At 70.6% G+C, this 47,460-nt stretch carries 39 protein-coding genes, 4 tRNA genes, 1 other RNA gene and 1 pseudogene (1 of these 45 cut by a window edge); 18 read left to right on the forward strand and 27 right to left on the reverse strand.

The window, feature by feature from the left end; translation table 11 throughout:
- Together IEZ15_RS30070 and IEZ15_RS30075 are read left to right on the forward strand one after the other, a co-directional pair.
- Positions 1 to 620: the 3' portion of a Leu/Phe/Val dehydrogenase gene (locus IEZ15_RS30070; RefSeq protein WP_114249173.1), read on the forward strand. 463 nt of this gene lie to the left of the window's left edge; the window shows 620 of its 1,083 coding nt (coding positions 464-1,083); its start codon lies beyond the left edge, outside the window; the stop codon is at positions 618 to 620.
- A 312-nt stretch (positions 621 to 932) separates the two neighbouring features.
- Positions 933 to 1,190 (forward strand): DUF3073 domain-containing protein, encoded by a 258-nt coding sequence (locus tag IEZ15_RS30075; RefSeq protein WP_030929682.1) that lies wholly within the window; start codon positions 933 to 935, stop codon positions 1,188 to 1,190.
- 174 nt (positions 1,191 to 1,364) lie between these two features.
- On the opposite strand, the gene purM is transcribed toward IEZ15_RS30075, so the two are convergent.
- The 8 genes from purM to purS all read right to left on the reverse strand — a co-directional run bounded on the left by purM (position 1,365) and on the right by purS (position 10,639).
- Positions 1,365 to 2,438, reverse strand: a complete 1,074-nt coding sequence (purM, locus tag IEZ15_RS30080; protein ID WP_189280193.1) for a phosphoribosylformylglycinamidine cyclo-ligase — start codon at positions 2,436 to 2,438, stop codon at positions 1,365 to 1,367.
- A gap of 60 nt (positions 2,439 to 2,498) precedes the next feature.
- A complete protein-coding gene (gene purF / locus IEZ15_RS30085) occupies positions 2,499 to 4,025 on the reverse strand; it encodes an amidophosphoribosyltransferase (protein WP_114245671.1) in 1,527 nt (508 codons plus the stop codon).
- Positions 4,026 to 4,388: 363 nt separating this feature from the next.
- A complete protein-coding gene (locus IEZ15_RS30090; protein WP_189280194.1) occupies positions 4,389 to 5,210 on the reverse strand; it encodes an META domain-containing protein in 822 nt (273 codons plus the stop codon).
- A gap of 37 nt (positions 5,211 to 5,247) precedes the next feature.
- On the reverse strand, positions 5,248 to 6,048 hold the full coding sequence (locus IEZ15_RS30095) for a maleylpyruvate isomerase family mycothiol-dependent enzyme (protein WP_189280195.1): 801 nt from the start codon (positions 6,046 to 6,048) through the stop codon (positions 5,248 to 5,250).
- A gap of 71 nt (positions 6,049 to 6,119) precedes the next feature.
- On the reverse strand, positions 6,120 to 6,758 hold the full coding sequence (locus tag IEZ15_RS30100; protein WP_189280196.1) for a TetR/AcrR family transcriptional regulator: 639 nt from the start codon (positions 6,756 to 6,758) through the stop codon (positions 6,120 to 6,122).
- A gap of 697 nt (positions 6,759 to 7,455) precedes the next feature.
- Positions 7,456 to 9,705, reverse strand: a complete 2,250-nt coding sequence (gene purL, locus IEZ15_RS30105; RefSeq protein ID WP_189280197.1) for a phosphoribosylformylglycinamidine synthase subunit PurL — start codon at positions 9,703 to 9,705, stop codon at positions 7,456 to 7,458.
- Complete coding sequence (gene purQ / locus IEZ15_RS30110) at positions 9,702 to 10,382, reverse strand: phosphoribosylformylglycinamidine synthase subunit PurQ (protein WP_189280198.1); 681 nt, start codon at positions 10,380 to 10,382, stop codon at positions 9,702 to 9,704. Before purQ ends, purL begins: the two co-directional genes overlap by 4 nt.
- The gene (gene purS, locus IEZ15_RS30115) at positions 10,379 to 10,639 is read right to left on the reverse strand and encodes a phosphoribosylformylglycinamidine synthase subunit PurS (RefSeq protein ID WP_176729353.1); all 261 of its coding nucleotides are present in this window, start codon (positions 10,637 to 10,639) and stop codon (positions 10,379 to 10,381) included. Before purS ends, purQ begins: the two co-directional genes overlap by 4 nt.
- 383 nt (positions 10,640 to 11,022) lie before the next feature.
- On the opposite strand from purS, the gene IEZ15_RS30120 reads away from it, so the two are divergent.
- The 8 genes from IEZ15_RS30120 to IEZ15_RS30155 all read left to right on the forward strand — a co-directional run bounded on the left by IEZ15_RS30120 (position 11,023) and on the right by IEZ15_RS30155 (position 15,823).
- Positions 11,023 to 11,358 (forward strand): histone-like nucleoid-structuring protein Lsr2, encoded by a 336-nt coding sequence (locus IEZ15_RS30120; protein WP_176740026.1) that lies wholly within the window; start codon positions 11,023 to 11,025, stop codon positions 11,356 to 11,358.
- 185 nt (positions 11,359 to 11,543) lie between these two features.
- A tRNA-Gly gene (locus tag IEZ15_RS30125) sits at positions 11,544 to 11,615 on the forward strand.
- 98 nt (positions 11,616 to 11,713) lie between these two features.
- Positions 11,714 to 11,786: transfer RNA gene (locus tag IEZ15_RS30130), tRNA-Gly, on the forward strand.
- A 154-nt stretch (positions 11,787 to 11,940) separates the two neighbouring features.
- Positions 11,941 to 12,981 carry an ABC transporter ATP-binding protein gene (locus IEZ15_RS30135; RefSeq protein ID WP_189280199.1) on the forward strand — a complete coding sequence of 347 codons (1,041 nt, stop codon included), beginning with the start codon at positions 11,941 to 11,943 and terminating at the stop codon, positions 12,979 to 12,981.
- Entirely contained in the window at positions 12,978 to 13,796 is an 819-nt protein-coding gene (locus IEZ15_RS30140) for an ABC transporter permease (protein WP_189280200.1), read from the forward strand. Before IEZ15_RS30135 ends, IEZ15_RS30140 begins: the two co-directional genes overlap by 4 nt.
- A gap of 19 nt (positions 13,797 to 13,815) precedes the next feature.
- On the forward strand, positions 13,816 to 15,120 hold the full coding sequence (locus IEZ15_RS30145) for a sensor histidine kinase (protein ID WP_229846188.1): 1,305 nt from the start codon (positions 13,816 to 13,818) through the stop codon (positions 15,118 to 15,120).
- The gene (locus IEZ15_RS30150) at positions 15,117 to 15,728 is read left to right on the forward strand and encodes a response regulator transcription factor (RefSeq protein ID WP_114245663.1); all 612 of its coding nucleotides are present in this window, start codon (positions 15,117 to 15,119) and stop codon (positions 15,726 to 15,728) included. The genes IEZ15_RS30145 and IEZ15_RS30150 overlap by 4 nt, the downstream gene beginning before the upstream one ends.
- 22 nt (positions 15,729 to 15,750) lie before the next feature.
- Positions 15,751 to 15,823: transfer RNA gene (locus IEZ15_RS30155), tRNA-Gly, on the forward strand.
- A 60-nt stretch (positions 15,824 to 15,883) separates the two neighbouring features.
- Here IEZ15_RS30155 and IEZ15_RS30160 read toward each other — a convergent pair.
- The 6 genes from IEZ15_RS30160 to ffs form a co-directional block, all read right to left on the reverse strand.
- The gene (locus IEZ15_RS30160) at positions 15,884 to 16,798 is read right to left on the reverse strand and encodes a phosphoribosylaminoimidazolesuccinocarboxamide synthase (protein ID WP_189280201.1); all 915 of its coding nucleotides are present in this window, start codon (positions 16,796 to 16,798) and stop codon (positions 15,884 to 15,886) included.
- A 111-nt stretch (positions 16,799 to 16,909) separates the two neighbouring features.
- Positions 16,910 to 18,373, reverse strand: a complete 1,464-nt coding sequence (locus tag IEZ15_RS30165; RefSeq protein ID WP_189280202.1) for a N,N-dimethylformamidase beta subunit family domain-containing protein — start codon at positions 18,371 to 18,373, stop codon at positions 16,910 to 16,912.
- 312 nt (positions 18,374 to 18,685) lie between these two features.
- Positions 18,686 to 20,452 (reverse strand): M48 family metalloprotease, encoded by a 1,767-nt coding sequence (locus IEZ15_RS30170; RefSeq protein ID WP_189280203.1) that lies wholly within the window; start codon positions 20,450 to 20,452, stop codon positions 18,686 to 18,688.
- Positions 20,453 to 20,849: 397 nt separating this feature from the next.
- A complete protein-coding gene (gene purD, locus IEZ15_RS30175) occupies positions 20,850 to 22,100 on the reverse strand; it encodes a phosphoribosylamine--glycine ligase (protein ID WP_189280204.1) in 1,251 nt (416 codons plus the stop codon).
- A 93-nt stretch (positions 22,101 to 22,193) separates the two neighbouring features.
- The gene (locus tag IEZ15_RS30180) at positions 22,194 to 24,362 is read right to left on the reverse strand and encodes a DNA polymerase III subunit gamma and tau (protein ID WP_189280205.1); all 2,169 of its coding nucleotides are present in this window, start codon (positions 24,360 to 24,362) and stop codon (positions 22,194 to 22,196) included.
- Between the two features lie 70 nt (positions 24,363 to 24,432).
- Positions 24,433 to 24,529: signal recognition particle sRNA small type (gene ffs / locus IEZ15_RS30185), an RNA gene on the reverse strand.
- 131 nt (positions 24,530 to 24,660) lie between these two features.
- On the opposite strand from ffs, the gene IEZ15_RS30190 reads away from it, so the two are divergent.
- The 7 genes from IEZ15_RS30190 to IEZ15_RS30225 all read left to right on the forward strand — a co-directional run bounded on the left by IEZ15_RS30190 (position 24,661) and on the right by IEZ15_RS30225 (position 34,367).
- A tRNA-Ser gene (locus IEZ15_RS30190) sits at positions 24,661 to 24,748 on the forward strand.
- Positions 24,749 to 25,972: 1,224 nt separating this feature from the next.
- Positions 25,973 to 27,469 (forward strand): alpha/beta hydrolase, encoded by a 1,497-nt coding sequence (locus IEZ15_RS30200; RefSeq protein ID WP_189280222.1) that lies wholly within the window; start codon positions 25,973 to 25,975, stop codon positions 27,467 to 27,469.
- 711 nt (positions 27,470 to 28,180) lie between these two features.
- Positions 28,181 to 28,432 (forward strand): ferredoxin, encoded by a 252-nt coding sequence (locus IEZ15_RS30205; protein WP_189280206.1) that lies wholly within the window; start codon positions 28,181 to 28,183, stop codon positions 28,430 to 28,432.
- Positions 28,422 to 29,816, forward strand: coding sequence for an NAD(P)/FAD-dependent oxidoreductase (locus tag IEZ15_RS30210; RefSeq protein WP_229846186.1), 1,395 nt, complete (start codon positions 28,422 to 28,424; stop codon positions 29,814 to 29,816). The genes IEZ15_RS30205 and IEZ15_RS30210 overlap by 11 nt, the downstream gene beginning before the upstream one ends.
- 57 nt (positions 29,817 to 29,873) lie before the next feature.
- Positions 29,874 to 31,112 (forward strand): cytochrome P450, encoded by a 1,239-nt coding sequence (locus tag IEZ15_RS30215; RefSeq protein WP_189280208.1) that lies wholly within the window; start codon positions 29,874 to 29,876, stop codon positions 31,110 to 31,112.
- Positions 31,113 to 31,163: 51 nt separating this feature from the next.
- The gene (locus IEZ15_RS30220; RefSeq protein ID WP_189280209.1) at positions 31,164 to 32,876 is read left to right on the forward strand and encodes a helix-turn-helix domain-containing protein; all 1,713 of its coding nucleotides are present in this window, start codon (positions 31,164 to 31,166) and stop codon (positions 32,874 to 32,876) included.
- A 132-nt stretch (positions 32,877 to 33,008) separates the two neighbouring features.
- Entirely contained in the window at positions 33,009 to 34,367 is a 1,359-nt protein-coding gene (locus tag IEZ15_RS30225) for a type III PLP-dependent enzyme domain-containing protein (RefSeq protein WP_189280210.1), read from the forward strand.
- A 141-nt stretch (positions 34,368 to 34,508) separates the two neighbouring features.
- Here IEZ15_RS30225 and IEZ15_RS30230 read toward each other — a convergent pair whose 3' ends face one another.
- The 13 genes from IEZ15_RS30230 to IEZ15_RS30290 all read right to left on the reverse strand — a co-directional run bounded on the left by IEZ15_RS30230 (position 34,509) and on the right by IEZ15_RS30290 (position 46,723).
- A complete protein-coding gene (locus IEZ15_RS30230) occupies positions 34,509 to 35,039 on the reverse strand; it encodes a discoidin domain-containing protein (RefSeq protein ID WP_229846187.1) in 531 nt (176 codons plus the stop codon).
- A gap of 608 nt (positions 35,040 to 35,647) precedes the next feature.
- Entirely contained in the window at positions 35,648 to 36,181 is a 534-nt protein-coding gene (locus IEZ15_RS30235) for a phage tail protein (RefSeq protein WP_114245648.1), read from the reverse strand.
- Between the two features lie 5 nt (positions 36,182 to 36,186).
- Complete coding sequence (locus IEZ15_RS30240; protein ID WP_189280211.1) at positions 36,187 to 38,145, reverse strand: putative baseplate assembly protein; 1,959 nt, start codon at positions 38,143 to 38,145, stop codon at positions 36,187 to 36,189.
- On the reverse strand, positions 38,142 to 38,555 hold the full coding sequence (locus tag IEZ15_RS30245) for a GPW/gp25 family protein (RefSeq protein ID WP_189280212.1): 414 nt from the start codon (positions 38,553 to 38,555) through the stop codon (positions 38,142 to 38,144). The genes IEZ15_RS30240 and IEZ15_RS30245 overlap by 4 nt, the downstream gene beginning before the upstream one ends.
- Positions 38,556 to 38,561: 6 nt before the next feature.
- A complete protein-coding gene (locus IEZ15_RS30250) occupies positions 38,562 to 38,855 on the reverse strand; it encodes a PAAR domain-containing protein (RefSeq protein WP_093896035.1) in 294 nt (97 codons plus the stop codon).
- A gap of 36 nt (positions 38,856 to 38,891) precedes the next feature.
- Positions 38,892 to 40,931, reverse strand: a complete 2,040-nt coding sequence (locus IEZ15_RS30255) for a VgrG-related protein (protein WP_189280213.1) — start codon at positions 40,929 to 40,931, stop codon at positions 38,892 to 38,894.
- The gene (locus tag IEZ15_RS30260; protein WP_114245643.1) at positions 40,931 to 41,734 is read right to left on the reverse strand and encodes a CIS tube protein; all 804 of its coding nucleotides are present in this window, start codon (positions 41,732 to 41,734) and stop codon (positions 40,931 to 40,933) included. The genes IEZ15_RS30255 and IEZ15_RS30260 overlap by 1 nt, the downstream gene beginning before the upstream one ends.
- Positions 41,735 to 41,739: 5 nt before the next feature.
- The gene (locus IEZ15_RS30265) at positions 41,740 to 42,177 is read right to left on the reverse strand and encodes a phage tail protein (RefSeq protein WP_093549687.1); all 438 of its coding nucleotides are present in this window, start codon (positions 42,175 to 42,177) and stop codon (positions 41,740 to 41,742) included.
- A gap of 41 nt (positions 42,178 to 42,218) precedes the next feature.
- On the reverse strand, positions 42,219 to 44,024 hold the full coding sequence (locus tag IEZ15_RS30270) for a hypothetical protein (RefSeq protein ID WP_189280214.1): 1,806 nt from the start codon (positions 44,022 to 44,024) through the stop codon (positions 42,219 to 42,221).
- A gap of 29 nt (positions 44,025 to 44,053) precedes the next feature.
- The gene (locus IEZ15_RS30275) at positions 44,054 to 44,197 is read right to left on the reverse strand and encodes a DUF6760 family protein (protein ID WP_093896703.1); all 144 of its coding nucleotides are present in this window, start codon (positions 44,195 to 44,197) and stop codon (positions 44,054 to 44,056) included.
- Positions 44,194 to 44,652, reverse strand: coding sequence for a hypothetical protein (locus tag IEZ15_RS30280; protein WP_189280215.1), 459 nt, complete (start codon positions 44,650 to 44,652; stop codon positions 44,194 to 44,196). Before IEZ15_RS30280 ends, IEZ15_RS30275 begins: the two co-directional genes overlap by 4 nt.
- Complete coding sequence (locus IEZ15_RS30285) at positions 44,652 to 45,095, reverse strand: phage tail protein (protein WP_072488539.1); 444 nt, start codon at positions 45,093 to 45,095, stop codon at positions 44,652 to 44,654. Before IEZ15_RS30285 ends, IEZ15_RS30280 begins: the two co-directional genes overlap by 1 nt.
- 77 nt (positions 45,096 to 45,172) lie before the next feature.
- Entirely contained in the window at positions 45,173 to 46,723 is a 1,551-nt protein-coding gene (locus IEZ15_RS30290) for a phage tail sheath family protein (protein ID WP_114245639.1), read from the reverse strand.
- 231 nt (positions 46,724 to 46,954) lie between these two features.
- Between IEZ15_RS30290 and IEZ15_RS30295 the strand changes: the two are divergent.
- Positions 46,955 to 47,460 (forward strand): annotated as a pseudogene (locus IEZ15_RS30295) (hypothetical protein); the annotation flags it as partial.

The following is a 47,460-nucleotide window of genomic DNA, read 5'->3' on the forward strand; positions in this document are numbered from 1 at the left end:
CGGTCCTCACCGCTTTCGGCGTCTTCCAGGGCATGCGGGCCTCCGCCCAGCACCTCTGGGGCGACCCGACGCTGCGTGGCCGAAAAGTGGGGGTCGCCGGAGTCGGCAAGGTCGGTCACCACCTGGTCGAGCATCTGCTTCTCGACGGTGCGGAGGTCGTGATCACGGATGTGCGGGAGGAATCCGTCCGCCGCATCACCGATGGGCACCCCGAGGTCGCCGTCGCAGCGGACACCGCGGCGCTGATCCGTACCGAGGGCCTCGACATCTACGCCCCGTGCGCGCTCGGCGGCGCGCTGAACGACGACACCGTTCCGGTGCTCACGGCGAAGGTGGTGTGCGGCGCGGCCAACAACCAGCTCGCGCACCCCGGCGTCGAGAAGGACCTCGCGAACCGGTCGATCCTGTACGCACCCGACTATGTGGTGAATGCGGGCGGCGTCATCCAGGTCGCCGACGAGCTGCACGGGTTCGACTTCGACCGGTGCAAGGCCAAGGCGTCGAAGATCTTCGACACCACGCTCGCCATATTCGCACGCGCGAAGGATGACGGCATTCCGCCGGCTGCCGCGGCCGACCGGATCGCCGAACAGCGGATGGCCGAAGCGCGCCGTAGCTGACGGTCGCGGGGGCATCACCCGGCGTTTCGACCTCTTCCTGCCTGCGGACCCGCCGACCGGCGAGACAAGACTCACGTCGGTCGGCGGGTCGCATGCCAAGAAGAGGTTAAAATCGCAGTTGACCAGCGAGGACGGGGCTTCTCGCCGGTCCTCTTCCGGGGCACGTGATGCGGGCGGCGTACCGTATGGCCGCGGAAGCAGGTACCGTTAAAGCCCTACGGGCACGGTCTCTCTGCCGAGAGTCCGTCCTGAAACATGAACGCGTGTCAAGACTCTGGGGCCGTCGAGCCCCGTCACCGAGGGGGTCGAGCCATGGGGCGCGGCCGGGCAAAGGCCAAGCAGACAAAGGTCGCCCGCCAGCTGAAGTACAGCAGCGGCGGGACTGACCTGTCGCGTCTGGCCAATGAGCTGGGCGCATCGCCTTCGAGTCAACCACCGAACGCAGAGCCGTTCGAGGACGACGACGAGGAAGATGACCCGTACGCACAGTACGCGGATCTGTACAACGACGACGAGGACGAGGACGAGGACGATCAGTCCGGTCCGTCGTCACAGCGCCGCGGCGCTTGACCTCGCGCTGACACATCAACCCGGTCCGGGCCTGTCCCGGACCGGGTTCTGTGCTACCCCGATCCGGTCCGGCTGCTCGGGCGGGCTTCGGTTTCCCCGATCGCCGGACGGGTGAGAAGCCCGGCGACCGAGGACGAAGCGGTCACCGGGTGATCCCGGTGTGCCCGCCCGTGCCTATCGCGCGTAGTCGCCCACCAGCTCGGCACCCGAGGTGTGCGCGCCGCGCTCCGTGATCTCGCCCACGACCCAGGAGTCGACCCCACGGTCGGCCAGCGTCGTCAGGGCGACATCCACGGACTGCTCCGGGACGATCGCGATCATGCCGACGCCCATGTTCAGCGTCTTCTCCAACTCCAGCCGCTCGACCTGACCCGCCTTGCCGACCAGGTCGAAGACCGCGCCGGGCGTCCAGGTGGAGCGGTCGACCGTGGCGTGCAGTCCGTCCGGGATGACCCGGGCCAGGTTGTTGGCGAGGCCGCCGCCGGTGATGTGACTGAAGCCGTGCACCTCGGTCGTACGGGTGAGGGCCAGGCAGTCCAGCGAGTAGATCTTGGTGGGCTCCAGAAGCTCCTCGCCGAGCGTCCGCCCGAACTCCTCGACCTCGCGGTCCAGTGCCCAGCCGGCCCGGTCGAAGACCACGTGACGGACGAGCGAGTACCCGTTGGAGTGAAGACCGGACGACGCCATGGCGATCACGACGTCACCCTTACGGATACGTTCCGGGCCGAGCAGAAGGTCGGCCTCGACCACGCCCGTACCGGCGCCCGCGACATCGAAGTCGTCCGGACCGAGGAGACCCGGGTGCTCGGCGGTCTCGCCGCCGACCAGGGCGCAGCCGGCGAGGACACAGCCTTCGGCGATGCCCTTCACGATGGACGCGACACGCTCGGGGTGCACCTTGCCGACGCAGATGTAGTCGGTCATGAAGAGCGGCTCGGCACCGCAGACGACCAGGTCGTCGACGACCATGCCGACGAGGTCGTGGCCGATGGTGTCGTACACGCCCATCTTGCGGGCGAGGTCGACCTTCGTGCCGACGCCGTCGGTGGCGGAGGCGAGCAGCGGACGCTCGTAACGCTTGAGGGCCGAGGCGTCGAAGAGCCCGGCGAAACCGCCGAGGCCGCCGAGGCCCGCGACCTCGGGGCGCTGCGTCTTCTTCACCCACTCCTTCATCAGCTCGACGGCGCGGTCGCCGGCCTCGATGTCGACGCCCGCTGCCGCGTAGGAAGCACCTGTTGTCTCAGACATTGCCTGGGATCTTTCGTGTGGAAATACGGGGCTGGTGGCCAGGGGTGTACGGCTGGGCCGTCACGGACGACGCAGTGCGTCGGACGCGGCGGTTGCCGCAGGGCCTGCCGCCAGCTCGGTCTCCAGCAACTGCTTGCCGAGCAGCTCCGGGTCCGGCAGCTCCATCGGGTACTCACCGTCGAAGCAGGCGCGGCACAGGTTCGGCTTGGCGATCGTCGTCGCCTCGACCATCGCGTCGAGCGAGATGTACGCGAGCGAGTCGGCACCCATCGACGTGCAGATCTCGTCGACCGTCATGCCGTTGGCGATCAGCTCGGCGCGGGTCGCGAAGTCGATGCCGAAGAAGCAGGGCCACTTCACCGGCGGGGACGAGATCCGGATGTGGATCTCGGCGGCGCCGGCCTCGCGGAGCATCCGGACCAGTGCGCGCTGGGTGTTGCCGCGGACGATCGAGTCGTCGACGACCACGAGGCGCTTGCCCTTGATGACTTCCTTGAGCGGGTTCAGCTTGAGGCGGATACCCAGCTGGCGAATGGTCTGGGACGGCTGGATGAAGGTCCGGCCGACATAGGCGTTCTTCACCAGTCCGGCGCCGAACGGGATGCCGCTGGCCTCCGCGTAGCCGATGGCGGCGGGGGTGCCGGACTCCGGAGTCGCTATGACCAGATCGGCCTCGACGGGGGCCTCGGCGGCCAGCTTGCGCCCCATCTCCACGCGGGAGAGGTAGACGTTGCGCCCGGCGATGTCGGTGTCGGGGCGGGCCAGATAGACGTACTCGAAGACACAGCCCTTCGGCTTCGCTTCCGCGAACCGCGAGGTGCGCAGGCCGTTCTCGTCGATGGCGACGAGCTCGCCCGGCTCGATCTCGCGAACGAAGCTGGCACCGCAGATGTCGAGAGCGGCGGACTCGGAGGCCACCACCCAGCCGCGCTCGAGGCGGCCGAGAACCAGCGGGCGGATGCCCTGCGGGTCGCGGGCGGCGTAGAGGGTGTGCTCGTCCATGAAGACGAGGGAGAAGGCGCCCTTCACATCGGGAAGCACCTTTGCGGCGGCCTCCTCGATGGTGAGCGGCTTGCCGTCCTCATCGGTCTGGCCGGCGAGCAGCGCGGTCACCAGATCGGTGTCGTTCGTCGCGGCGACCTGGGTGGCGCGACCGTCCTTGCGGGGAAGGTCGGCGACCATCTCGGCGAGCTGGGCCGTATTGACCAGGTTGCCGTTGTGACCCAGGGCGATCGAGCCGTGCGCGGTCGCACGGAACGTCGGCTGCGCGTTCTCCCACACCGAGGCACCGGTGGTGGAGTAGCGGGCATGACCGACCGCGATATGGCCCTGGAGAGATCCCAGAGACGTTTCGTCGAAGACCTGCGAGACCAGTCCCATGTCCTTGAAGACCAGGATCTGGGACCCGTTGCTCACTGCGATGCCCGCGGACTCCTGTCCACGGTGCTGCAGGGCATACAGTCCGAAATAGGTGAGCTTGGCGACCTCTTCGCCCGGAGCCCAGACACCGAAGACGCCACAAGCGTCCTGGGGGCCTTTCTCTCCGGGGAGCAGGTCGTGGTTGAGTCGTCCATCACCACGAGGCACACCACCGAGTGTAGGCGAGATCGACCACTGGTCCGAATTCGGGATACCGGGCCCGAGCACCGGGGAAGCGCTCCCAGGGGAGGTTCGCGGGCCGGTTCGGACAGTCAATCGGAGTGACCATTTCCCGGTCGCGGAGAGGTGCGGACCGGCCACAGGGCAGCGGTCACCCGGACCAGCGGCCGGTTACCGGCTAGTTCCGGCCACTCGGGGCACGGGGGGCAGCCGGCCGGATGGTGGCGCTCGGTGAGCCGATCGATGCTCTGTAACGGAGTCCGGCCGAACGTCCGTTTCGTGGTGAGCCTCACACCCGGGAGCCCGGTATGCGGCTTCTCGGGGGCCTCGGCAAAGGTGGCGCAGGGAAAGTCAGCCCCTTGTCCCGGTGGCCGATGCGCCGAGCCCCTTGCCGTTCTCCGCGGTGAGGGACAGGGTGCGGTGATCGATCCGGTACGTCGTCCGGCCGTCCAGGATCGCGAGCAGTTCGCGCTCCAGCTTCATCCGGGAGGCCGGGCACATCATCTTGGTGCCGTCGATCCGGCCGAACGTGATGGTGGAACTGGAGACCGCCGCGGTGCCGCGGAACCGATTGCAGCCGAGGGTGCCCTGTACGGAGCCGTCCTTGCCGAAGCTCAGTCGCGCCCTCTCCTGCGCACCCGCGGGCAGCGACGAGGCGACCGTGCCGGAAACCAGGGTGGTGACCGTCCAGGTGGTGCCGGTGAGCCGGGCCGGCCGTTGCGCCGTGAGGGCGATGGAGTCGCCGTTCTCCGCGCTCAGGACGAGGGTCTTTTTCGCCAAGGCCGCGGTGAGTTCGCCGCTGAACGCGCCGGACATGGCCGCCTCGAACCGCTGGACGTCCTTCTCGCAGGCCATTGAGGTGCTCGTGCCCGGCCCGACCGTGATCGTCTCGCCGTCGATGCGGACATCGGCGGTGAAGCGGTTGCATCCGTAGTTCCCGGTGGCCCGGCCCTTGGAGTCGATCTCGACATGGGCGCTGGAGGGGGCGGCGGTCCGCTTCCCGTCGACCGTCACCGATTCGACGCCCCAGCGGACACCGGTGACGGGCAGATCGGTCCGCACGGCGCCACCGTCGGAACCGGACCCCGAACCGGCCCCGGCGCCCGTCTCCGTACCGCAGGCGGCCAGGACCAGGAGGGCCAGGACTCCGACGGCCGTACCTTGTTTCCGCATGGCCCTGGGACGGTCCGGGCGGTCGTCCGGTTCCCCCTCACCCCATCAGGGGCAGCAGCCCGGCGAGATCGGCCCTCTCACCGCTGGCGCTGACCTTCGCCGCGTCGAGCTCATGGGCCCACTCCGTACGCCCGGTGGCGAGCCGGATCCAGGTGAGCGGATCGGTCTCGACGACATTGGGCGGCGTACCGCGCGTGTGCTTGGGGCCCTGGACGCACTGGACGACGGCGAACGGCGGGACGCGCACCTCGACCGAGCCGCCCGGCGCCTTCTCCGCGACGGCGTCGGCGAACAGCCGGGTGCAGGCGGCGAGCGCCTGCCGGTCGTACGGGATACCGAGGCCGGCCGCCTCGTTCAGATCGTCGGTGTGCACGACGAGTTCGACGGTACGGGTGACCAGGAAGTCGGCCAGCCGCATCGCGCCGGCCCGGGTCGGCAGCAACCGGTCCTCCGGGGCGTCGGACACCAGCTCCTCGAACCGCCCGGCGACCTCCCCGTACAGCGCGTCCAGGTCCGGACGGTCCGCGGCGAGAGCCTTGGTGTCGTCGGCGATGCGCCCGGCCCGGTCCGCGGTCGAGAACGGCCATTCGAGGAGCGTCAGATCGGGCTTGGGCGAGGCGGGTTCGGGCAACTCCAGATTCCGCGTGACGTGCGAGAGCGCCATGGCCAGATGGACGGCCAGTTCGCGCACGGTCCAGTCCCCGAGCCGGGTCGGCAGCGCGAGCTGTTCGGGCGTCAGGACGCGGACGGCTTCACGGACATGCGCGAACTGCGCCAGGACCGCGGTGCGGGTCCTGGCCGGGTCGTAGCGACGGGCTCGTTTCTGGGACGGCGGCATGGTCCAGGAGCCTAAGGGGTGTCCGGCGGCTCACGGTCGGACAGGCACTGAGCCCTGTCGGGCCTGCTGCCTCAGGACCTGGTCGCGAAGTCTCCCAGTCCCTTGTCGAGCAGATCGAAACCGCGCTCGGCGAGCGCGACGGCATCCGGCGCCACCGCGTCCGCCGGCTCCCCCGCCAGCAGCCGCATTTGATTCGCGGAGATGAGGGCGTTGCGGGTGGCGATCAGCTGGGCGGCCGCGATCCGGGCGATGGACGGCTCCTCGCCCTCCTCGACCAGGACTTCGGCGAGCAGGTCGAAGGAGCGCATGGAGAATGCGTGGGCCCGGATGAGTAGCGCCGGGGTCTCCTGGATCAGCCGGCGCAGCCCGAGCACCACCGGCGCGTCGCTCAGCCCGACGGAGGGGTCACGGGCCTCGATGGCGGCCAGGAACTGACGCCGCACGGCGGCCGCCGCGGACTCGCCGGGGGCCCGGTCCCGCACCACTCGCGCGACATCACCGATGTGCTCCTCCATCGGAGCGAGGACCAAGTCCTCCTTGCCGGCGAAGTAGTTGAAGACGGTCATCTTCGACACCTCGGCCGCCTCGGCGATCTCAGCGACCGAGACCTTGTCGAAGCCGCGCTCGGCAAAGAGCTCGGTGGCCGCGGTCAGCAGACGGTGACGCGTCTGGAGCTTCTTGCGCTCGCGCAGGCTCATCCCCTCAGTCATGGCATCACTGTACCAGGATGAAGATTATTCTCGGATTAAATATTGACTTAGTACATTTCTATGACACGGTGGTGCGGCCGCAGCAGCACTGCGCTGCTCCGGAGGGGAGTCCTGCCATGTCCACAAACATGACCGGCCGGCAACGCATCATCGGCTTCGTGCTCTGCATCGCCACGACCCTGCCGGCCGTGCTCGGCAGGGACATCGTCTCGTCGGCGTCCGTGCCGATCGTCCGCGATCTCGATCCGGCGCACGACGCCGACGAGATCCCCCGGCCGATCGCCGCCTGTCAGCTCGCCGCGACAGCGGCACTGCCGCTGCACGGGAACCTCTGCGACGCACTCGGCACCAAGAAGGTCTTCATCGGGGCCGTAGCCACCTTCCTGAGCGATTCGGCGCTGTGCGGACTTGCCGGGTCCATGGGCGAGTTGATCGCCGCCCGCACCGGTGGCGGCCCCGGTCCGAGTCCTGCCCGTACCACCGAAGGTGAATGCCCGGCGATTCACCGGAACACCGCTGCACCACCGGCTGAACAGAATTCCGCAGGCTGTCCACATCCGCACCCCGATAGTCCATCAGCAGGAAATGCACATGCGGCTCGGCGGAATTCCCGGAGTTCCGGGTCCGCCGAACTTGACGGAACGAGAACGGCCCCGCCCATGAACCGGGCGGGGCCGTCCTCGAACAGGATCAGGCGTCAGGCGAGCAGACCCGGAATGGTCTCCTCGTGCGCCGTGCGCAGCTCGCTCAGCGGAATGCTGAACTCGCCCTGGATCTCGATCTCCTCACCGTCCACGACACCGATACGGGTGACGGGCAGACCCCGCGCCCCGCACATGTCGTTGAACCGGAGCTCCTCGCTGCGCGGAACCGAGACGACCGCGCGCCCCGCCGACTCGGAGAAGAGGAAGGTGAATGCGTCCAGACCGTCCGGCACGACCAGCCGGGCACCCTTCCCGCCACGAAGGCAGGACTCGGTGACGGCCTGGATCAGACCGCCGTCGGAGAGGTCGTGCGCCGCGTCGATCATGCCGTCGCGGGAGGCCGAGATCAGGATCTCGCCGAGCAGCTTCTCGCGGCCCAGGTCGACCTCGGGCGGCATGCCACCCAGGTGGCCGTGGACGACCTCGGACCAGGCCGAGCCACCGAACTCCTCACGCGTGTCGCCCAGCAGGTAGAGGAGCTGGCCCTCTTCCGCGAAGGCGACCGGCGTACGCCGGGTGACATCGTCGATCACACCGAGCACGGCCACGACCGGCGTCGGGTGGATCGCCGTCTCACCGGTCTGGTTGTACAGCGACACATTGCCGCCGGTGACCGGAGTGCCCAGCTCCAGGCAGCCGTCCGCGAGACCACGGGTGGCCTCGGCGAACTGCCACATGACGTCCGGGTCCTCGGGCGAACCGAAGTTCAGGCAGTCCGAGATCGCGAGCGGCTTGGCGCCGGAGGCGGCGACATTGCGGTACGACTCCGCCAGCGCCAGCTGCGCACCGGTGTACGGGTCGAGCTTGGCGTACCGGCCGTTGCCGTCGGTCGCCATGGCCACGCCCAGGTTCGACTTCTCGTCGATCCGGACCATGCCGGCGTCCTCGGGCATCGCGAGCACGGTGTTGCCCTGCACGAACCGGTCGTACTGGTCCGTGATCCAGGACTTCGACGCCTGGTTCGGCGAAGCGACCAGCTTGAGGACCTGCTCGCGCAACTCGGCGCCGTTCGCCGGACGGGCCAGCTTGCCCGCGTCGTCGGCCTGCAGCGCGTCCTGCCAGGACGGACGGGCGAACGGGCGGTGGTACGTCGGGCCCTCGTGGGCGACGGACCGCGGCGGCACGTCCACGATCTGCTCGCCGTGCCAGAAGATCTCCAGCTGCGAGCCCTCGGTCACCTCACCGATGACGGTGGCGATGACGTCCCACTTCTCGCAGATCTCCATGAAACGCTCGACGTGCTGCGGCTCGACGATCGCGCACATGCGCTCCTGCGACTCGCTCATGAGGATTTCCTCGGGCGAGAGGGAGGAGTCGCGCAGCGGCACGGTGTCCAGCTCGACGCGCATACCGCCGGAGCCTGCGGAGGCCAGCTCCGAGGTGGCGCAGGAAAGGCCCGCACCGCCGAGGTCCTGGATACCGGCGACGAGCTTCTCGCCGAAGATCTCCAGGGTGCACTCGATGAGGAGCTTCTCCTGGAACGGGTCGCCGACCTGGACGGCCGGACGCTTCGCCGGGCCGGTCGACTCGAAGGTCTCCGAAGCCAGCACCGAGACGCCGCCGATGCCGTCTCCGCCGGTGCGGGCGCCGTACAGGATCACCTTGTTGCCGGGGCCGGAGGCCTTGGCCAGGTGGATGTCCTCGTGCTTCATCACGCCGATGCAGCCGGCGTTGACGAGCGGGTTGCCCTGGTAGCAGGCGTCGAAGACGACCTCGCCGCCGATGTTCGGCAGACCCAGGCAGTTGCCGTAGCCGCCGATGCCCGCGACGACGCCGGGCAGGACCCGCTTGGTGTCGGGGTGGTCGGCCGCGCCGAACCGCAGGGGGTCGACGACCGCGACGGGGCGGGCACCCATGGCGAGGATGTCGCGGACGATGCCGCCGACGCCGGTGGCCGCGCCCTGGTAGGGCTCGATGTACGAGGGGTGGTTGTGCGACTCGACCTTGAAGGTGACCGCGTAACCCTGACCGACGTCGACCACACCGGCGTTCTCGCCGATGCCGACGAGCATCGCGTCGTTGACGGGGACCTTCTCGCCGAACTGCTTGAGGTGAACCTTGCTGCTCTTGTACGAGCAGTGCTCGGACCACATCACGGAGTACATGGCGAGCTCGGCGCCGGTGGGACGGCGGCCCAGGATCTCGCGGATCCGGGCGTACTCGTCCTCCTTGAGGCCGAGCTCCTTCCAGGGCTGCGCGACGTCCGGGGTCTCGGCCGCGTGCTTGACCGTATCCAGGCTCATGCGTTGACCAGCTTCTTGATGATCGAGGTGAAGAAACCGAGGCCGTCGGTACGACCGGTTCCGATCAGCGGCTCGACGGCGTGCTCCGGGTGCGGCATCAGACCGACGACATTGCCTGCGGCGTTGGTGATGCCGGCGATGTCGCGCAGCGAACCGTTGGGGTTCACGTCCAGGTAGCGGAAGGTGACGCGACCCTCCGCCTCCAGCTCGTCGAGGACGCGCTCGTCGGCGACGTAACGCCCGTCCATGTTCTTGAGCGGTACCGAGATCTCCTGGCCCGTGGAGTAGTCCGAGGTCCAGGCGGTCTCCGCGTTCTCGACGCGCAGCTTCTGGTCGCGGCAGATGAAGTGCAGGTGGTTGTTCTGCAGCATCGCGCCGGGCAGCAGATGCGCCTCGGTCAGGATCTGGAAGCCGTTGCAGATACCGAGGACCGGCATCCCGGCCCGCGCGTTCTCGATGATCGTCTCCATGACCGGCGAGAAGCGGGAGATGGCTCCGGCCCGCAGGTAGTCGCCGTAGGAGAAGCCGCCCGCCAGGATGACCGCGTCGACCTGGTGCAGGTCCTTGTCGCGGTGCCACAGCGACACGGGTTCGGCGCCCGCGACCCGTACGGCCCTCAGGCTGTCCTTGTCGTCGAGCGTGCCGGGAAAGGTGACGACTCCGATACGAGCAGTCACTTCGACTCCTCGGCCTTCTCCACCTTCACGGTGAAGTCCTCGATGACGGTGTTGGCGAGGAACGTCTCGGCCATCTCGTGAATACGGCTGAGGGCGGCGTCGTCGACCGGCCCCTCGACCTCGAGCTCGAAACGCTTTCCCTGACGTACGTCCGCGATTCCCTCGAAGCCGAGACGGGGCAGTGCGCGCTGCACCGCCTGTCCCTGCGGGTCGAGGATCTCGGGCTTGAGCATGACGTCGACTACGACGCGTGCCACTGGCACTCCCGGTGGTGGTGTGGTGCGGCTGTTTCTCCGGGGGGTTCCCCAGACCCCCGCAGGTCCCCTCAGCCTACCTGGCCAGAAATTCTACGCGGGTAGATATCGAGCGCCCCTGATCACGCCCATATATCGGCCGTGACAACACATGGGGAAAGTCCTGCAAAAAAAATCCTCACCGGCAGCACACATAGAAGGCTGACACGCGGAGGTAATTGGTTGGGCTTCACAATGCGGCACCTACCGCTGTACAAATGATTACCGGGGAATGCAGCATTGCCCCTAAACAGTCGACACCGGTCGACTCGCATCCGCCTAACAGCCGGAAGGCCGGCATCAGCGCATGTCAGACGCGCCGACGCCGTAGGAAAGGACCGACATCCGTGGCTCAGCGCGTAGTGGTCACGCTCTTCGACGACATCGACGGGGGAGCAGCGGCGGAAACGGTTACCTTCGCCCTGGACGGGAAGTCGTACGAGATCGACCTCAATCCGTCCAATGCAAAGAAACTGCGCAAGGTTCTGGCGCCGTACATGGCGGCCGGTCGAAAGCAGACAAATGCCGGTAAGCGCGGCAAGACCCCTGCGTCGTACCGGCACACCTCACTCGCACCCGACCCGGCGGCCGTGCGCGCCTGGGCCCGCTCCCACCGGATGGAGGTGCCGGCCCGCGGCCGGATCCCCAAGAAGGTCTACGAGGCGTTCCGCGAAGCCAGTTGAGAACCCGGCCCGCGGCCGGATCGCCCGGACCGGCCGCCGGGGCCGGCCGGTGAACGCCCGTCGGCGCTCCGGCGCACCTCTCGGCGACACCCCGTGGCCACCGACTTGCGCTACACCCCTGCAGGTCGGCTAAAGTCTGGAGCACGCCGAAGGGCAAGGCCGCAAAGCCGAACCTCACGCAGCGTGCGGGTGTAGTTCAGTAGCAGAACATCCCCCTTCCAGGGGGAAGGCGCAGTGTGCAATTCCTGTCACCCGCTCTGCATCACTCTTACCGACCACTCCGGTGAATCGGGTAGAGTAGTGCTCGCACCGCCCGATGGATCTCCTCAAGGGGAGTACAATGAGCGGCAGCAATGCGGACGTGGCTCAGTTGGTAGAGCATCACCTTGCCAAGGTGAGGGTCGCGAGTTCGAATCTCGTCGTCCGCTCTTGATCGGTTTGTTCGAAGGCCCTGGTCGATATCGACCAGGGCCTTCGCCGTATTCCCGTCCGCGCTCCTGGCCTCGTGCCCATGACGTTTGTCATGAGCAGTGGTGACAGCCCGCACTGCCCGCGGCGCCGATCCGGCGGAAATCTGTAGGCATGACCAGCGACGACATTCCCCGCGACCGCGCGGGCGGCACCGTGGCGTACATCACAGACGAACCCGCGACCGGTTTCACGACGGACGCCGTGACCGTTTCGGCGACAGACTCCGTGATCGATCCCGTGATCGAGGCGAGCGGTGTGCGGCGGCGCTACGCCGGCGGCTTCGAAGCCGTGGCCGGTGTCTCCTTCTCGGTGGCGCGCGGCGAGCTCTTCGCCCTGCTCGGTACGAACGGCGCCGGGAAGACCTCCACCGTCGAGCTGCTGGAGGGCCTGGCCGGGCCCGACGCCGGCACGGTGCGGGTGCTCGGCCACGACCCGTTCCGCGAGCGCGCCGCCGTCCGGCCGCGGATCGGGGTGATGCTCCAGGAGGGCGGCTTCCCGTCCGAGCTGACGGTCACCGAGACGGTACGGATGTGGGCGGGCTGCACCAGCGGCGCGCGCCCGACCGGTGAGGCACTGGAGCTGGTCGGACTCGGCCATCGGGCGCGGGTGCGGGTCAAACAGCTCTCCGGCGGCGAGCGGCGCCGTCTCGACCTGGCGCTGGCCCTGCTCGGCCGGCCCGAGGTGCTTTTCCTGGACGAGCCGACCACCGGGCTCGACGCCGAAGGGCGGCGGGACACCTGGGAGTTGGTGCGCGAGCTGCGGGACGGCGGCACCACCGTGCTGCTCACCACGCACTATCTGGAGGAGGCCGAGACGCTCGCCGACCGGCTGGCGATCATGCACCGGGGGCGGATAGTGACGGCGGGCACCACCACCGAAGTGACGGCCGCCCGCCCCGCCCGCATCCGGTTCGAGCTGCCGCAGACGGTGCCGCCGGCCCGGCTTCCGCTGGGGCTGCGGGCCGCCGCCGAGGGCCACCGGATCGAGATCCGTACCCACCGCTTGCAGGAGTCCCTGGACGAACTGCTGACCTGGGCGCGGGAGTCGGACGTCCGGCTGCTCGGCCTCGATGCCCGCTCGGCCTCGCTCGAAGAGGCGTTTCTCGATATCGCGCAGAGCGCGTCGGAGTCCGAAAGGGTGGCTGCGCGATGACGATCACGACGACCGGTACGACCAGCACGACCGGCGCGAGCACGGCGACCGGCACAACGCTCCGGGGCCGGCTGACCGCCCTCGGGCGCGCCGAAGTCACCCTGCTCGCGCGCAACCGTACGGCGGTGTTCGTCGCGCTGCTGATGCCCGCCGCCATGGTCCTGGCGATGAAGTCGACGCTGAAGCAGTCCGTTCTCGACGGGACCGGCCTGTCCGTCGCCGCGGCGGCGCTCACCGGCGGCATCGGCATCGTGCTGATCCAGGCCGTCTACATGAACCTGGTCTCGTCCTACGTGGCGCGGCGCGAGGACCTCGTCCTGAAGCGGCTGCGTACCGGCGAGGTCACCGACCGGGAGATTCTCATCGGGACCGCCCTGCCGTCGGTCGCGCTGGCTCTGGCCCAGACCGTGGTGATCGTGGTGGCGGGGACGGCCTTCTTCGGCCTCGCCACGCCGCAGCGGCCCGAACTGCTCCTTGCGGGCCTGCTGCTGGGCGTGGTGCTGCTGGCGGCACTGGCCGCGGCCACCTCCGCGGTGACCCGCACCGTACAGACGTCGCAGCTCACCACCCTCCCGCTGTTCTTCATCTCGATGATGGGCTCGGGGCTCTTCGTACCGCTGGAGATCATGCCCGGCCCGATGGCGTCCGTGTGCGAGCTGCTGCCGGTGACCGGGGTGATGACGCTCGTGCGGACGGGCTGGCTGGGCGGGGCCGAGGGCTCCGACCTGCTCGTGGCCGCTCTGACGGGGCTGGCCTGGACCGCGTTCGCCGTGTTTGCTGTGCAACGGCGGTTCCGCTGGGATCCGCGACGCTGAGGAGGGACGTGCCGTGTCGGTGCTCGTGCGGGGCTGGCGCCGCAGCTGGCAGCAGCGCAGCAAGCTGGAGCGGATCGATCTGTACTCGCGGCTGACCCTCTCGGCGATGCCCTGGCTCTTCACCCTGTCGTGGCAGCTGGCCCCCTTCAAGTCGGACATCCGCCATGCGCCGCTGCCGATCGCCCTGGGCGTGGCACTGCTGCTCGTGAGCCTTGTGCAGTGCCTGCTGAGCAACCGCAACGTCCAGTTGTCGTACGCGCACTACCTCGGCACTGCCGTCTTTCCCCGTCGGCGGCAGCTGCCGCCACTGGTGCTGCTGCTGGTGAGCCTGGGGCTGCTGGCGACGATGGCCGGGGTGAACGGGGTCGACGACGACGGGCTGCTCATCATGACCATGAACGCTCCGGTGGCGTTCGCGATCACGCAGACCCTGCTGACCCCGGTCCGCACCTTCCTGATCCAGGCGCTCGCCGTCACCGCGCTGAACGTCGGCGTCCTCGCCGCGGTCGGGGTGCGGGGCGGGACACTGGCCGGGGTGGTGCCGAGCACGCTCTTCGGCTGCCTGCTCACACTGATCGCCGTACGGCCCAGCGCCTGGAGCCTGGGCGTGATGTGGCAGGCCGAGGAGGCCCGGGATCTTCAGGCCCGGCTCGCGGTCGCCGAGGAACGGCTCCGGTTCGGGCGGGACTTGCACGACGTACTTGGCCGCAATCTCGCCGTGATCGCGCTGAAGAGCGAACTGGCCGTGGAGCTGGCACAGCGCGGCAGGCCGGAGGCGGTGGACCAGATGGTCGAGGTGCAGCGGATAGCCCGCACCTCGCAGCAGGAGGTGCGCGATGTCGTACGGGGATACCGGGAGGCCGATCTGAGTACGGAACTGGCCGGCGCCCAAGGGGTGTTGAGTGCGGCCGGGATCGAGTGCGAGGTGACGGGCGACACCGGCGACCGGCTGCCCGCGCCCGTGCAGTCGGCGCTCGGCTGGGTCGTGCGGGAGGCGGCGACCAATGTGCTGCGGCACGGCGACCCGCGCCACTGCACGATCCGGTTCAGAGCCTCGGCGGACGCGGCCGTGCTGCTGGTGGAGAACGACGGGGCGGCGGCCGCCGCGGGACCGGACGGGAACTCCGGGCCGGGCGGCTCCGGGCTGGCCGGGCTGCGGGAGCGACTGCGCGTGGTCGACGGTGCGCTGGACGCGGGCCCGGCGGAGAACGGCCTGTTCCGGCTCACGGCGACGATCCCGCTCGGGCCGGCGGCGTCGCCGGCCCGTCTTGAGAAGCCACCTGCCGCCCGGGAGGCACCCGTCCTTCAGGAGGAACGCCGATGACGACCGTACGGGTGCTGCTCGCCGACGACGAGCATCTGATCCGGGGCGCGCTGGCCGCGCTGCTCGCCCTGGAGGACGACCTCGTAGTGGTCGCGGAGGCGGCGACCGGTCGGGAGGCACTGGCCATGGCGCGGGCCCACCGCCCCGATGTGGCGGTCCTCGATCTGGAGATGCCGGGTGCCGACGGTGTGAACGTCGCCACATCCCTGCGGACCGAACTGCCCGGCTGCCGGACGATGATCGTGACGAGTCACGGCCGGCCGGGACATCTGAAGCGGGCACTCGCGGCAGGCGTGCGGGCCTTCGTACCGAAGACCGTCAGCGCCCGGCAGCTGGCCGGGATCATCCGTACCGTGCACGCCGGCAACCGTTACGTGGACCCGGAGTTGGCGGCCGATGCGATCTCCGCCGGGGACTCGCCGCTGACCACGCGCGAGGCCGAGGTGCTGGAGCTGGCGGCCGACGGGGCGCCGGTCGCGGAGATCGCGGAGCGGGCGTCGCTGTCACAGGGAACCGTACGGAACTACCTCTCGGCGGCCGCCTCGAAGCTCGGGGCGGAGAACCGTCATGCGGCGGTGCGTCTCGCACGTGAGCGCGGATGGGTATAGTGGTCTTCGCGCTTCGGCGCTTGCGGACGTAGCTCAGTTGGTAGAGCGCAACCTTGCCAAGGTTGAGGTCGCCAGTTCGAACCTGGTCGTCCGCTCGGTTCGGCAAGAAGCCCCCGGCCTTTCGGCCGGGGGCTTCTTCGTGTTCCGGGAGCTGCCTACTTCCAGGGCGTGCCGGTGAGGAGTTCGTACGCCTCCAGGTACTTCGCCCGGGTCGCGTCCACGATCTCCTGGGGCAGCGCCGGGGGCGGCTGCTCGCTCTTGCGGTCCCAGCCGGAGGCCGGCGAGGTCAGCCAGTCGCGCACGAACTGCTTGTCGTAACTGGGCTGGGCCCTGCCCGGCTCCCAGCTGGCCGCGGGCCAGAAGCGGGAGGAGTCCGGGGTCAGCACCTCGTCCGCGATGATCAGCTCCTCGCCGCCGTCGGCCGTGGGAGCGAAACCGAACTCGAACTTCGTGTCGGCGAGGATGATCCCGCGTACGCGCGCGATGTCACGGGCCCTGCTGTACACGTCCAATGTGGAGCGGCGCAGCTGGGCGGCGGTCTCCGCGCCGACCTGGCGGGCCACCTCCTCGTAGCTCACGTTCTCGTCGTGGTCGCCGACGGCCGCCTTGGTGGCGGGGGTGAAGATCGGTGCCGGGAGCTCGGAGCCGTCGACGAGGCCCTCGGGCAGCGCGAGGCCGCAGACCGTGCGGGACTCCTTGTACTCGGCGAGGCCCGAGCCGGTGAGGTAACCGCGGGCGACGCACTCGACCGGGACCATCCGCAGCGACTTGCAGATCAGCGTCCGGCCGGCCCAGTCCGCAGGGGCGCCGGCGGGGAGCTCCGTGGACAGGACGTGGTTCGGTACGAGATCGGCGAGCTGGTCGAACCACCACAGCGAGAGCCGGGTGAGCACGCGGCCCTTGTCGGGGATCTCGGTGGGCAGGACCCAGTCGTACGCGGACATACGGTCACTGGCGACCATGACGAGGTCGCCCGCCTCGTTCCGGTACAGGTCGCGCACCTTGCCGGTGTGGAGGTGGGTGAGCCCCGGGACCTGCACTGGTTCGGGCTTTTCTACAAATCCGGACACGCTGCCTCCGCGTAGGTTGATCCAGGAGTCGTACCGATTCTCCCGTATCGGGGTGCGGTGGGGCGGAGCGGGGGCGTCCGTGGCGCCGAGTGCCGTGGCCCCGAAGGCGTTTCAGGCGCGTTTGCAGATGCGGTCGAGGAGATTGGCGGTGGCCCGCTGGATGCGGGGGTCCACATGGCCGGGGCGGTCCAGCGCCGGAGACCAGGCGAAGGTGCCGGAGGCGAAGACGAGTGCGCCGGACGGGGCCCGGTACAGGGAGGTCTCCTGGTGGCGCTTGACTCCTTCGCTGTCCTGGTACGGGGAGTGGGCGAGCAGGATGCGGCTCTCGTGCTCGGGAAGTGCGGTGCGCGGGAAGTAGCGGTCGGCCTCGCCCGCGACCAGGCCGTCGATCTCGTCGCCCTCGCAGGCACCCGTCGAGTCCCACAGCCAGTGCTCGGCGTTCCGTACGACCAGGGGGTGCGGATCGGGGACCCGGCCCGCGTACTGGATGCCGAGAAGCTGCTGCTCGGGACGGTCGATCTCGCGCCAGAGCGCGGGCTTGCCCGGGCCTCGGCGCTTGCGGCAGGTGAGCAGCCGGTCCGGGACGCCGGACGGCGACGGGGAGAGGCTGACCTGCCAGTACATGGTGTTGGCGGAGAGGAAGACGAGCGAGGTGCCGTCGTCGCGGGCGAGTTCGGCGGTACGGCGCATGGGCACCGACCAGTACTCGTCGTGGCCGGGGAAGACCAGGCCCCGGTAGCGGCCCGGGTCGATCCGGCCCGCGTGCAGATCGCGTGTGTCGGCGTACGCGATGTCGTAGCCGTACCGCTCGGCCCAGCGGATGAAGTCGTAGGCATGACCGACGTGGAGCGGCAGACCGGCGCCCGCGTACGGGCGGTCGAAGGAGACGGTGACCGCGGCGTCCTCCTCGCCCAGGAGGCGGCCCTGCTCGTCCCAGGCGTGGTAGAGGCTGGCGCCGGTGCGGCCGTCCTCCGGGTAGAGGTTGTACGCCTGCCAGGTGATGTCCGGCAGGACCAACAGGAGATCGGCCGGGTGGTCGTCGCGGACCGTGAACGGGATGTGGGAGCGGTATCCGTCGACCGTGGTGAGCACGGCGACGTATGCGCCGATCGACCAGTAGGTGGGGATCTGCAGCCGCCAGGACTGCCACCAGTGGTGACAGGAGACCGTGCGGTCGGCGGTGAGCGGGGCCGGCTGGACGATGCCGGAGAGCCGGGGACTCGTGGTGATCTTGGCGGCGCCGTCGCCCCCGTAGTGACCGATGCGGTAGATGTCCACGGAGAACTGCTGGGGCGGGTCCACGGTGATGTGGAAGTCGATCGCCTCTCCGGGGGCCGCGGCGCCCGTGGAGGTGAAGCCCTTGATCTGGCGGTGCACATCGTCGGCCGTACGAGTACCGCCGTCGGTGGAGCTGCGCGCCAGGGTGGGGTCCACGTACCAGGGGACGACATGTCCGGTGTCGTCGAAGTAGTTCTCACTGCCGCGCAGCCAGGGCAGCGGGCCCTGTCCGAAGGGGTCGGAGACGGCGTGCGCGAGGGCACCCGACTCCCATCGACGAATCTGCTCCGCCCCCATACCGCTTCCCTCCCTCTGGTCCCCCGAGTCAACGGTGAGACAAAGTTGATCGTCACCGGTGATCAACGGCGATCTGCACCAGCCGTGCGCCATCGGTGCGCCAACAGTGATGCGACGACTGTCAGCGTCGATCCCCAGCACATCACATAACGCATGCACTCCGTCACTGTTCGTCGCTAATTGACGTGAACGGAACGCTTCCTTCCGGGTATTGGAGGTGCGGTGCTCCCGGCGGCGTTATCTCTGAGCAGGGTGGGGATGCTGTGGTTCAGCTCTGTGGTCGAGGCCGTCGAGGCCGTCGAGGCCCATGGTTCAGACAAGACGGACGGGTTTGTCGGTGCGCACGCCGACCGAGGCGAGCCAGGAACGCAGCGGCCCCGCGTCCCCGTCCTCGACCAGGCTGAGGACGGGACTGCCCAGATCCGCCCGGCGCTCGCCGCCGACCAACAGCGCGGGACCGTCGAGCCAGTCGAGTCCGGGCGCCGCACCCGCCGTGTCGACGGCGGCGCAACAGACCATCGCCGCGACATGGTCGGCGAGCAGTTCCGTACCCGTACGGGGTGGCTGGAGCGGGAAGAGCGGAAGGGGGCCGGGGCCCCAGAAGTCCAGGACGTCCGCGCCCGAGTGAGCGGCGCTCCGGGCGCCCACCGGGACCGATGTGCCGCCGGCCAGGGGTTGTTGGGCCGCCGCCTCCTCACGGGCCACCGCGGCGCTGATCCTGGCCGCGAGCTCCTCGCCGCTCCCGCACCGGCCTGCCAGATGCTCGACGACACGGGCCAGCGTGGGCACGGTGGCGTCGATGGGAAATACCGCACAGTCGGGATCGTCCGAGGTGCCGCCGTCGAGCGACGCGGGCGCCGCACCCATCGAGTCGAGGACACGGTGCAGCCGTGCGGCCTCGGTGCGCCACTTCCGGTCGACCACCTCTTCCGGATACTGCTGCCAGTCGACCGGCGACCAGTCGGGACCGGTCTGTGCCGGGCCGCCGTGGAAGAGCCGTGCCGCCAGCAGCGATGCCGCCTCGTCGGCCGCGCCCGGCTCCTCCAGGAGGTCACAGGCAGGGCGCTCACCGAGCCGCGAGGCGAATCCGTCGGCAAGCCGGTCGCGACGGGAGAGCTCGGTGAGGGCGGACACGACACCCGCGTCCAGTCGGGACGGCCAGCGGCCCATCTGCCAGGCGGGCAGCGCAACGCGGGTGAGCAGCCGGTCCCAGCCCGCGTAGGCCAGGCCGACCTGCTCCTGGGCAACGATCCGCAGCCCGTAATCCACACCCTGTGCACGAACCGACGCGGCAGCGGCGACGCCCCGCTCCATCTCCGTGGCATGGGTGCGACAGCTGCGCAGCAGGAACAGCGCGACCCAGCCGACGAAGGCCCGCGGCACTCTGCGCACCCCGGACAGCGGCCCGGAAACGGGCGCGGCCGCGTCGGCAACCGCGCCGTCCAGCCCTCGTACGAAACGACGCGCCGCGGCTATGTCGGGATGCGCGGAGGGGCCTGTGCCCGCGACGACCGGGGCGAGCACCGCCCGTAGCTCCGCGACCCGCATCCACCACAGGAACGGCGAACCGATGACCAGCACGGGCGCCGCCTGGACCCTACGGCGGGCCCGGACCGGGGAACGCCTTCCCGGATCCGCTCCGGGGTCTGCTGCGGGCCGCGCCGAGGGGTGTGTGCGGTCCTCCAGCCAGCTGTCGCAGTCGGGCGTGAGCGCTATCGCCGAGGGCGCGGGAACCCCGAGCCGGTCGGCGAGGTCCCTGACCAGGCGGTAGAGATCGGGGGCGGCGTCCTCCGGGAGCGGGACGGTCGGGCTGACCGCCGGCCTCGCCCGTACGATCGCGACCGCGACCACTGCGGCGAGCAGGAGCACGACGACCGCGCAGGCCGCCACGGCCCAGCGCGCCGTGTCCCAGCCGCTGCCGACGGCATGGCCCTGTGCGCCCGCGACGAGCAGCACCACGGCCACCGCCGCCGGCAGGACGGCTGCGGCGGTCGCTCTGCTGCGGATGCGCAGCAGAGCGAGAGCGCGGGCGCGCGCACTCTGCGCACCCAGCTCCTCACTTGTACCGGTACCGGACACGGCCGGACGTCACCCCCTCTTCCCCCGCGGCGGTGTTGTTCACTCCCCCACTGTGGCACCCGTCACTGACATCGCAATGCCAGTGGGCCAAGTGCCGGAATGCTTGCGCCGCACCCTAGTTGGGGCCTCGGCGGGCGTCATCCGGATAGCTCAGCCGTCACTCGATGGAATGGCTTTGGGTAAAGGTGCTGACGCGCCGCAGTCCTTGGGGCAGCGGCGCGTCAGTGGGTGTCGACGGGGGTTCGGAGAGTGGACTCGAGCCGCAGCCGGGGGCGGGCAGATCGGGTGACGTACCCGGCCCCGCGCCCCGGTCCGGGGCGGACCCGTACGGTCCGGGGTAACCCCCGTCCGTTCCGTTCCGTACCGGCAGTCCGTTCCGTTCCGTACCGTTCCGCTCTCAGGCCTCCGCGGCCTTCTGGGCGATGTCCGTACGGAACTGCGATCCGTCGAGCCGGATCCGGGCCACCGCCGTGTAGGCGCGCTCACGGGCGCCGGCGAGGTCCTTGCCGGTCGCGGTCACGGACAGCACCCGCCCGCCCGCGCTGACGATCTCGTCGCCGTCGCGCCTGGTCCCGGCATGCAGGACGTACGCATGCGGGGCATCCTGCGCCGCCACATCGTCGAGACCGTGGATCGGGTCACCCGTGCGCGGCGTACCCGGGTAGTTGTGCGAGGCGATGACCACGGTGACGGCGGCCTCGTCGCGCCACCTGAGCGCGGGCAGCTCGTCCAGGGTGCCGTCGGCGGAGGCCAGCAGGACACCGGCCAGCGGAGTCTTCAGACGGGCCAGGACCACCTGGGTCTCGGGGTCACCGAAACGGGCGTTGAACTCGATCACCCTGACTCCGCGCGAGGTGATCGCGAGGCCCGCGTACAGCAGCCCGGAGAACGGGGTGCCGCGGCGGCGGAGTTCGTCGACGGTCGGCTGGAGCACCGACTGCATGACCTCGTCGACCAGCTTGGGGTCGGTCCACGGGAGCGGGGAGTACGCGCCCATGCCGCCGGTGTTCGGGCCCTCGTCGTTGTCCAGGGCGCGCTTGAAGTCCTGCGCGGGCTGGAGCGGCAGCACGGTGGTGCCGTCCGTGATCGCGAAGAGGCTTACCTCGGGGCCGTCGAGAAACTCCTCGATGACCACGCGGTCGCAAGCCAGGGCATGGGTACGGGCCGCCTCGACGTCGTCGGTGACGACGACGCCCTTGCCGGCGGCGAGACCGTCGTCCTTGACGACGTACGGGGCACCGAACGCATCGAGGGCTGCGTCGATCTCGGCGGGGGTGGTGCAGACGTAGCTGCGGGCGGTCGGAACGCCTGCCCCGGCCATCACGTCCTTGGCGAACGCCTTGGAGCCCTCCAGCTGGGCCGCCTCACCGGACGGGCCGAAGCAGGGGATGCCCGCGGCGCGCACGGCGTCGGCGACGCCGGCGACGAGCGGTGCCTCCGGGCCGACGACCACCAGCTCGGCGCCCAGATCAGTGGCGAGGCGCGCGACGGCGTCGCCGTCGAGTGCGTCGACCGGGTGCAGTTCGGCCACCTCTGCGATGCCGGCGTTGCCGGGAGCGCAGTACAGAGCGGTGACGTCGGGGTCGAGGGAGAGAGAGCGGCACAGGGCATGTTCGCGGGCGCCGCCGCCGATGACGAGGACCTTCACGGTGTGCAGCCTAGCCGCCGGGGTGCGGCGGCCTTGACGGACGCCGCTCCGTGGACAGTCCGTGAGGTGTACGACGCCCCCGCCCGGCCCGCGCTACTCGTTGGTGAACTCCTCGACGACCGTGGCGCCCAGCTCGCGGACGATCAGGTCGTGCCCGGAGAGCGCCGAGTCGACGAGATCCGGGTCGTCCGCCTCCGGGGTGTCGTCCTCGGGAGCGACCGATCGCGGGGGTTCGGGCGCGGAGTACGACTGCGGTACGGGCTCCGCGGCAGGTGCGGCGCCCGTCTGCTGGTGCGGGGCGGGGGCGGGCCGGGGTTCGTAACTCTGCTGGGGCGCTGGGGCCGGACGCTGCGGCGCGGGCGCGACGGCGGAGGGGCGGCCGCCACCGGTCTGCGGGGGTGCGCCCGCACCGCCCGACGGGTCGACGATCGCCTCGATCTTCCACTGTGCGTTGAACCGCTCGGCGAGGGCCTGCTTCAGCACGTCCTCGCTGCCGCTGCTCGTGAAGTTGTCGCGCGCGCCCGCGTTCAGGAAGCCGATCTGCAGGGTGGTGCCGTCGAAGCCGGTGACCTGGGCGTTCTGGCTGAGCAGGATCCAGGTGAACCGGCGGCGGTTCTTCACGGCCTCCAGGATGTCCGGCCACATGTTCCGTACCTGGCCGGCGCCCTGTGTCATTCCCGCGCTCGGTTCGACGGCGGGCACCGGTGCCGCGGGCGCGGCCTGGGCCGGGGCGGTGGCCGGGGCTGCCTGCGGGACGGGCGACTGGCCGGGAGCGGAAGCGGTCGGCCAGCCACCGGGACGGCGGCCCGATTCCGGGGCGGCAGCTGTTGGCCAGGCGCCGGGGCGCTGGCCTCCCGCGGGAGCCGGGGCCTCGGCCGGCGGCTGCGGAGCGACGGGGGCCACGGGCTGCGCGGGTGCCGGGGGCGCTGCGACGGGTGCGTGCGGCGCCGCGGGGGCGGGTGCCTCGCCCCGTACCGCCGCACGCGCGGCAGCGGGTCCGGCGCCGGGCTGCACGGCCGGGGCGACGGGGACGGGGGCATGGGCCAGAGCCTCCGGCCCGGGTACGTACCCCATGGCGGGCCCCGTACCAGCGGTCGCGAAGGACGCACCGCGCTCCAGCCGGTCGAGCCGGGCCTGCAGCGAACGCTCGTCGTCGAAGGCCGCGGGCAGCAGCACCCGGGCACAGATCAGCTCGACCTGGAGGCGCGGCGAGGTCGCCCCGCGCATCTCCGTCAGCCCCTCGTTGACCAGGTCGGCGGCGCGGCTCAGCTCGGCGGCGCCGAAGACGGACGCCTGGGCCTGCATCCGCTCGACGACATCGGCGGGAGCATCGATCAGGCCCTTCTCCCCGGCGTCCGGCACGGCGGCGAGGATCACCAGGTCACGCAGTCGCTCCAGGAGGTCGGCGACAAAGCGGCGCGGGTCGTTGCCCCCCTCGATCACCCGGTCCACGACCTCGAAGGCCGCGGCCCCGTCGCCCGCCGCGAAGGCGTCCACGATCGAGTCGAGCAGCGAGCCGTCCGTATAACCGAGCAGGGAGGTCGCCATGGCGTATGTCACACCGTCGTCGCCCGCGCCGGCCAGCAGCTGGTCCATCACGGACATCGAGTCACGCACGGACCCGGCCCCGGCCCGCACGACCAGCGGCAGCACGCCGTCTTCGACGTAGCTGTTCTCCTTGCCGCAGACCTCGGCGAGATATTCGCGCAGCGTCCCCGGCGGCACGAGGCGGAACGGGTAGTGGTGCGTACGCGACCGGATCGTGCCGATGACCTTCTCGGGCTCGGTGGTCGCGAAGATGAACTTGAGGTGCTCCGGCGGCTCCTCGACCACCTTCAGCAGGGCGTTGAACCCCGCCGATGTGACCATGTGCGCCTCGTCGATGATGTAGATCTTGTAACGACTCGACGCGGGCCCGAAGAACGCCTTCTCCCGCAGATCACGGGCGTCGTCCACGCCACCGTGCGATGCGGCGTCGATCTCGATGACATCGATCGATCCCGGCCCGTTGCGCGCGAGGTCCCGGCAGGACTGGCACTCTCCGCAAGGCGTGGGCGTCGGCCCCTGCTCGCAGTTCAGACAGCGGGCGAGGATGCGCGCGCTGGTCGTCTTGCCGCAGCCGCGCGGACCGCTGAACAGGTACGCGTGATTGACCCGGTTGTTCCGCAGGGCCTGCTGCAGCGGGTCAGTGACATGCTCCTGCCCGATGACCTCGGCGAACGACTCGGGGCGATAGCGGCGGTACAGCGCAAGGGACGACACACATACGAGGTTATCCGGGCGGACCGACAACCGGCCCCGGACCGCCGAAGCGCCGCACACCCCCTGGAAACACAAGGGCCCCCCACGCACCCGCCAGAGCCAACCTACCCTTGCTGCCTTCCGGCCCTGGGGGAGTTCAGTCAGATAGCGCCACGTGAGGGGCTGAAGCCCACCTTAGCCGATCCCCACCCCTGCCAGTCCACTGCCCCACCTTCCGGAACCTCCCCGGACGAGCCCGAGGCGAGCCGGAGGGGAACGGGTTCGCGAGCACTCCTCAACGTCTTGTATTGTTTGCCGCGGAGGATTCGCCTAGTGGCCTAGGGCGCACGCTTGGAAAGCGTGTTGGGGGCAACCCCTCACGAGTTCGAATCTCGTATCCTCCGCCATTGCTCTCACCGGGCAATACGTCGAAGGGCCCCGCTGCTTGCAGTGGGGCCCTTCGACGTTCGTAGTCTCATCTGCAGTCTCAACGAGACTCTTCGGAACCCTCCGCGCCGCTGCCGTCAGCGTCGTTGGCCACTTCCCAGATGAGTCCTCCGACCCGCTGCGCGACGTCGGCGAGGATGCCGCCCGTCACGTGCTGGCACCGGGCCGCCATCGCTGTCGACGGCCAGTCCGTGATCTGCATCACGACCCGTTCAGGGACACCGGGAATGAACAGAACGGTTGCCGCAGTGTGCCGGGCATCGTGCGGGCGCCCGACGCTCACCGAACTCGAAGCCCGTCGGCCCGTCAGGCCCGGCCGGTCGGCGCCCGCGCCCCTCGCCGGCCCGCCACCCGCGGCTACGCCGGCCTCGCTGCGGCAGCTGCCGCACGCCACCGCCGCGTCGTGCCCGTAGCGACGCGTCGGCTGGGAGTACCTGATGCACGGGCCCACTTTCCACGGAGAACAGCCCAGGGCCGCCGCTGCCCGCTCCACGGCTGTGATCCACGTGACCCGCCGACTGCGCTGGGCCGGCATGCGGGCGAGCGCGGGGCCGGGCTTCGCTCCTGAACCAGCCTTCCTCGCCGACGCGTCAGGCCCGGCCGATCTCCCGCAGAGCTGCCGCGCAGCCACACCGCCGGAGTGCGCGGCCGGGGCCGTAAGTGAGGCTGACACCAATGGGATTGGGGGGACAGCCGTAGTGAATACGGACGGCCGCGTCTTTAGCGTCTGACGGTATGAAATGTGTGCAGAACAGCGCGACGACATCCCTGACCGGTTCACATCGCCGGGCGTGGAGACTGTCGTGCCCTGTTCGGCAGAAGGCCGGTGCCCGCGCGCCGGCTCGCCGAGATGAAGCGCACCGTCCCCACTGACGCGGACAGGGTCTGGCCCGGCGCCCGGTACGGGCTCGGTCCGATCGCCACCCTCTGAAGCGCGGCGGCACGCAGTGGGGAAACGCCGGGACGGTACCCGGCGGACACCGCGCACTGGGCGCGGTCGGCCCCGGCAGCCGCAGCACCTCCCTCACTCACCAGGCCCACAAGGACTTCCTCCCCGTCGTGGGCACAGCCTTCCGCACCACCAAGCACCTCCAGGAGACCAAGTGATCAACCCCAGCCCGGCCGTGCGCCGCGCCTCGGCCGTGGGCCTGGCCCTCGCCGCCTGCCTCACCGCTTCCCCCTCAATGGCCACTGCGGCTCCCGCCGGGGCAACGGCCAAGAATGGCGCCGGGGCCGGACTCGACCGCTACTACCAGCAGAATCTCAGCTGGGGAAGCTGTGCCGAGGGCCCCGACGACACGATGGGCCGCGACCTGGACAAGGCAGGCGTGCAGTGCGCGGAGGTGACCGTACCGCTGGACTACGCCGACCCCCGGGGCCGTACGATCACCGTCGCAATATCCCGGCTCAAGGCCACCGACACCCGCCACCGCATCGGCGCGATCCTGCTCAACGAAGGCGGCCCCGGCAGCCCCGCCCTGTTCTCCCCGCCGACCGCCCGCGAGGGGATGAAGAAGGTCGGCCCGCGCTACGACATCATCGGCTTCGACCCGCGCTTCGTAGGCCGCAGCACCCCGCTGGACTGCGGCTGGCCCGTGGGCACCAATCTCCTCTCGGCCGGTCTCAGCCGCGCGAGCTTCGAGCGCCAGGTCGCCTTCCAGAAGAACCTGGCCGACAAGTGCCGCGCCACCAGCTCGTCGTTGCTGCCGCATGCCAGCACCCGCAACACGGCCCGCGACATGGACGTCATCCGGGGCGCGCTCGGCGAGCGGAAGATCTCTTACCTGGGCTACTCGTACGGCACCTACCTGGGCACCGTCTACACCCAGATGTTCCCCGGCCGCTACGACCGCATGGTCCTGGACGGGGCCATCGACCCGCGCCGCTTCGGCCCCCAGCTGCTGCGGGACGTCGTCGGCGAGAACGAGCAGGCACTCGCCGACTGGGCCACCTGGGCGGCGCAGCGCGACAACGCCTACGGCCTCGGCCGCACCCGCGCCGAAGTCCTCGCCACGATCGACCGCATCGTCGCGGCATCCGCGCGCGGCCCGCTCACCGTCGGCACCGCGCCCGAGACCTTCCGACTCGATGACACCCAGGTCCCGTTCCTCCTCCTCAACGCGATGGCCGACGACACCGACCCGGAGCGGGCGTTCCTCGGCGAGCAGCTCTCCGTACTGGCCAAGGCCGCGGCCGGGCAGCCGACCCGACTGTCACCGCAGTTCACCGCCTTGTTGCGACTCCTGCTGACCGGCGAGACCCGCAACGGCAGCCCGCAGACCGCGATCATCTGCGGGGACAAGGCCGCCCCGCGCGACCCCGAGGTCTACTGGCAAGACATCGAGCGCAACCGCGCGAAGCACCCGCGGTTCGCCCCGCTCACCAACAACATCAGCCCATGCGCCTTTTGGGACCGGCCCCGCGAGGAACCCACCCAGATACGCCGCGACGCCTCCCCGCTGATCGTGTCCGCCACCGGCGACCCGCGCACCCCGCACACGGGCGCCGTCGCCCTGCACGGCCTGCTGCCGAGCTCCAAGCTGATCACACTCAAGGGCGCCAACCGCCACGCGATCTACGCCTCGTACGGCAACACCTGCGTGGACAACAAGGTCAACCGGTACCTGGCCACCGGCAAACTGCCGGCGAACGACCGGACCTGCGTCAAGCAGGCCCGGTAGCGCTTCTGAAACGGTAGGAAACGCCGCCCCGTCACGACGTCCGTTCCCTCTTTCCAGGTCAGCAGGTCCCCCAGGGCGGAGTGCAGCACCGTTCAAAAGCCAGGTCTGCCTCAGCGCACTGCAGGTCGGAACGCTTCCGCATGCCCTCGAGTTCGAAGCTCGGATCCTCCGCCAGTGCCTCATCGGGCACGATGCCGAAGGGCCCCACCGCTCGCGGTGGGGCCCTTCGACGTTCCGTTCGGGACATGCAGTCCCCGGTAGTCCTTCTTGGTTCCACGAGCTTTCAACCGTCGCTGAAAGTTCCGGGATCGAGAGGATCTGCCGGGGGCCTGGCCAGAGCCAACGAGAGGGTCACTCGGTTCGGCGAACGTCTCCGCCGTCGGTGCGGCTCGCTCTGGTTTTCTGGTGTATTGAAGATTGTCCTCCCTATTTCTCCCAGGTCAAGGGTTTCCGGACCATTACGGACAAAACTTCAGGTTTCGACGCCCAGGGCCGCGGCCGGTCGGCGGTGGTTCTTCCAGAACAGAGGAATGCCGCTTCCCCGGCTTCGCCGTGCCGGAGGAGCTCGCGGCCGGAGGAGCTCGCGCCGGCCGAGGCCGGTGCGTCCCAAAGCGGCGCGCGCCGATGACTCCATTGGTCCGCCATTGCTCGCGGAACCACAGCGTCACTCGCAGGCTGAGGCGGGGGTACTACGGGAAGGGCGGCCCCTTGATGAGGCTTGTAGTCGATCTCAATCGGTGTCAGGGGTACGCGCAGTGCGCCTTCCTCGCACCCGATGTCTTCGCCATGCACGGCGAGGAGTCGCTGTTGTACAACCCGCACGCCGACGAGACGCATCGGGATCAGGTGCTTCGTGCCGCCACTGCGTGTCCGGTGCAGGCGATTCTGGTGGACGACATGAGTGATGCGTCGGCCGCGGCAGGGGACATCGCCGGGCGAGAGGGGCCGGCCGGTGTCCGGTGACGGTGCTCTGGCGTGGCTGAGGCGCGAGGGACGGATCGTGATCGTCGGCGCCTCTCTGGCCGGTCTCCGGGCTGCGGAGACCCTGCGGAAGGAGGGCTTCACCGGTTCGCTCACGCTGATCGGCGACGAGCCCCACGAACCGTACGACCGGCCGCCGCTCTCCAAACAGGTCCTGCTGGGCCACGCGACCGCCGATCGCACCGCGCTGCCCCGGCGTCTGGCGCTCGACGCGCACTGGCGGCTCGGTGTCGCCGCCACTGGGCTGGACATGGCGGCCAAGCGGGTGCGGCTGGCCGACGGGGACGAAGTGGAGTACGACCGCCTGCTGATCGCCACCGGCGTGCACGCCCGTCCCTGGCCGCACAAGTCCGAGGCCGAACTGGACGGGGTCTTCGTACTGCGTACGCGTGACGACGCGGCCCGGCTGCAGCGGCGGCTGGCGGCATCGCCCCGCCGGGTGCTCGTCATCGGCGCCGGATTCACCGGCTCGGAGATCGCTTCGGCCTGCCGCGAGCGCGGGCTGCCGGTGACCGTCGCCGAACGCGGTGCGGCGCCTCTCGTGGGCGCGCTCGGCGGCGTGATCGGCCGGGCGGCAGCGGATCTGCAACGCGAGCACGGCGTGGACCTGCGCTGCGGAATCATGGTCACGGCCCTGGAGGGCGACGCGCCGGGGCGCCTGCGACGCGCCCATCTGTCCGACGGCACCACCATCGACACCGACGTCGCGGTGGTCTCGCTCGGCGCGACGCGGAACACCGAGTGGCTGGCCGGATCCGGGCTCGGCGCCGGACCGCGCGGAATCGCCTGCGACGCCGGATGCCGGGCCTTCGACGTCCGCGGGATCGTGACCGACGACGTCTTCGTCGCCGGTGACGTGGCACGGTCCCCGCACGCGCTGTTCGGGTACCAGTTCCTGTCACTCGAACACTGGGGCAACGCCGTCGCACAGGCCGAGACCGCGGCGCACAACATGATCAGCAGCAGCTCGGAGCGCCGCCCGCACCTGTGGGTGCCGGCCTTCTGGTCCGCCCAGTTCGGGGTCAACATCAAGTCGGTCGGCGTCCCGTCCCTGGGCGAGGAGGTCATCGTCGCCCAGGGGTCGCTCTCCGACCGCCGCTTCACCTGTGTGTACGGATACCAGGGCCGTGTCATCGCCGCTGTCGCCTTCGACCAGACGAAGTGGCTGGAGTTCTACCAGCGGCAGATCGAGTCGGCTGCGCCGTTCCCGCCCGACTACCCCTCGGTGGACCGCCGTCCCGAAGGTCTGCGGCCGGTCCCGGCCGAATTCCCGGACCCCTCCCTGCCCACCCACGGGCCGTCCGTCACCGTGAGCGGCTACTCACCGACCGACCAGCGGATCACCTTCGTCCCCGCACACGCCTGATCGCAGCCGGGAAAGCCCGCTGTCCCACGCCCACAAGGACGCCACCAAGGACCCGACATGACGCAAGCCACGCTCCTGCGGCAGATCATCGACTACTCCAGCCGCGCCGACCCCTACCCGCTGTACGCCGAGCTCCGTAAGACGCCGGTGCTTCAGGAAGGGGACGACCTGTTCGTCGTCAGCACGTACTGGGAGATCAAGAGTCTGCTGCACGATCCGCGCATCAGCTCGGACGCCCGCAACCTCTCTCCCAGCGCCGCAGGCACACTCCTGCAGGAGGAGGAGGAGGCGTCGGCTCTGCCGCCCGCCTTCCTGAGGCTCGACCCACCCGAACACGACCGGTTGCGCCGTATGACGATGCGCCCGTTCGGGCCGCCGGAAACCCCCCGGCGCGTCCACAACATGAGGGGCGAACTGGCCCGGATCGTTTCCGGCCTCATCGACGGTTTCGGGGACCGGAACCGGATCGACGTCGTCGATGACTTCTCGTACCCCTTTCCCGTCACCGTGATCTGCCGGCTGCTCGGGGTTCCGCGCGAGGACGAGGCGCTCTTCCACTCCTGGGCCGACACCATCGCCGCCGGCCTCGACCCGGACCCCGGCCAGGACCCCGGAGAGCGGCGCCGCGTCACCCAGCAGGCCCGCACCGAACTGGGGAAGTACCTGTCGGGGCTCATCGACGAACGCAGCGGCGCACCCGGCGACGACATGCTCTCCGCACTGGTCACCCAGCACGGCGAGGACGGGCAGATGACCCGGATGGAACTGCTCAGCACGGCCTCCCTGCTCCTGATCGCCGGCCACGAGACAACGGTCAACCTCATCACCAACGGGATGCTCACCCTGTTGCGCAACCCCGACGTTCTGGAGCGGCTGCGGGGCGACCCCGGGCTGGCCCTCCCGATCGTGGAGGAACTCCTGCGCTTCGAGCCTCCCGTGCAGTTGCTTCCGCAGCGCACCACGCTCGCGGACATCGACATCAACGGCGTCACCATCCCCAAGGGCGCATCCGTCTGGCTCGTCCTGGCCTCCGGCAACCGGGACCCGCAACGGTTCCCCGACCCCGACCGCTTCGACCCCGACCGGAAGGACAACCAGCACCTCGGCTTCGGCAGCGGCATCCACAACTGCTTCGGCGCACCCCTCGCACGCCTGGAGGCACAGCTCGCCCTGACCGAGCTGGCCCGCAGGCTCAACAGTCCCCGCCTGGTCGAGGACCCGCCCCCGTACCGACAGAACGCCGTGCTGCGCGGCCCCCGCCACCTGAACATCACATTCGACGGATTCCACGCATAGGGAGTGTGTCCGCCCTGGCTCCCGCCGGGAACAGCCGACCATGATGGACGGATGCCGACGCATGAACCGGACCGGCGCGACACCGGGCCCTCGCTGGAGCAGATCCTCGGCCTGATCGCCCCCGGAATGCTCGATGTCGTCGTGGCGCCGCGCGGTACCGGCGTGCCGGTGGCCGATGTGGCGCTGCACGATCCCGGTGAGGAACGGGACGACGACGCCCGGACGGCATCCGGGCTGATCCTGCTCGCCGTCGGTGTGGAGGCCGCCTCGCCCGAGGCGATCGACGTACTGCGCGACGCGGACCGGGCCGGAGCCGCGGCCGTGGTCATGCGGCGGGGCAGTCGCGGGCCGCGGGCGGCCCTGCTGGAGGCGGCCGGTCAGGGGCGTACGGCGTTGCTGACCCGGCGGCCGGGGCATGGGTGGACGGAGGTGCTCGGCCGGTTGCGGACCGCTCTGGTGCACAGCGCCCCGGCCTTTTCCACCACCGAATCGGCCGGCCCCGACAGGGTGGGCGGGCTCCGGCTCGGCGATCTGTCGGGGCTGGCCAATACGGTGGCGGACCTGGTCGGCGGTGCCATCACGATCGAGGATCCGCAGTCGCGGGTGCTGGCGTACTCGCGGATGGACCACGAACCCGATCCGATGCGCCGGCTGACGATCCTCGGGCAGGAGGTCCCTCGCTGGCGGGTCGACGAACTGCGCGAGAGCGGCTTCTTCCAGGCGCTGTGGAGCACCGACGACGTGGTGCGACGGCCCGCCGACGACCGGTCCGCCGAACGGCTGGCCATCGCCGTGCGCCACGGGTCCGAGGTGCTCGGGTCCATCTGGGCCGCCGCCGACGGCCGGCCGCTCGCCGAGAGTGCGGCGGCGGCGCTGCGCACGGCCGCCCGGGCCGCCGTACCGCATCTGTCCCACCATCGGACGTGGGGCCGGGCGGCGGCCAGGGCGCGGGAGGAGGCGGTGCACGCGCTCCTGGACGGGGCCGCGCACGCGTCGCAGGCCGCGCACGATGCCGGGATCGCGGCGGACCGGCCGTACGCGGTGATGGTGGCCCAGGCGTACGACAGCCGGGCGGGCGGCACCGCGTCCGGGGGCGGAACCGACACCGGCACCGGCGCCGAGCAGCGGGTGCTGGATGTGCTCGCGTTGCAGGCCGCCGCGTACCGGCCGGGGTGCGTGACCGCGCGGTCCGGGCGGCGGCTGTACGTCCTGGTCCCTGCGAGCGACGGTGAGGCCGATCCGGCGCGCACCCTGTTGGCGACGGCCCGCTCGGTGCCGCGCAGTGTGGTGTTCGCGGGCGTCGGGCCGTTGGCGGCGGACCTGTCGGGGCTGCCCGCCTCGCGGGAGGCCGCGGAGCTGGTGGTGCGGGTGCTGCGGGAGCGGGCTACGAGGCTGCCGGTCGCGGAGGTGGTGTCGGCGGTGGCGGCGTTCGGCGAGGTGGTCGCCGACACGTCGGTGCTCCGGGTGCTCGACCGGGTCGAGCCGTTGTGGAAGTCGCTGTCGGGGCCCGTGCACGCGATGGTGGAGCACGACCGCGCACACGGTACGGAGTACGGCGCGTCGGTCGCCGCCTACCTCGACGCGTTCGGCGATACGGGCACGGCCGCGCGGCGCCTGACTGTGCACCCCAACACGTTGCGGTACCGGTTGCGCCGGGCCCGGGAACTGTTCGGCGTCGATCTGGCCGACCCGACCGTGCGGCTCCTCGCGGACATCGGGCTGCGCATCGCGGCTCGCAGCGCGCACGGGTCGAGCAGTCGTTGATCGTCGAGCTGTCCGGTGCGACAAAGGAATCGGGCAGGCATCGTCGCGTCGGTCGAAGACGCGCCCTCCCCACCGCGCCGAAACTGTCCGTACAGCCGACGTGACAGATGGAGGGTTGTTGTTGTGGTTCACATGACTTCCGGTTCGGCAGCCCGCTCGGCAGTCGAGCAGCGCGGTACCCGGCGTGCGGCGGCGCTGGCGCGTGCCGTCGAGGACGGGCTGCTCGGTCCGCGCTCGCCCGTGGTCGGCCTGCTCGACGTGGACGGTGTGCTCGCCGCCGTCGACGCGCTGAACGAGGCGTTCCGAGGACCCGCCGCGGTACGGCACACGTTCGCGGCCAAGGCGTGCGGACTGGTGCCCGTGCTGCGGCTGCTCGCCGAGGCCGGGATGGGCTGCGAGGTGGCCTCGCCCGGTGAACTGGAACAGGCGCTGGCGGCCGGGTTCACGTACGACCGGCTGGTCTTCGACAGCCCCGCGAAGACGGTCGAGGAGCTGGAGTTCGCCCTCGCCCATGGCATCGCGATCAACCTGGACAACTTCCAGGAGATGGCCCGCGTCGACCGTCTGCTGGCCGGGCGACCGGCCGCCGGGCCGATCGGGCTGCGGGTGAACCCCCAGGTGGGGGCGGGTGCCATCGATGCGATGAGCACCGCGACGGCGACCTCGAAGTTCGGCGTCGCACTGCGCGATCCGGGGGCGGTCGACGAGGTGGTCGACGCCTTCGCGCGCCGGCCGTGGCTCAACCGCCTGCACGCACACGTCGGTTCCCAGGGCTGCCCCCTGCCGCTCATCGCCGAGGGCATCCGCGCCGCGTACGAACTGGCCGAGCGCATCAACGCACAGCTGGGCCGCGCGCAGATCACCGGGCTCGACATCGGCGGCGGCCTGCCCGTCAACTTCGCCGGCGAGGACGACCGCCCGACGTACGCCGATTACGTCACCGAGCTCCGCGGCGCCGTACCCGGTCTGTTCGACGGGCGCTACACCCTGATCACGGAGTTCGGCCGTTCCCTGCTGGCCAAGAGCGGAACAGTCGCAACGGTCGTGGAATACACCAAGTCCGCCGGGGGGCGGCAGATCGCGGTAACGCACGCGGGGGCCCAGGTGGCCACCCGTACGGTGTTCATGCCCGGTGCCTGGCCGCTGCGCGTCGGGGTGTTCGACGCCGCGGGCCGCCCCAAGCAGGGCCCGACCGAGATCACCGACATCGCGGGCCCGTGCTGTTTCGCGGGGGACCTGACCGCGACCGGACGCGAGCTCCCGGCCGTCGAGCCCGGCGACGTGGTGGCGCTCCACGACACCGGGGCGTACTACTTCTCGTCGCACTTCTCGTACAACTCGCTGCCGCGGCCTGCCGTGTACGGCTACCGGACGGGGGCCGACGGGCGGGTGCACTTCGCGCTCGTACGCGAGGCGCAGAGCGTGCGCGAGGTCGTCGAGGAGAGCGGCCTCGCGCAGGCGGGCGCACTGGTGGCGCTGCGCGCGGACTGATCGTCTCCGTGCTCGGCGGGGCCGGCGTCGCTCATCCGGGGCGCCCCATGCGGGTGAGGGGTCATGTACTCACCACGCGGGGACCGGAGCAAGTTCGTCCGGGCGTCGCCGGCCCTTCGAGCGTCGGCGGTCCTTTCCGGGTCAGGGCCTTCGGCCGAAGAACTCGACCTCGGCGACGGCCAGTCGACGGCCGGGACCCGCTCCATAGGTGGTGTCCGTCGTGAGGCGGGCCCGGACGATCTCCGAACCGCGAAGGTCGAAGGTCTGCTGACCCGGCTGGTCCTTGACCCTGATCTCCTTGCTGACCCGGCTTCCGTCGGCGGAGGTGAGCAGTACGGTGATCCTGGCCGGGCGGGCCTGGGTGAGGAACTCGTCCTTCTTGGCCGACGTACCGGAGAGGACGACCAGCTTCAGCACGCGTACCGGCTGCTCGAAGTCGCACTCCAGGTACTGGCCCACACCGGTGTCGGGACCTGCGGCCGAGGGCGCCCAGTAACGATTGTTGAAACCATCGAACGCCGCACCCGCCGGGTGGCCCGGCGCCCTGCTGGAGGCCCGGAACCGGGTGGGCGGCACCGCCTCCGGCGTCCCGGTCTCGTCCTTGGCGAAGCCGAACCAGCCGGACACATGCGGCAGGGCGAACCAGACGCCGCACGCCACCACGATCAGCACGATCGGAAGCGCAAGACCGGGACGGCGCCACAACCGACGCCGCGGCCGGGTACCGGCGGTGGGCGCCTGACGCGGTCGCCTTCGGAGGATCCGACGCCACCAGGGGGGCCGGGCCTCGGGCGGCGGGCCCGGGTCCAGGAGCAGGGCACAGCGGATGCACAGGGTGCGGTCCGGGGAGTTCTCCGTGCGGCAGTTGGGGCAGCGAACGGGTGGAGCGACAGGTGGACCCGGGGGTGTGTTCACGGGTCCCGGCGGTACGTCGGGCAGCGCCTCGGGCCCCGGCACCGACTCGTCCGGCTCGTCACCGGGGCGACGCGGGGCGGCCGCAGTGACGGGTGGTGGAGGCGTGGGCTGGGGCTGGGGCTGGAATTGCGGCTGTGACTGTGGCTGAGGTTGGGGCTGAGGTTGAGGTTGAGGTTGGGGTTGGGGTTGGGGTGACGGCTGAGGTTGGGGTGACGGCTCAGGTTGGGGTGATGGCTGAGGCGCAGGAGCAGGGCCGACAGAGGACGCCGAGGAACCCCCGTCCGCCCCCTCCCACTCCAGGAACGCCCGGCACGACGTACAGAACTGCGTCCCCGGCGCATTGCTCTGCCCGCACGCCTCACAGATCACGAGACCTCCAGGTCGAAGCCCACATGCGCCGGTATCTCCGTACGGATCAGCTCCTCCAGCCGCACCCGGTCGACCTGGTACGGCTGGGAGGCCCGGACCCGGACCGTCACCCACGGCCGCGGGCCGCCCGGGAACTGTGTGTGCGGCGTCGACGACCACGCCGTGCCACCGCTCTCGACGATGTCCGGCTCGATCCCGGTCTCCAGGAACACCGCCTCCGCCAGCCCACGCCTGGTACCGCGCCTGCTGTGCCGCTCGACCGCGCCCTGTACCGCCGCGCGCCGCTGATCGACCGGGTGGTCCGCGCGGGTGTCGACGGCCACCCACTGGGCCAGCCAGGCCAGGAAGTCCTCCGGCGCGCTGCGGGGGTCGAGGTGGGCGGGCAGATTGTCGATCGAGAGCAGGACCGGGGCGAGTACGTCGTCGAGCGCCGCGAGGAACCGTTGCAGGAAGTCCTGCTCCAGATAGACCGCCGGGAGCTGCTCGATCAGCGGGTGCGGTGTCGGCAGGCCGGTCACGGCTGTGCGCATGGCGGTCAGGCCTCCCGTACCCGGAGCTGGTGCTCGTAACTGAAGACCAGTGCGTGCCGGTCCAGTGCGATCTTGGTGGTGGGTTCGCCGCGCTGCCCGGTCACGGGGTCCGCCGGGAAGAGGCGTACGTCCTCCACCAGGTCCACCCCCGGCACCTGTTGCAGTACGGCGAACGCCTCGCCCGACTGGATCGGCCGGCCGAACGGCCAGCCCCCGCCGCCGGGTCCGCCGCTCAGCGGGTTGAAGTAGCTGTAGAGGGCTGCCAGCGCCTCCTCGCGTACCCGTTCCAGCACGGCACCCCTGCGGCCCTGGACCGAGGCGACCACGGTGACCCCCTGGTAGTAGGGCGGTTCGACCACCAACCGGGCGCCGATGGGCCGCCGTTCGTCCAGATGGCCCGCGATCAGGGCGAGGGTGTGCTGCGGCGGGATGAGTTCGTCGAACTGGATCCGGCCCTGCTCGTCGCTGCGTCCGGCCGGTACGACGAGCAGCCGCACCCCGCCCGCCTCGACGTCCGAGTCCCCGCCGGCCGGAATGCACTGCACCCTGGACGCGTCGGGTGCGACCTCGCGGGCGAGCAGTTCGTAGTCGTGCGGTACGACGGCCCGGTGCAGGGTCCGCAGGGTCATCGGCCCGCGTACCCGTGCGCTGTCCACCGTCTCGCCGTCGACTCCGCCGAGCGCGGGGCGCCGGTTCTCCACGCGGGCCACGTACGGGATGGCGCTGCGCAGCACCCGGAGCGTGGAGCGGGCGACATTGCCGCGCAGTCCACCGCCGGTGCGGTACGAACGCACGCGTACGGTGGCGCCCTTCGGCGGTACCGCGCCGTAGTAGCGGATGGAGCCGTCCCGTTCGCGTACCGCCGGACCGAATTCGACCCGCCCCGAGTTGGGGTCGAGCGTGATGTGCCGGTCGTCGGGTCCGGAGTGCGCGAAGTCGTCGACGCGGGTCCACTCCGTGCCCTGCGGGTCCCCCGCCGGATCCGCGACCTCGACGACGAAGTCGCCGGGCACCACCGGCGGGCGGCTCACCGTGAAGGTCTGTCCGGGTACGCCTTCGGCCGGGCCGAGCACCTCGTCGGTCACGGTCTCGGCGTGGACCGCCCCGACGGTCGCGCCGATCGTGAACGCCGTGATCCGGCGCACCACCGGAGACGCCATATAGGTGGGCTGCCCGGGGGTGGCCTCCACCAGGCGGCAGCGCAGCCAGCCGCCGGTCCGGCGCACGACGACGGCCGGGGTATGCCCCTCGGGAAGGTGCAGGATCAGCTCTCCGGACCGGTTGAAGCCGCCGGTGTCGTCCTTCTCGACCTCGCAGACCGTCCAGGCACTGCCGTCCCAGGCCTCCCAGAGCAGCGGCGGCCGCAGCGGATCCACACCGACGCCCTCGACCGCGCAGTCCAGCCGCAGCACGACGACTCCCGACGGAACGGCGGCCGACAGGCCCACATAGAGGGCGTCGCCGGGCGCGGGCGTGGTGTCGAAGCAGGGGACGGCCCGGCCGAGCGTGAGTTCCTCGGTACGGTCGACGGCGTCGCCGGACGTCGGCCAGGTGGCGAGATGCGCGAACTCGCACGGCACGATGGACAGTTCACGGCCGGTCGTGAACACGACCGCTTCCTCGGTCTCCGTGCGGACGGTCGCAACCTCCGTACCGGCCCTTACCCGTACCGGTTCGGGCTGCGGTGCGGAGAGCCTGAACGTCACATCGGTGTGGGCGGCCGTGGGCGGGTGGAGCCGGACCCCGATCAGGTCGAGGAAGGTCAGATAGCTCTTCTCCGGAACCCGGTTCACCCGGTAGACGAGCTGGTCCACCATGGTCGCGAAGGCCTCGATGAGGGTCACGCCGGGGTCCGACACATTGTGGTCGGTCCACTCGGGGCAGCGCTGCTGGACGAGCCGTTTCGCCTCGTCGACCAGGCCCTGGAAGCGACGGTCGTCCAGATGCGGACTGGGCAGCGTCACGCGCCGTCCACCTCCTCGTGCTGCGGGATCACATAGAACGGAAAGACCAGGTTCCGGGGGTCGTTGGCGCCCCGTACGGTGTAGCCGATGTCGATGTACAGGACTCCGTGGTCGACCTCGTCGAACCGGACGACGACCGCGGTGACATCGATCCGGGGCTCCCACCGGTCCAGCGCCAGACGTACCTCGTACGCGAGCTGCCCGGCCGTGCCCGCGTCCGCCGGGGCGAACACGTAGTCGTTGATCGCGCAGCCGAACTCCGGGCGCATGGGCCGCTCGCCCGGCGACGTGGCCAGGATCAGCCGGATCGACTCCTCCAGCTCGTGCTCGCCGCGCACCAGGGCGATGGAACCGGTGGCGTCCGTACGCGGTGGGAAGGCCCAGCCCGCACCGATGAACTGCTGACCCATGGACGCTCAGCCTCCGATCAGCACCGTCGGGCAACCGGACACGACGGGCGATCCGCAGGCGGCCAGGTCCCCGACGCGCGCGGCGGGCTGCCCGCCGATCAGCACCGTGGTGCTGCCGGGCGGCGCGATCGCGGACGGCGGATGCACCGCGGGCGGCGGCATCGCGCACAGGTGCGGGGTGCCGACCGTGGCGGCGGGGAGGCCGCCGATGAGCACGGACGGGACACCGGGAGGCCCGACCGTGCCGGGGTGTCCGGTGGGATCGCCGACCCGTGCGGCTGCCGCCGCGGCTGCTGACATGAAAGTCCGTTCCTCTCGATCGGCGCGTCCGCGCCGTCAATTGATCTTCACCAGAGGTGCGTTGATGGCCAGGGAGCCGCCGCCCTTGATGTCGGTCCGCTGTGTTCCGTTGACCGCGACCTGGGCGCCCCGGACGTCCACCGTGCCGCCGGTGGAGAGCTTGACCTCGCCGTTTCCGCCGTCGACCCGCACTCCGCTGCGGGACGTCAACGTGACGCTGTCGCCGCTCAGTTCGAGCGCTCCCTGCCCGCCGTCCAGCGCGACCCCACGCGCCGCCTTGATGGACACCTGTTGCTTGGCCTCGATGTTCACGCTGCCGTCGCTGTTGATCACGATCACGGTGCCTCTGCGGTCGAGGTCGATCTTCAGTTTTCCGTCGCCGGTGAGCAGGCGTACGCCCTGCGGTCCGTTGGCGCCGTCCAGGAGCTCCAGCTGGTTTCCGCTCTTGGATGCGATCGAACGCCGGTTGACCGCCCCGGTGGTCGGGTCGACCAGCTCACCTCCTGGGGCGGGGGATGCGGCGGGCGTTGCTGTGGGTGGACCGGCGGGCGGCGCGCCGGCGGACGGTTCTGTGGACGGGCCGGGTCCGGCGCCCGGCCCGGAGGCACCCGCCCCGGAGGCACCCGGCCCGGACGCACCACCAGCGCCCCCGCCCGACCCGCCGCCGCTGCCCTGTGACGGGCGGTCCTTCCCGTTGTACAGACCGGCGAGGACGTACGGACGGTCCAGATGCCCGTGCTCGAATCCCACCAGGACCTCGTCCCCGACCTCGGGGATGAACGCCTCGCCGCCGCTCGTCCCGCCCGACTGGGCCGTGCGCGCCCAGTCGCTCGCGTACTCGTCCGACAGCCATGGAAACCGCACCTTGACCCGGCCCGAGCCCTCCGGGTCCTGGGTGTCGGTGACCGTCCCGCTGACCAGCCCCACGCAGCGCGACCCGCCCCCGCCTCCTGCACCGGACCCGCCGGATCCCGGACCTCCGCCGGTCAGCCCGAACAGCGAACGCTCCTGCTGCCCGGAGACCGTGAGCCAGGTCTCGTACCCGCGCACCGGGTCGAAGACATGCCGCGACGACGTGACCGTGTACCGCCCCTCGAACGGCGCCCCCACCGCGTTGAGCGCCACCGCACTGCCCGCCCGCACCTCCGGATTCCCCCGGATCACCGCCTCCAGCTCCGCGAACGATCCGGCGATCCGCTCCGCCAGGGCCTTCGCCGCCTGGTCCACCTGCGCCTGCGCCCCGTACGCCGTGTCCGTGACCACGAAGCGCGCCTCGCCGAAGGGCGCGGACACCTCGGCCGCGCTCACCCCCAGCTCCAGCGTCGCCGACTTCCCCGCGGGCGCCCGCCCGACGAGCGGCTGCTTGGTCTTGATGTCCCAGCCGCGCACCTCGACCTCGGAGACCTGCTCCGCGCAGGACACCCCGGCCCGGCAGCGCAGCAGATTGCTGCCCATCTCCAGGACCAGCGGATTCCGGTCGGCCCGTGCCGAACCGTCGGGTGCGCCGCTCGCCTCCGCGGGTCTGGTGATGTGCAGCTGTCCGTCGAGTACGTACGCCTGCGCGCCCGCCTCCTCCGCGAGATCGCGCACGAACTCCCAGTCCGTGACGTTGGGCTGGGCGATGTGTTCGAGTACGGGGCCGGCCACGTCCACCGTCCCCGGCTTCAGCCCGGCGCGCTGGGCCACCTGGGCGCAGATGTCGGCGAGCGTCATGTTCTGGTAGCTGGCGACCCGACGTCCCCGGAACAGCCGGTGCGACTCGTCGAGCCCGCGTACGACGGTGAAGGTGCCGGTCTCGTCGAGCTCCACCTCCAGGGCGGTGACCACCCCTTTCAGCAGCGGCTTCGGTGCCGTGTCCCCGCCCGCGCGGGCCAGCAGCCGGGCCTCGCTGCCGATCTTCAGCCCGGTCTGCTCCAGCAGTACCCGGTCCGGATCGCGGAAGCGCAGGAGAAACAGGTCGGGGAGCGTCCGGCTGTCGTCGACGTACCCCTCGACCAGTGTGTTCACGAACTTGGGCGGCAGCGGCCGGCCGCCGAACTCCACCACCAGCGCCGTCGCGACGCCCGGCTGCGCCATCAGGACCGCCCCCCGTCCCGGGTCTCTTCGAGCCGGTTCAGCTCGTCGAGCGCGGGGAGCAGCAGTTGCTGTCCGGGGGCCAGCCGCATCGGGTCGTCGATCCCGTTCGCCTCCGCGATCACCCGCCAGGCCGCCGGGTCGCCGTACTCGCGCTGGGCGAGCGACGGCAGCGAGTCGCCGGCGTCCAGCCGGTGGACCCGCCGGGCCGCGAGGGCGCCCGAGGTCGGGTTCTGCCCCGGGGTGTCGCCGCTGATCTCCTCCATCGTGACCTGGCAGACGGCCCGGATCGGCACGCCCGATGTGGTGAACAGGGTGTACTTCGCCTGTACTTGACTGACGTAGCCGGGGAACCCGGTCAGCCCGCCCCAGTGGAAGACCACCCACGGCGGTGACGAACGCTGCTGCTGACGGGTCTCGCTCGTCGGCACACAGCACGCGAAGAGCTGCTCGACCGAGGTCACCACACGGGTGTCCTGGGTGTCGCTGGCGTCGAAGAACATCTCCACGGTGAGCTTGCTGGGCTGCGAGCCCTGATACTCCGGCGGCCCCGAGCTCTTGGCGCCCTTGGCCGGACTCCGCTTCCAGGAGGCGGCCTTGGTGAGACTCAGCTCCTTGGGGTTGAACTGGAAGTCGATCCGTCCGCACGGACCACCGGGTGTGAGGCCACCGCCGGTCGGCGGCGTCCGCAGTTCCAGATAGGCATGCTCCAGCTTGGGCCGGGCCGAACCTCCCTTGCCCGCCCTCGCCGCCGACGCCCCGGACGTACCGGCGGCGCTGAACGCGATGGGACCTGCGCCACTCACGGCGGTCAGCCCTCCATCACATAGCCGTGATGGGCGATCTCGATCGTCTCCATCGCGACCTTGGGCGATTCGGGGGTGAAGGAGGGGCCGGTCCAGCGGACGGGCACGACCTCCAGCAGCCCCCACTGGGCCACCTTCTGCCCGTCCCCGGTCCGCGCCTCGATGTGCGCCGTCTTGCGGCTGAACCCGGTCGTCATGGTGGCGAACCAGCGGGCCACCTTCTCGGTCTCCTTGGTCAGCGGCCTGGACAGCTTCACGTTCGAGTACTTCAGGCGGGTCGGCAGCTGCCACAGATGCCCGTTGTTGCCGCCCTCCTCACGCGTTTCGAGCACCACTTCGCAGCCCAGCCCGTCACATGTGTTGAACGACCCGAGCTCGATGTCGTCGATCGTGACGACAAAGCAGACGCTGACGGCGGGATCGTTGTCCTGGGCGGTGGCCATGGCACGTACCTCTCAATTCCCTGTGTTGTCGCTGCCGTTCATCAGTGCCGGGTGTTGATGAGAAAACCCGCTCGCTCGCGTTCCAGCCGCAGATCCGCCTTGAAGAGCCTGCTGAGCGGTGTGTACAGGGCGCGTACCAGTTCGTCGGTGACGACGGGGGCCGCGGCGCCGCCGTGACCGCCGCTCTGGCCGGGTGGCGCGCCAGGGGCGGAGGCGGCCGCGCCCGGTGCGCCGTGGTCCTCGGCCATGGGCCCGGGTTCCGGTTCCGGTTCCGGTTCGGGCACCGGGGGAGGCTCCGGAGGCGGTGGTTCCGTGGTCTCGGCCTCACGCTGCACGACGGGTGACGAGTACGGCGGCGACGGCGAGCCGAAGACGACACTTCCGTCGGCCATCCGCTGAGCCACCCCCGCGGCCACGGCGACCGAACCGGCCGAGGTGAAGGAGGTTCCGGACGCCGAGGGAGCATGGGCGGCAGACGGTGCGGTACGGCTACCGGAACCAGTCAGTGAACGAGGCACCGGCGGCCCCCCGGCTGCCTGCCGCTGAAGGGCGGGAAGCGGCGGGGAGGGTGCGCCCGTCCCCTGCCCCGGAGCCGTGACGGTACGTTGCAGCGCCGCCGGTACGGACGGTGTCGCCGCCGCCATCGACGGCGCCCCCGCCCCACTGGACGTCCAGCGCACCGGTACGGCATCGGCCAGGGACACCGGTTCTGCACCTGGCACCGACATCGGTCCCGCACCGGCCGGCGAAGACGGCACCACCCCGTCCACTGCGGAACGCTGTACGGCCCCCGGCCCACCACTGCGCCCGTTCTGGAGCGCCACGGGCCGGTCGGCGAGCAGCGGCGCGACCGGAGCGGTGTTCGGGGGCGGCACCAACGGAGCCTGCGTCGGCACGGCGGGAGTCCGCTGCACCGCCGGTGTGGGGCTGCCCTGTGGTGTGGAGTCCGACGCGGCGGGGAGCAAGGGAGAGTCGCCGAGCAGCGGCGCGGTGGGCCCCCCGGAGTCGGGCTCCGACGCCGGGGCCACGGGCTCCTGAGCGGCCTCAGGGACCTCACCGCCCCCACCGCCCCTACCACTCCCACCGTCCTCCGCGCTCCGGGCAACCGGAATCCCCCCGGGCTCCGCACCGGTAACTTCAACGGCGGCCTTTCGCTGTGCCGTTGGCGGCAGTGCGGACATGGGCGCGCCAAGACCGGGCGCGCGCCGGGCCGAGCCGGGGGCGGGCGGCATCACCGATCGCTGAACGGGCGGAGCCGGATCCGGGGACGGATGAGGGTGCGGGTTCGGGTGCGTGTGCGGGTTCGGCGGCGCGGGCTCGGGTGAGGCCGATTCGGATGCCGCTACAAGGGTCTGCTCGCCCACCAGTTGACGCACCGGCACCTCCGCCGCGGCCGACTCCCCGGCCGACGTCATCGCGGGCGCATCCCCCGGAACGACACGCTGCATGGGCACGGCCAGACGTACGGACAGGGGGACGGACCGGGCCCCGACCGGCAGCTCCGCCGAACGCTCCACGGTCCGCTGCACCGGCGACGGACGGTCCACGGTGACCGGGGCGGCCGGGGCGGTGATCCCGTGCACCAGCCCGGTGGGCGCGTCCGGGCTGACCAGATGCCCGAGAGGTGTCCCGAGCGAGGCGTCCTGCCGGGTGGTGAGCGACCCCTGGAATCCGGAGGGGTCGATGACCAGATCCTGAGTGCCCAGGGTCCGCTGGATCGGCGACAGTTCGGACAGATCGACCCGTTTACGCAGCGGCGACGGCGGAGCTGCGCCCGCACTGCCCGCCTCCGCACCCGTACTCGTCTCCGTACGCCCGCCACCGCGCAGCCAGGACATCAGGCCCATGGATTCTCCCGCCCTCCCTGCGCTCTTCGCTACTGCCCGTTGAGGCGAGCGATCTGTGCGACGAACCTCAGTCGTTCCGGGTGTTCCAGGTCCAGCAGCTCATCGAGCGGCCAGTGGAAGTGATAGGCGAGGTACGCGACCTCCTCGTAGAGCAGGTCGGCCGCGTACGTCACGATTCCCCCAGGCGGCCACCGGCGAGATTCACCGCGAACTCCTCCTGGCAGGACGGACAGGTGACGGCGGCGCGGGTGTGTCCCTCGGCGTTGATCCGCCGGTAGAAGTCCTGGAGAAAGGCCAGGTCGGAGGCGAAGAGGTCCTCGATGATGCCGGGGTGGATGTCGTCGATCGTGCCGATCCGGGTGACGACCCGGGCGATGAGCACGACCGAGAGGTACGCGGAGTTCTCCCGCACCCGGTCGTCCCGCAGCGGCACGAGTTCATCGCGCGCGGTCGCGAGCCGCATGACGCCCGTGTGGTGCACGACACCCGCGTCGTCGACGTACCCGCGCGGCAGCTCGAAGGTGAACTCGGTGCGCAGTGGCTCCCGTTGACCGGACCGCCCGGTCCCGCCGGCCGGGGGATGCGTGTCCGGCCGTTCGAGGGCCTCCGCCGGTGCCGTACGTCGCATCAGTCGAGTTCCATGCTCTCGTAGGTGATCGCGAGCTTCTCCGTCAGGACCGAGGTGTCACCGGCCTTGAGGGTGCCGATCTCCAGGGACTTCGGCCAGGCGTTGATGAGCTTGTAGCGCTTGATGGCGATGCCCTCGTGGTCGTACACGATGACCGCGCCGTTGCGGCGGGCCGCGGTCATCCGCCCGAACCGGGAGTCCTTGATCCACCGTTCGAAGCTGTTGTCCTCGGTGAGACCGCGGGTCACGGTCACCTCACCGGCCTTCGGCCGGCCCGGGAGCTTCTTGATGGCGTAGCGGCCGTCGGCGGTGTTCTGCTTCAGCTCGATGACGTCCTGCTCCATCTTCAGACCACTGACCTCGGTGATCTGCTTGATGACGACGCTGTCGAATTCGAGGCCGAAGGAGGCCCCGACGGTGCTGTCGAGATCGGGAAGTGGCACAACAGGCTCCTTTACCGCTCTTACCGCTTGGTGGACCTCAGGACGGCCGCTCCGCCACGGCCCGGCGCCCGGCGGCGCTACTCGTCGACGCCGCCGGTGCCCCCGGTCAGCTGGGAGAGGCGGAAGACGACGAACTCGGCCGGCCTGACCGGTGCCACCCCGATCTCGCAGATGACCTGACCTGCGTCGATGCTCTCCGGCGGGTTGGTCTCACGGTCGCACTTGACGTAGAACGCCTCTTCCGGAGTAAGCCCGAACAGCGCCCCCTTGCGCCATTCGTTGACCAGGAATGCCGAGACCGTGCGCCGGATACGGGCCCACAGGGCGTCGTCGTTCGGTTCGAAGACGACCCACTGCGTACCGGCGAGGATCGACTCCTCCAGGTAGTTGAAGAGGCGCCGGACGTTCAGATAGCGCCAGGCCGGATCCGACGCCAGCGTGCGCGCGCCCCAGACCCTGATCCCGCGTCCGGGGAAGGACCGGATGCAGTTCAGCCCGATCGGGTTGAGCAGATCGTGCTCGCCCTTGGTCAGCTGCGTCTGCAGGGCGACCGCCCCTCGTACGACCTCGTTGGCGGGGGCCTTGTGCACACCGCGCGACTCGTCGTTGCGCGCCCAGACCCCGGCGATGTGGCCGCTCGGCGGGACCAGCTGCGCGCGCCCCGACGAGGGGTCGGCGACCCGGATCCAGGGGTAGTAGAGCGTGGCGTACTTGGAGTCGAAGTTGGCGCCGTCGGTGCGCCAGGCCCGGATCTGCTGCGGGCTGAGTCCGGGCGGCGGGTCGAGAATGGCGACGCGGTCGCCCATCAGCTCGCAGTGGCTGATCAGCCCCTGCTGCACGGCGACGACCGACTCCAGGTCCAGCAGTCCGCGTTCGTACGCGCTCATCAGGTCCGGCACAGCAATCGTGGTGACCTCTTCGACGGCTTCGAGCCCGCCGAGGCCGGTCCTGCGGTCGGGATCGCCGACGTACACCTCAGGGGTCAGCGCCCCGGCTCCGGGTGACGCGGGCGCTGCGGGGGCCAGGGTCACGGCCTGCGGCTCGGGTTTGGCGGGAGCGGCGCCGCGCCCGGACTCCCGTATCTCGATGAGCTCCGACTTTGCGTTGACCCGGGTGGCGACGTTCTCCTTACTGCGTTTGGTCGTGACGCTCGGGTACGTCTCCGCGACCTGCCCGTCCCGCTTCACGATCAGCTGGAAGACATCGGAAGGCGGATCGTCCCCCTCCACCTCGGTCACTTCGACAGTGATCTCACCGGCCACACCGGGGCGGGGCTTCACCGCGTACGGCCCGAGCTGCGTCTCCGATCCGGCGGGCAGCTGTCCGGCGGTCCCGTTGCTCTCGTCCTCGGCCGGGGGCTCGGTACCGTCACCGATGCGCACCACGTAGCAGACACCGCCGCCGTTGGAGAAGAACCCGTAGACGGCGGAGGCGAGATACGTACCGTCGACGAAGTCACCGAAGGTGCCGGCGAACTGGCTCCAGTTCGTGATCAGCGTCGGCTCGTCGAACGGGCCCTTCTGCGCGAAGCCGACGAAGGCGGCGACCGAGGTGCCCACGCCTTCGATCGGCCGGGATCCGGACTCGATCTCTTCGACGTAGACGCCCGGGGACAGGTACGACGGCATGTGAGTCTCTCCTTGGCCGGGAACGCCCGCAATTCTCGCGACAGCCGCGATCACCGGGAACGGACACACGGCCGCCCACCCGTGCACCGGCCGCTGCCCGATCAGGCAATGCCCTCGCGCTGTACGTACCGCCGGGCGCTGCCCCGACCACGGTGCGTCCGCCCTGCGTACCGCACGGGCACTGCGCACACCCTGGGACGCCGACAAAAACATGTGCGGCCGGGAGGGCGGATGAAGGGGGTTCCGGAGAAGGACCCCGCCTCCGTGTCCGGCCGCGGGGGCACCCCCCGTCAGGAGAACGTGACACTCAAGCCCGAAGTGTCACGTTCGCAGGCACCCCCACCCCACCGCCCACCGGGCGACCGCCCCGCCCCCGACCCCCGCAGCCTGCAACGTCTGCAACGCGCGGCGGGCAACGCGGCGGTCTCCCGCCTGGTGGCCCAGCGCTACACCGCCCCCGTGAAGCCATCGCCGGCCCAGGCCCCCGGGTTCCGCAAGGTCAAGGCCGATGTGGCGGCGAAGCGGACGAAGATCGCAGCCCATGCCCCCGCCACCACCGAGTCGAAGTCGGCACAGGACGCGGCGGTCGCGCCCCCCGACGACAAGGAGGCGCAGGGCAAGGCGGCGAACGCGGAGAAGATGAACGCCGCGAAGCCCGGCGAGTTCAACAAGCAGGCGTTCATCGACGCGGTGAACAAGGCCATCGACGCGCAGGCGCCGAAGAACCTCGACGACGC

Origin of the sequence: Streptomyces atratus (genome assembly GCF_014648655.1) — a bacterium.
Lineage (GTDB): Bacteria > Actinomycetota > Actinomycetes > Streptomycetales > Streptomycetaceae > Streptomyces > Streptomyces atratus.

Coding starts and splice junctions, on each gene's coding strand:
- IEZ15_RS30095 (WP_189280195.1), bottom strand. CDS start 6,048: ATGCCGCCGTCCCAGAAACGAGCCCGTCGCTACGACCCGGCCAGGACC.
- IEZ15_RS30220 (WP_189280209.1), top strand. CDS start 31,164: ATGCCGACGCATGAACCGGACCGGCGCGACACCGGGCCCTCGCTGGAG.
- IEZ15_RS30270 (WP_189280214.1), bottom strand. CDS start 44,024: ATGGGCCTGATGTCCTGGCTGCGCGGTGGCGGGCGTACGGAGACGAGT.
- IEZ15_RS30205 (WP_189280206.1), top strand. CDS start 28,181: ATGAGGCTTGTAGTCGATCTCAATCGGTGTCAGGGGTACGCGCAGTGC.
- IEZ15_RS30280 (WP_189280215.1), bottom strand. CDS start 44,652: ATGCGACGTACGGCACCGGCGGAGGCCCTCGAACGGCCGGACACGCAT.
- IEZ15_RS30140 (WP_189280200.1), top strand. CDS start 12,978: ATGACGATCACGACGACCGGTACGACCAGCACGACCGGCGCGAGCACG.
- IEZ15_RS30100 (WP_189280196.1), bottom strand. CDS start 6,758: ATGACTGAGGGGATGAGCCTGCGCGAGCGCAAGAAGCTCCAGACGCGT.
- purM (WP_189280193.1), bottom strand. CDS start 2,438: ATGTCTGAGACAACAGGTGCTTCCTACGCGGCAGCGGGCGTCGACATC.
- IEZ15_RS30215 (WP_189280208.1), top strand. CDS start 29,874: ATGACGCAAGCCACGCTCCTGCGGCAGATCATCGACTACTCCAGCCGC.
- IEZ15_RS30090 (WP_189280194.1), bottom strand. CDS start 5,210: ATGCGGAAACAAGGTACGGCCGTCGGAGTCCTGGCCCTCCTGGTCCTG.
- purL (WP_189280197.1), bottom strand. CDS start 9,705: ATGAGCCTGGATACGGTCAAGCACGCGGCCGAGACCCCGGACGTCGCG.
- IEZ15_RS30250 (WP_093896035.1), bottom strand. CDS start 38,855: ATGTCAGCAGCCGCGGCGGCAGCCGCACGGGTCGGCGATCCCACCGGA.
- IEZ15_RS30290 (WP_114245639.1), bottom strand. CDS start 46,723: ATGCCGTCGTACCTGTCCCCGGGCGTCTACGTCGAAGAGATCGAGTCC.
- IEZ15_RS30150 (WP_114245663.1), top strand. CDS start 15,117: ATGACGACCGTACGGGTGCTGCTCGCCGACGACGAGCATCTGATCCGG.
- IEZ15_RS30135 (WP_189280199.1), top strand. CDS start 11,941: ATGACCAGCGACGACATTCCCCGCGACCGCGCGGGCGGCACCGTGGCG.
- IEZ15_RS30265 (WP_093549687.1), bottom strand. CDS start 42,177: ATGGCCACCGCCCAGGACAACGATCCCGCCGTCAGCGTCTGCTTTGTC.
- IEZ15_RS30255 (WP_189280213.1), bottom strand. CDS start 40,931: ATGGCGCAGCCGGGCGTCGCGACGGCGCTGGTGGTGGAGTTCGGCGGC.
- IEZ15_RS30235 (WP_114245648.1), bottom strand. CDS start 36,181: ATGCGCACAGCCGTGACCGGCCTGCCGACACCGCACCCGCTGATCGAG.
- IEZ15_RS30165 (WP_189280202.1), bottom strand. CDS start 18,373: ATGGGGGCGGAGCAGATTCGTCGATGGGAGTCGGGTGCCCTCGCGCAC.
- IEZ15_RS30245 (WP_189280212.1), bottom strand. CDS start 38,555: ATGGGTCAGCAGTTCATCGGTGCGGGCTGGGCCTTCCCACCGCGTACG.
- IEZ15_RS30225 (WP_189280210.1), top strand. CDS start 33,009: ATGACTTCCGGTTCGGCAGCCCGCTCGGCAGTCGAGCAGCGCGGTACC.
- IEZ15_RS30075 (WP_030929682.1), top strand. CDS start 933: ATGGGGCGCGGCCGGGCAAAGGCCAAGCAGACAAAGGTCGCCCGCCAG.
- IEZ15_RS30200 (WP_189280222.1), top strand. CDS start 25,973: ATGGCCACTGCGGCTCCCGCCGGGGCAACGGCCAAGAATGGCGCCGGG.